Source organism: Amycolatopsis sp. NPDC049688 (genome assembly GCF_040674975.1).
Taxonomy (GTDB): Bacteria; Actinomycetota; Actinomycetes; order Mycobacteriales; family Pseudonocardiaceae; genus Amycolatopsis.
The window spans coordinates 57,672-107,756 of the sequence record NZ_JBFANY010000001.1 but is presented as its reverse complement, the minus strand read 5'-3'; the positions used below and the strand labels follow the sequence as shown (position 1 = coordinate 107,756).

Here is a 50,085-nt window from a genome sequence, read left to right as displayed (position 1 = left end):
CGAAGTTCGTCGGCGTGCAGTGCGGGACCGGTGACGCAGGTGATGGTGGCTCTGTTGAGGCAGAGTTGGCCGCCGATGTGGGCACCGAGCAGTCGGATCGCGCTGTATTTTCCGGTGCCGGTGATGGTGGCCTCCCACATGAACAGGTTGCCGTCTGTGTGGAGGCGGTCGGCTTCCAGGTAGGTGAGCAGGCAGCGGCCCAGGTGCAGGTCACGAAGGTGCGCGTTTCGGCAAACGATGCCGTCCGGCAGCGCACATTGCTCCAAGCGCAGGCCCGCGACGGTGGTGACGTAGTTGAGGTCGAGCTTTCCGACGACCCGCAAACCGACTACTTGGATTCCGTGGGGGTCGAGGTCACCGTGCAGGCCGCGGAGCAGTTCGCGGATCAGATCGGCCCGTACCCGCAGTCCGGGGTCGGCGGTGACCGCCAGTTCCTCCACCGTCATCTCGGTGGCGGGTTGGGCGACTTCCCCGCGGCGGGCGGCGTTGACCACTTGTTGCTCGAACTCGGTCAGGTCGGTCAGCACGGGTGAAGGCTGCGTCTCGTCCACATCACCACAGTCGATCGCGCACTGCGGAATGTGACATCTGATCGCCGACCGCCGCCCGTTAGCGCCGGTAGACTGGCGGAGAGGCGGTATTCGAAGGTGCGGCATTCGTTTGCCGAGGTCTGAAACCGTGTGGGGTGTGGCGGCAGTGGTTAGTGCGGTGGCGAGGGCGGCGGGCGTCGTAGCGGCCGAGCCAGCCCCAGAGTGCGTGCCGTCCGTGTGCGACGCGATTGCCCAGTGCCTGACTGCGGCGGCGGAGGTCGTGTTATTGGCTGATCGGCGCTTCGCGGGCGTTGTTGTCGTGGTCGGCGGCGTGCTCGGTCGCAGCGAGTTGCTGAAAGGATTACGGCCAGCAGGAGGGAGTGGTGGACCAGCAGATGCAGCCAATCACGCCACGAGACTTCTCGCAGCTCGTACTGGGCGGCTCATGCTCGGCTGTCCTGGGGCGCGGCAGCTGGAGCGGTCGGTTATGCCCGTTTCTCCGTGGTCGCGGTAGCGGCCGGCCCATCGTGCGGTGGTGGAGGCCGACACCTGGAACCGTTCCGCGGCTCGTCCTAACGGCCAGCCCTCGTCGATGACGCAGCGACCAGGCGCAGTCTGCCGGTCGGGGTCAGGAGTGCGCTAGCGTGGGGCCACGACGGCCCTCCTGGAGCCGGGGCAGGTGTCGCAATCTACACCGAACCTGGAGGCCTTCCACATGTCAAGATCATCTGGTCACGAGTCACACCGATCGCAACCTCCCGGGACAGAACAGCTAGTCGCGGTCTTTGTCTCCATAGTCGGCATTCACCCTACTCGCCGGTCGCCGGATCCGGTCCGCGACAGAAGATCCGCAGTGCCGCAAGTGTGCCACCGATTGCTGCATGCCTATCCACCCTGAAGGTAGCGCTGCAAGGATCGCCACCAGGTATTCAATGCTCGGTGTATATTGGCAGGAAGCACGGTCTTGTTCGCCGCATTTACCGGGTCGCCACCGAACTTGACCGGCTGATTCTCGTGGATTTGCATACCGTTCTCCGAAAAAGATGGATTTTTTCCATGCAACGCTTTGTTCGCGGCGTCGGCCGCGTCGCGCGCTGCGTCGTACTCCGCCCCTTTGGGAAGAAGCCGGAACGGCCCGTCGGGTTTCGGCACTCCAGCAGGGTAGCCACTCCAGTCCCAGATGCTGAAACTGCCCTCCGGAACGCCATTAACGTCGTTCGGTCCACTGCCATTCATCGCCGCTACCGCTACCACGCCGCCGACAGTCACGACTTTGTCCAACACAAGGGCACCCTCCGCGGCACCGGCGAGCACGAGTTCGCCCTCAGCGGTGGCGGCGATTGAAACTGATGCGCCGCCAGCGCCGGCTCCCCCCGCAGCACCGGCCGCGCCAGCAACCATTCCGCCAAGTCCGATCATGCCCGCTCCACCGATAACCAACACGCCCGCTTTCGCCGTGGCGTACAACTCCCTCTCCTCCTGGGAAGTGAGTTCGCGACTCCATTCGCCGGACCTCGGACCGACGCCGTGACAGCTTGGACACGGGCCCACATACTGAAATTCCTTGCCTGACCCTGGGCCGTTTGGATAGCGCACAACGTGGCGACCACGCTGCATTAGGACTTCCTGGGTACCGGTGCGGAACTCGTGCTCACGCTCGCCCCGACGGCGGACACCCCACTGCTCCCAGACGAAGGTTGTAATCTGCCGATACGATTCCCTCGAGCCATGCACGCAAGTCTCGAACTGACCGCATGTCTTTGGCGCGTGGCCGTCAGGGTCGACGAAGTCGTAGGGGCTGTCGAATGCGTAGGCATACCGGTTCAGCGCCTGTGGCTTGGTGCCGTCCGGGATAACGCTGTCCGCGGATATGAAGCGTCCGAGCGCGGCGTCATACAGACGGGAACCCATGTCAATTAGCCCGGTCTCAGGGTCGCTGCGGTGCCCGGCGTACCCAATTGATTGCGCTCCGACGGTTCCATTGTTGGCGCCATACGGTGCGAAGCCGAAGCGGGCAACCTCAGCACCCTGCCCATCTGTCAGCACCTGAGGCGATCCTAGGTGGTCGTGGTGATACCACGTGAGGCCACCGACGTCGCGTTTGGCGATAAGGCGGTCGCCAGCAAAGTAGCTCAGGACGTGGCTACCCCCTGGCTTGATCTCCACGTACGGGCCAGCGTAGACCGTTTGAGCGCCGCTAGCCTCGGTTTTGCTTGTACGCGATCCCGTAGCATCGTATGTGAATCTGGTGGTTCCTGCGGCGGTGGTCACCGCGTTGGGTTGGTCTTCGTCGGTCCAACTGATGGCCCGTCCACCACCGGAGGTCAGGTTGCCGTTATCGTCGTATGCGTACGGCGATCCGGCCACTGTGCTGCTCGCGTGGGCATGTTTAGGATCTTTGTAGGCGAGGGTGCCCAGCTGTGAGTTGAAGGTCATGTTGCCGAGCGGATCATAGTGGAATGTTTGTTTCCAAGATCCGCTCACGCTGGTGAGCCGGTCCAGCTCATCGTGTCCCATGGTGAGCGCCGCCGGTGCGGGACCTGCCGAGGTAAGCGTGCTGATTCGTCCGGCCGCGTCGTGTCCGAGGGTTTCGTCGACCAATACGCCCCCGCCGGGCCCGATCACTTGGTAGGAGTCGGGCCATCGACGTTGTTGGTCATAGGCGATGATCGCCGTCGTTCCGTTGCCGTAGGTGATGTCTAGCGGCTGGTCGTCTGCTGCATATCCGTTGAACTCGACGTAGAGTTGCCCGCCCGGTCCATCCTGCGCCACCTTGGCGAGCCGTCCAGTGGTGTCATAGCCGTATCGCACTCGCTCCGAAGCAGCGGTGAGAGTGCCCGATGCATCGGGATATGTCACTAGTTCTGGCCGCCCAGCAACGTCGTACGCCGTGGCCCAACTCACGCACGTTGGACCGAGACAGCGGTCGGTGCGTGAGACGTTCCCTCGTACGTCGTAGGTAAAGGTAGCCGAGCCAATGCCGCCGGGGTCCTCGACCCGGGTGATATGGCCTGCGCTGGCTCCGAGCGGTTTCCCGCTAATGGGATCGGTGTCGTAGAACCATCGGGCGGAGCGGCCGGTCGTCGCGTACGTCTTGTTCTCCAGTCGGCCTGCTTGATCGTAGCCGTACTCGATTAGCTGCCCTTTGGCGTCGGTCTGGGTACGCAACGACCCGTCGTCGTAGTAGGCGAAACTGTGGCAACCGCGGTCAGGGTCACAGCTCTGCCTCTGGGTGCCGAGGCTGGTCCAGCGGGTGGTAGTTGCATTGCCAGCATCGTCCACAATGTCTGTGGCTCGGTCGAGGGCGTCGTAACGATAGCTGGTCCGGAAAGCGGTCAAGGTTGTGCCAACTGTGACACGCTCCTCGACCGTGCTGAGGAAGCCACGCACGTCGAGATGGTCCAGCCGCGCATGGCCGAGTTCGTCGACAGTGAGGCGTGTGCCCGGGCCGTACCTGGTCTCTCGCGTAGCGCCGTCCGGATGGGTCATCCGGATCATTCGTCCGGCTGCGTCGTACCCAAACTGCCGGGCGGATGGAACTCCGGTGGCGGACGGGACAAACCAGTCTGTCTCGGATGCAACCATTTCGGTGGTGCCGCGGAAGGCAATATTTTTGCGGGATCCGCCAACCCGGTCGATCTGCCACGTCCGGTCTTGACCGTCGAAATATCGAACGAGCCACAGTGTGTTCTGCTGGGTGAGTAGGTCCTGGTTCGGGGTGAGGCACTTCTGTTCGAGTACCCGTTGCTTACTTGGATCGCCGAAATCGACGTATCCGTATGCTACGCAGCCGCCGCCTGGGTAGTCCACACGCAAAGGTCGGCCGTGGCGATCAAAGTGATGTGTGGTGACGTTCTGATTGGCGTCCGTCGTCGTGTGCACCTTGCCGAGCAGGAGGTCCCAAGTTTGACTTGTGCAGATCAATAGATTGCAGGTCTTCTCGGGAAAGTAGTTATAGGTCTTGTCGTAGTGCGTGGTCGTCGTTCGTTGCATCTGGTCGACTTCGATCGTGCGGTTACCGTCACTGTCGTAGTCGTACCCGACTGGGACCCAGGCGTTTTTCACATCGTCCCATCGCTGCGACAGGGTCAATTCACCCTTCGTCGGCGCTGCACCAATCGCTTGGTGGTCGTAGCCGAACCGCTCCCACTGGACGAGCGCGCCGGTGTAGTCAGAGATTTTCGCGTCACTCGGCAGCCCCACTGTATATGCGCTGTAGTTCGGTAGGTAGAGGTGGCTATCAATTCGGTTGTCGGCTGGCAAATCGTCCGCCCCGTCGCCGTCCGAGTCGCGGAACTCGCCGAAGTCTTCTTTGCGAACCTCATTGCCGAATTCGTCGTAGAAGTAACGTGACGAGGCAGTGCGGGCGATGCTCGTGTACTCAAATTCGTCGACGTCCTGCCGACTGAGCAGGCAAGAGTACGGCGGCCCCGCTACCTGCTGGTACTCGTAACGTGTTCGGTGTACAACGGCGGCATCGGCTCGCACGGTCGTCGCCAGTGGCATGTCTACGCAGCCCTGTGATTGGGCGTAGTCCACGGTGAGGGAAGTGCCGGTTCCGTCGCGTGCGACGACCTGCCCGAACCCGAGTGACAATGCGGAAGCATAGTCCCACCGGCCGCCGGCGTAGTAGTACTCCGTTCGCGCGGAGACGTTTTGCGGCTGCACCCTGGTCGAGACCTCGCGCACGACGGTCCGCCGGCTGCCTAACGGTAGTTGGTGGCGCTCGCCGGGATTGCCGGCTGTGGCGTTGCCATAGGTGACGTACTCGGTCGTTCCAAGGCCGTTGCCAGTTTGTTCAATCCGTGGGATGCGTCGGATCGAGCGCAGGAAGTTCACTACCGGCGACGAACCGGAGAGGGAGATGAGGATCAAGCCGTCTCTGCTCTCGGTGCTCCAGTCAGATGCGACCCAGCCGCTGGTGTCTGGCCGGTCGACTAGTAAGTCAGTCTGCCGATCGGCACGCCAGCCGCGGCCGCGGCGAACCAGCGTGTGCACAGAAACCCGATAGTCCTGGGTTGCCATGGGCTTGTACGCGTCGACTTGTGCCAGATCGGTTAGATTGTCGCCGTCGACGTCCAGGACGATCCAGCGTGCTGTATTCGCCTCTAGCCTAGCGACCTCCGCGTCGCCGGTGAAGTCATATTGCGGCCAGTCAACGTGTCGTTCCCAAGTCTTGCCGTCTCCTGCTGATAGCAGGTTGACCACCTGGACAGGACCGGAGAGGAACTTGCGGTTCAGGACGTCGGGCACGCGCACCCGCAGTAGGTCCGCCTTGCCATCCCCATTGAGTTCCCCCACCTGCCAGCCTGTGGTGTCTGATCCGATGCCGTCGCCGGACAGTGGGGAGGACTCCTCCGTCCAGTCGGCCCTTCCCTCAGCGCGTAGCGTGCGCAGAACTGCGGTCGCGCCGGGGCCGGGATGGTGGAGCCCAACGAGGTCGCTGTCACCATCACCGTCGACGTCGGCTGGCAGCCAGGTCGACGCGCCATCCGGCAATCCCGCGAAGTGCGGCGTCGCCGCGCGGGTCCAGCTGCCGTCACCGGCGGAGAACAGTGTGACTGCAGTGAATTGGCCCTGATCCATCCATGTATCGACCAGGTCTGTCCGGCCATCGCCGTCTACGTCGATCGGCTGCCAGTTGGCCATGTCCAGCAAAGGCCAGCTCTCGTAGGTTCGGTCCACGGGGGTCCAGGTGCCATCTCCGTTGGAAAACAGCGTGGTGACCCTGGTGCCGGTGGAAGGCAGTACGCCGCCCGCTGGCGTCACCAGGACGAGATCCGCGCGTCCGTCCGGTAGCCCCCCGCTGGGGCTGCCTACGTCCGCCACCCGCCAGGCACGCGTGTCCTGCTCCTGGAACGTGGGCAATACTTCGGCAGCTACGTTGACTCGGCCAAGATTGTTCGTATCCAGCGAGGTGTAGACAGTCAACCCAGGATTGGTGTAAACGATATTTATCAAGTCGGGCAGTAGGTCGCCGTCGATGTCGGCTGGGAGCCAGCGCGAGGTGTCCGCCATGGAATTCGGCGACACGACGGTGTGCAGGCCGGTCACGAACCCAGTCTTGTTGCCAGTCAGCCCGGCGTATGCGATGTCGTCACGTCCGTCGCCGTTTACATCCGCCGCCGATACGTCGAACGCCAGTTGGTTCTCGCGGCGGCAGACGAGTTGACCATTGATATCCGTCGAGCAGCGGATGTGGTTTTCCACCCGCCAGTTCGTCGGCGCCGCAGGTTGCGGCGCGAAGTCGCCTCGGCGGTTCGATATCAGCCGGATGAGGGTCACGGTACTTGGCCAGTTGGCGAACGCGAGTCCGCCGGGCGGCGGCGTGGTGACTAGCAGGTCTGTAGCACCGTCTCCGTCGAAGTCGCCCGTCTGCCAACCCGGGAATGCATCGCTGAGCGCAGGTTTACCGTTCAGATCGAGGAACGGTTCCCGGCCCGCAGCGAGTAGAAGCGGGCCCATCTGCGTATCAAATGGCACTGGACGGTCGTATCCGCCGTTTCCTTGGGCGAACAATGTTTGCACCATTACTGTCCGGCCTCCACTCGCGTCCGTGTAGACGTTGAGGAAGGCTAAGTCATCGCGTCCGTCACCGTTGAAATCGCCGACGTGGGCACGGTCTTCGGCTGCCCGCGCGCCAGGCAGCGTCCACGGCACCGGCAGGTCGGCTTCATGCGCGATCTCGAACGCCCCCTCGCCGTATGAGAGTAGGGTCCGGACAGCCAGGTGCGGGATCCCGACGGCCGCGTCGGGTGCACGTGCCTCGACCCGCAGAACGTCGGCTTTGCCGTCGCCGTTTACGTCGGCGACCCGCCAGAGCGGCGCCACCAGTTGGTGTCCATTTGCCGGGTCGATGTCGCCACCCCAGGCAAGCGACAGCGAGGTGGTGTGGATCGACACCTGCCCCGGGATCGTCGTCATGACCACTGCGATCTGACTGAGTTCACCATGCGGTATGGCAGCGACGAGGTCGGCACGACTGTCGCCATTGACGTCGCCGATCATGTATTGGTTGTTCTCGTTCCAGGGGATACGTAGGTCGATGCCTGGCAGTACCTCGAAGCGGCCCCCGCCGCTCGCGACGGCTGTCTCTAGCCAGACGGTGCCAGCCGAACCATAGCTGACTCGGAAGAGGTCGGTGCGACCGTCAGCGTTCACGTCGGCTGGCAACAGCCGCCAAGGTAGCGGGAAATGCGTTGGGTCTGCGGCGAACGGCCACGAGGTTTCGGTGATGACCGGCTCGGCGTACCCGCCGTCCCGTTTCGGGCGCAACACCCGCAGGTCGGTCCGGTTCCCGTCGGGAGTGTTGCGCCAGTGTGCCGAAACCCAGTCCGCGCGTCGGTCGCCGTCGACATCGGCGGTCAACCAACCGGACTTTCCCGTTTCAAGACTCAGCTCCGCATCCCATCCAGATGGTCCACCGTGGTCAACGGGCGTGCCAACGGTGAAACCGATGCTGTTGTTCGGACCCTCGTCTTTCGTCCACGGCGACGGCACTTGAGTCGCGGGCTGCGGCTCGAAGGTGTGCGCAGGCAGGGCTGTTCCGGTGACCGTGCCATCTGTGGCGACGCTCGCGTCGGTACCGAACTCCTGTACCGACGCGAGCAATGTGTCCGTCATCCCCGACTCGCTGTGGTAGCGCAACGCATAAGCTCGTAACACACCGCCAACGCTGTCCACGGCTACGGCCGTCAGCCTCTGACCGACAAGGATGAGGCCGCCGCCAGTAGCGTAGTTGTAGCCGTCGCCACGGGTCGCGTACCGAAAGCTCACCCTGTAGATGCCTTTCGGACCGTAGGTGATCTGGGCCGGCACACACTCGTACGGTGGGGTACAGGACCACTGGTACGTCACCTCATGCCCATGGGTGTCTACTACCTGACTCAACACCCACCGGTACGGTTTCCCGCCGACGCCACCTGGCGCCGGCGAGTACGTCGACCGAGCTCCCTCTTTCGTCCAAATCCGCCAGACGTCACCGTCACGGCTGACCTTGGTGAAGTTCTCTACCCGAGGCATGTGGGTGCCGCCTGCTCGACAGCTCGCTGCCGTCACACCTAGTCGCGGACACGGCAACAAATCCATACCGTCAAGCAGATAATGATCGGTTCCGTCGTACCTCGGTGCACCCGTCCGCGGGGATGTCCGAACGATCGTGGAGACTCCCTTCAGCGACCAACCGGGTCCAGCAAGGCCGTCGCCGCCGGCCGAGCTGTATGCCAACCCCACGAGCGGCTCCACACCGTAGTAGGTCGGCACGTCGAAGTCGACGGCCGTGGTGTAAGCACCGACCGGGTCGACTCGGCCGGGCACAAGCCGCGAACTGGGAGCGCCCACCAGTTCTGGGTTCGGTCGCGGGTCGTTGTCCAGGTCGGGCTCGTACCCCCTGGCCGCGTGACTCGACACATCTGTTGGCACGGCACGCGGGGTATAGGGCAGTAGGCTGGCCACAAGCACGAACACTGCGGCGCCTGCGCAGATTCGGCGCCCCAGGCGCCCCCGCCGGAGACCTAGGCGTCGGATATCTGAGGCGAGCGGTTGAACGACCATGAAGACCTCCTCGCCCAGACTTTCACAGCGGATGTGTCGGCTTTCGAGATCGACAGGTTCGTGGCCGTCGCGTTCGCTATTGATCGTCTGGGCACGGTCCAGAGTTCCCTGCTGACGAGTTGAGGCCGCGTACTTGCTGTCGCATCTCGGGAAGACCTCGTTACACCGCGAGGACTGATTACTGCCAGCGATTTGTGTATCAACGATGTGACTGCACGTGTCGGCCGAACAACTTCGGCCCGAATGTGAATCTTCCTCTAATCGCCGTTGCTTTGTTAGATTGTTCAATATTAGTACATTGAGACCAATGCCGTTCGCACATTCAGCGGCGCAGGTGAGCGTACTACTGGCGTACGCTTAATTCGCATGCAACGATCAGCTCAGAGAGGAGTCCAAAGCCTGGCGTACGACACACGGGCGGCAAGACAAGATCCGGCGATCAGCACCCTGGCGTGCCCAATTTCCTCCAGGCCGCAAGGGGTTCGATCTGACTGAAAAGTTTTTTTGACCACCTACGGCGGCTATCTACCGCGCTGCGGAATGTGTCGGGCGGCCTGTCAAGCGGATCAACAAGAAGGTCGGACGCTGGAGAAGCCTTAGCACTGTGCCCACACCTTCTTCGGTGTTCAGAGCTGAGGCTGCAGCAGCACAGCCTCGAGTCCGCTCCGTGCTGTTACCGCTGCGGTCTCGGCGAAGCGTCCTGTGCTGTGAGGAATTCCGTCCAGTTCATCTGGGTGTAGGTGGACCACGCGTTGGCTGTGGTTGGGCTGATGCCGAACTGACGGGCGCAGGTGGTGGAGCAGACGGTGAGCGTTCGCGGGGAGGTTATAGACGGCCCGTGAGGACTAACGTTCGGGAAAGTCCCGCTACGGATGCTCTTGGTCGTGCACCCAGCTTCGATGATCGGAAACTCTGAGCTGCCCGCACGGGGTAAGCGGTGCTGGACCCAGGGGCGTCAACCGGTCACGACGGGGTGATGGGTGAGGTGGGTTCCCGGTGGGCGAAGCTGCCGCCGACCGAACGAGACCGTCATCTGGCGCAGCGTGCCGCGGATCGCGCCCGCGATCGTGGCCCTGCCGTTGCGGCGCCGTTACGCCCGGAGACGGAAAGGCGTCGTCCAGATCGGCCTGGTCGTCCCGTTCGCAAGGCCGGCCGCGGGCGGAACCGTCAGTCGTCAGGCGTGAAGCGGAACGGTTTCTCGCCGGCTCGCGCCTTCGACGCTCCGCCCAGGTGAGGTACGTTGTCGTTGAGCGCCGTTGGGACGAGCGACATCGTTTCCACATCCGGTTCGTGGTGCCAGGTGTGCCGCTCGGCCAGCTTTCGCCCGAAGTTGTCCTCGACGCCGTCCCGCTCCCATCGTTCGACGTGCTCGAGGTTCTTCCAGCGGCCGGGGTACCGCCACAGCAGCCTGATGCGCGCCGCTGGGAAATCCTTGCCGGCGGCGCCGGTCATCCGGGGCAGGCCGACCTGGGCAACCGCCCATTGCTTGAACACCGGCTCCCCGTTGCGGAACGGCACGGGTTCATGGCTGGTGACGCGGATGACCTCCAGATTGAACGAGACCCATCCCGAGTCGCCCGGGGTGCCGTCCCAGCCACCGTCCGACCGCGGGATCTTGGTTCTGCCGGTCCCCTTTACCGGCGGCCCGGTCACGGAGACCCCGGCTTCGTCCCGCACTGCGCGCTCGCGTCGAACACCCCGTTGCCGCGTCACCTGCTCGGCGAACTCGATCGCGGCCTCGGAGGTCCCGCGTCCGGCCGCACTGCCCGCCCGCGGGCGGCCACCACTGCCACTGGCGCCGACCGGCCCACCCCCATCCGCAGGCGGTGACACACCATCGCCGCCACCCACAGGCGGCGGCACACCGTTGCCCGTTCCGACCTGCGTCCCCCTGATCGCCGGTGGCGGAGCAGCGGCGTCGGTCGCCCTGGCCAGCGCCCTGCGGCCTGCCGCATAGTTCTTGCGAGCCTTGCCTGCCGCACCGCTGAGCGCACCGACGACCAGGTCGGCAAGCTCGGGCGCGACGACCCGGGCGGCAACGTCCAGGTCCGCTTCGGCGTTAACGGCTCCGGAATGGGCCAGGTGGCTCGCGGCCAGTTGTCGTAGTGACGCGTCCAGGAAGTCCTCGGCCTGCCCCGGCAGCGGACTCTTGATCAGGTCCGCTAGGAGCGACTTCGCCACCTCGAGGGCGAGGCGGGCTGCGCTGAGCTGCTGCAAGCGCGGCCCGAGAGCCTCCCGCACGTAGTCCGTGTTCAGGAGGATCTCGCGGAGCCGGTTGAGCCGCGGCAGCGTCTCCAGGCTGAAATCGATCCTGTCGAGGCGCTGCCAGTAGCTGGGACTGACGATCGCGAGCAGGAACTGCTGGTCGGCGCTTTCGCGGTCGATGGCGTCCCGTTCCGGCTGGGATGCCATGAGCACGATCCGGTGGCTGCCGTCGCGGACCGCGATCCGACGCGATCGGTCGGAGCCGGCGCCCGCAACGGTGTCGACGATCGCGTACTGCCGCTGCGTCGCGATGAACACGCCCGGCATCGGCAGCCGTTCGCTGCCCTTCGAGTCCGCGAGGCCGGTCACGCCCTGCACGATCCAGGTGTGCACCGGATAGGCGCGGGCTCCCGAGCCGACGATCGTGTCGTGCAGCTGGCCGTACCGGTCGAACGACACCAGCACATCCGATCCGACGTACGCGATCAGGTGTGGGACGTCACGCAGACGGGCACTGTCGGGCAGATCCTCGGCGAGCCGCATGCCGGCTGCGCGCAGGTCACCGACCGTGAACGTCCGGGTGACATCGATCGCCCGCTTCAGCGAGATCGGTCCGTTGCTGAGGCTGGCGTACCGGCGAGCCCAACGCTGCTGCTCCTGCGTGCGCGCAAGTGGCTGCGCTGGCGGCGGCGCCGGTGCGGTTCCCAGCGTGCCCGGGGAGACGGTTCCGCGGCCGGCCGGCGCCTTCGGAGCCTGCTGTCCTCGCGATGCCGGCGCGGGCCGTCCACCCCGGGCCGGCGTCGCAGGAAGGGGTTGTCTAGCCGGCGACCGCGTCGCCGGGACTGCGGTGTTCCCACTCCCGGCCGGTGCACCCGCCCGCGCGGTGGCGGTGCCGACGGGCGGCGGCCCGTACCCCTCCGGTGGCGTCAGTGCCTCGTTCGCCAGCTTTGCCCACGACGTCGCGTAGCTGCTCGCGATCACCGGGTCGGTGCCCCGGTCCTGCTGCACGGTCGCGGCCGCCTTCGCGGGCTGGCTCGTCCCCCTCGCGGCGACGGGCGTCGAGCGATCCTCGGGTGAGGGCGCCGGCGCCGTGCCGTTCGGCGACGTCACTCCGACGCCACTACCGTGGCGGTCCCGCCCTCGACGACGATGCGCTTGTCGACCTCGGGATCGTCGAGGCGGTCGTCCAGCAGCCTGGCCGCGTAGCGAAGATTCTCGATCTCCGCCTGCCGCGCCTGCGCCCGCACCACCCGCACGTCGAGGCCGCGGTGCAGCAGCTTGAAGTCCTCGAGCACGGGGCGGGTGCCAGGCAGCGCGTCGATGTACAGCGAGTCGGTCGGCACCACCACCTCCTCGCCCTGCCGAAGCGGCGTCTCCAGCAGCTTCGCGTAGGCGTCCTTGAGCGCGGGCCGGGCCTTGTCGAACTCCGCCGCGGACAGCCGCTCATGCAGCAGCTGGACGTACTCGGCGAACTCGTCGAGCGTCATGCCATGCGGTTCGTCGGGGTCCATCAATCGCCAGCCCGCGTCGACGTACGGGACGGTCAGGATGCGGGTGAGGGGGTTCTGCTGTTTCAACGGGAAGATCATGTAGTTGCCGTGGAAGCCCAGGAGTTGGTCGATGTCGGCGATCTCACTGAGCAGGTCGTCGGTGGTGTCGATCGACAGGTGCGGCGTCACGGTCATCTCGACCCCGGTGGTCGTCATCAGCGCGCCGGTCGCGGGATCGACGCCGACGAGCTGTCCGTCCGGATGCTGACCGGTCGGCGTGCTCGTCGTGCCGCTGTCCACGAACCGTGGCACCCGGACCTGATGCAGCCGCAGGTACCGCTGGTGCGGCACCTCGAACGACCACACGGCCTGCATGTAGTGCAGGATGTTCTGCTTGATGTGCAGCCGGAGCCGGGCGACCTGTACCTCCCGGTTGCGATGGTCGCTGGACAGCCGCGCGTAGCGCTCCGTGAGCTCGTTGAGCGCGGTCACCTCACGCTGCAGCCGCATCTGCAGCTCCTTGAGCTCGTCGATCGCCCGTTGCTGCGCGTCCCTTGCGGCGTCCTCGCGGATCTTCGCCGCCTCCGTGCTCTGGCCGCCGCCGCCGAAGAACTGGGCCGTGTCCTTGAGGAACCCGTCCTCGTCCTCGCTCTCGATCTCGCCGGCCCGCTGTTCGATGGCGGTCAGCAGGGCTTCGTACCGGGTGCTCGCCTCGCGCTGCATCGTGGTCACGTTGCCCTGCAGCGTGGTCACCAGGGTTCGCTGCGCCTGTACATCGGTGAACAGCGCCTGCACCGCCACGCGGTCACCGGCCACGCGGGCGGCCAGGTATTCCAGGGCTGGCAGCAGTTGCTCGTCCAGCAGCACCCGGCGGATGATCCAGTCGTGCGCGAGCACCCACTCGTCGGTGATCGACCGCGGGTTGGGCACCTCCTGTGCCACGAGCACGACCGGCGTGACGCGGTGCAGTCGCTCGTGCAGCCGGTACCGCCGCTGCAGTTCGTAGAACAGGTACGTCACGTGCAGTTCGTTGTTGTCGTTCTTGATCTCGTGGGTGGTGCTGCTCTCGGTCTCGGTGCTGTCGTCGGTGGTCAGCTCGGTGCTGCGCTCCTGCTTGTACTCGTGGACCGCGCGGACGACGGCCTCGCGGAAGGTGCGCTTGGTGTCCGCGCTGTCGGTCGCGGCGTCCCGGCCGAGCACGGTCGAGGAGTCCCCGTCGGCGATGCCCAGGTTGTATGTGCCGTTCGCGGTCAGCTGGAAGTTGGTCTTGGCCATGGCCTTCGCAACGATCTCCGACTCGGCGCGTGAGGTGCTGGTCGACTCGTCGCGCTCGGCGCTGTCCCAGCGCTGCGCCGTCCGCTCGGCACGTTTGCGCCGCACGACGTCGCGTCTGACAACCTTGCGGGACTCCCCCGGCGCCAGCGGGAGCGACCCGACGAGCCGGCCGACCTGATACGTGACGGGCGTCCAGGTCTGGCGGTACGTCAGCACGATGCCGAAGTTGACGCTGCGCGACCCGGCCCCGGCACCGTACACCGTGAACGGGTACGCCTGGTCGATCATCCGCTTCAGCCGGTCCAGCAGCTCCGCGGGAGGGTCCGGCGGGGCGAACTTCTCGCCGCCCGGGTAAGCGGTCGACGCCTGGTCCACGGGTGTTCGCAGCGTAGGGCGACCGAACGGCTGCATCGCCAGCGCGCGGAACATGTCGCCGCCCGACACCGGCTGTCCGCTCGCGCGGCGCACGAGCATCGCCTCATCCTCGAGGGCCCGGACCGGATCGGCGCCCTTGGTCAGCGTCGGCGATCCGCCAGACTGGCGGATCTCGCGGTACGCCTCTGCGGCGAGGTCCAGGATGTCCTCGTCGACGACGTCCTGCCAGATGTGCTCGAAGACAATCTGCAGCTTGTGGAAGTCGAACAGGGCCGGGACGTCGGCCGGGCCGGGACGTACTGCGAAGCCGTCGACCGCGGCCTGCAGGTCGCTCTGGGTGGCTCTGCCCGTGGCGGGCCCGCCAGGCGGCGTGATCGGGTCCTCGGGTGCCGTGACGCCGTCGAGCAGCCGGAACAGGTGATCCTGGATGCTGCCGTCGGCGGCGCGCGTGCGTGAGCCCGGGCCGTCGTCTTCTGCCGTCGGCGTTTCGCCTGCACCCGCCGGCGGGTTGGTGCTCAGCAGCGCGGTCAGGCTGCCCGGCGCCGCCGGACCGGCACCGTTGCCCGTTCCCTGCTGTGGTGCCGGGTCGAGCAGCGCCGCGGCGGCCGCCTCCCGAGTGGTCATCGACAACGACTGGCGCAGCACCGGCGGCCGGTCATAAAGCATCACCGGAGGTTCGGCGGCCCGTCCGGTGTCCGCCAGGACCGTCGCCATCTCCACCTGGTCCAACCCCTGCGGGACAGCCACAGGCGTGCGGTCGGCCGGCGCGGCGCCGGTCGGCGTGGCATCCGTCCCGGTCCCGGACGAGCGCTGGAGGATCGCGTCGAGCCTGGCCTTCTGACTCGGGTTCAGGTGGAAGCGCGTGGTGATCCGCAACTCCCGGGAAGCGCCCGGCTGGAACCGGTCACGCACACCGTCGGCGATCGCGGCCCGGTTCTTGGGCAGCACCTCCGCCGGGCCGGTGACCCGCCGGGCCGTGTCGCGGACATCCGCAGGCGCCGGTGACAGGTGCGCGATGAGCGCCTTGCGGAACTTCTGGAACGCGGCCGCGGTGTTGCGCTCCTGCGCGATACGGGCTCGCGACGCCCGGCGAAGCGTGGCACCGAGCTGTGTCGTCAGCCGGTCGTTCAGCAGACCAGTCGTCAGTGCGGCCGTCCCGCCCAGGATCTCGGTCGGCACGCGCACGCCACCGGCCAATGCCTCGGCCGTGGACACGGCGATGACGAACTCCTCCACGTCACCCGCGTCGACACGAGCGACCTGCGAGACGAACAGCGGCCGTGTCTGCCGGTTGGCGTCCGGCGCCGAAACCACCACGACGAGATTGCGCTTCGGCGGCGGCGAACCGGTGCCAGTGGGCTCGTCGAAGGTGAGCGTGAATCGCCCGCCGCCCGCGGTGACGACAGATCCGAGCCGCCTGCCGTTCACCTGCTTGCGCCGCGACAGCCGCACCACGGCGTTGCCGACGTCCACGACGCCGACCACGAGCCCGTCGAGACCGGCTCCGGTTTCGCTGAGGATCACTGTTCCACGGACCGATGGCATGGCGGCCTCGCACGATCACGGCGCCGACTGCAGGGCACCCTGGGTGAATTTGACGGATGCGCGTATCACTGAACTGAGGCTCGTCTGGACGCTATACCCACTCGCAGCTCCGCCGGAAGCACCGACTGCGAAAGGTATCCGTCCGGCTGCCGCACGCCACCCTTCCGGCGCTGCCCGGGTTGTCAGGACGAGGTACGCCCGCTCCGGGCTCGCACGCCCGATTTCGTGTCTGGTCGGCGGCTGGCTATCTCGCTCCTGCGACCGCGCAGCGGCGGCCGGGCGTGGTCGACGAGAGCGGGCTGGGAACGGCGCTGACCACCGGCATCTTCAAGCGGGGCGAAGGTTCCGTCAGCTCGTCGATAGCGGACGGCGCCGTCGGGCGGACGTACCAGCGGTCACCTCTCCTGCTGCCCTCCACCGCGTAGGCGGTGGCCTTAGTGAGGTCCGGCGCGTTGTCGCCGTCCCACGTCGTTGTCGAGGGACTGAAGTTTGAGCTGGTCCAGCCCGCTGAGCAGAGCCGGGACAGATCCTCCGTCGCAGCTGACCGACTTCTACATCGAGCTACCTGGCCTTTTTCAGTGACTTCCGGCGGATATGAAGGTTGATGTCGATCGGCCCCGCCAGCTCGAGGCGATCGCGGTCGGGGTGGAAGTTGCGGAGGGTAAGAGCCCATTGGCCGATCGCGCCGGGGCAAGTGGCGAAGCGCCCGGGATCTGGGTGACCGATGCGCCGGCCCAGTTCCGTGACGAACTCGGTAAGGCCGGGGCGTGGATCGTTTGGATCTTGACGGCGATGGCCCGCAGCGATTTTCCAGGCGGGCGTGGCGATCATCGCGGTAAGGGCGGCGATGTCGGGGTATCGGGGTGCCAGTGTCGTGACGCCGGAGTTCATCCCCAAGCTCTTCGCGCGGCTCGCCCACCGATCTCGGACGAAGTCAGACCGTCCATGGTCGGACTGATGCGTGGCCCAGATGGCGTGGGCGACGTTGAAGGCGCGATGAGTTTTGAGCCCGTAGAGCCGGAACGTCCGGCGCAGCAACGTGACGGCGGCACGAAGCTCCGGATCGGCGTCGATCGGAAACGGTCGCTGATCGTGCTGGTCGGCGAGCCAGAGCCAATGTCGACGACAGAAGACCAGATCGTCGCGGAACTCGATGATCGGCATCGGTGCGATGCCGATGCCGGTCGAGCAGCGTGCACAGCCATTCACCGGCGACCACGCCCACGGTCGCCGCTGCCGTTGTTGCCGCAGGCGCGCGACGGGACGATTCCAGCTGCCGGGCAGCATCGTGACGGTCAGCGCAAGCAGAAGTGCGCGTCCGGTACGCCCGCTGAGCTGGGAAAGTCGTGCAAGGGCGAGCCGGTTGAGTTCGAGACGTCGTCGGGAGAAGCGCTGGTTGTCGACCAGTGGGCCGTCGATGGTCCCGATGATCTGGTTGAGCACCTGCCGGGGGTGGAGGTTGTTGACCGCGGCGAGGCGCGCCAGGTAGGAGGCACCCAACTCGCCGTCGGCAGGTCGAACGCTGAACAGGTACGGGCCCGGCACCGGCTCGACATCGGTGATCAAGAGGCTGCTGGTGAGCGTCGGCGTGACCGGGCGGAGCGGTCCTCGGCTGCATGGTCGAGTCGGATCGCGGTGAGGGCAGTCTTCGTGATGGTTTCCGAGCCGCTGAGGATGGCATCGACGGCGGCGTCGCGAATGAGGTGAGACAGGCTGCCGATCATGCCGCCGGTGCGGTCGTGGAGCAGGTCAGCGTGGCGCAGGAGGTCACCGGGCGTCAGGCGATGTAGGCGCAGTGCTTGTTCGAGCGTCGCAACGAGGGCTCGCCAATGGTCGCGTTCGACAGTCGTGGTGTTGCCGAACGGCCGGGTGGCGATCGCGCTGAACCGGCCGGCGATCTGGCGGCCGCGGACGCCGGTGAACAGGCCTTGTGCTTCGACGTCGATGCCGGCGTAGACGAAGGTGGCGTTGATGCGTTCGGCGAGGTACTTCAGCTGGTCGGAAGCCTCGGCGCCGTTGCGGGTGTGGAAGGCGATGTTATGGATCTCATCGACAAGGACCAGGTCAGTACCGGCGCGGTTGAGCAGGTCGCAAACGCTGTGGTGATCTGGGCCTGGTTGCTGTAGCGCCGGATCGGGAGGCCGAGGAAGCGCGCGAACTCTCCGGCCAACATCTTCGGCGTCGCCGCCGGCGGGACCGTGACGTAGACGACCGGCAGAAATGGTCCGGGGACATCGCCGCGGCGTCGGCGGGCGGTGATCTCGTGGTGTTTGCCGAGCTGGGTGATCGCGGTGGTTTTGCCGGTGCCGGGTTCGCCGGACACGATCAGGCCGCGTCGCGCTGAGGTCTGGTCGCGGTTGAGGAGCGTCAGACGTCTTCCGGTGCGGGTGATGTCGCTGACCAGCGTGGTCGCGACGGTAACAAGGCGAGCGTGGTGACGGATTCGTGCCTCGTCGTAAACTTCGCGGTCGGTGTTGTCGAGTTCGCGCCACTGCAGTTCGAGTAGCAACTCCGGTGGCGTCGGAGTGTCGTCGACGAAGCTGCTCCAGCCATGCCGCGTGGTGAGACTGCCGCCGCGGGAAGCGATCGTGGGTTCGGGCACTAGTTCGGCTCCTCGGCGGCCGGATCGAACACGCCGAACGGGATGACCTCGGCGAGCCGCGAGGGCGCGAGGTCCTCCATGGCCGGCGCCTCATCCCGGGGTGACGGCCGCAGGGCGCCGAGTTCCGCTGCGGGTAGCCCGGAGGGGGCCGAGCGGGTGCGGGCGGCGGCGCGCCGCTGGCCTGTGGGTCCGCGGTCGGCGAGGGTGAGCAACGTGTCCAGCGCGGCCGCGACCGCGGCCTGGTGGGTCGGGTCGCCGCCGCGGTCGCTGACGATCTTGCGTGCTGCTCGCCAGGTGAAGTCGGCGAACGGGCGCCCGACGAGGTGGGCGTGCGTCCATTGCGCGGTGATCCAGCCTCCGGTTGCGGTGTCCCGGATCCAGACCGTGGACAGGTCATAGGGATCGTGGTGCACCGGCCAGCGGCCGTCCTGCGTCGTGTTCCCGGAGTGCTGGTGTCGCAACGGGTTTAGGTGCTTGCTGTCGTAGGTGCGGTGGTCCAGGTGGATGCCGTCGGCGCCGATTCGTCGCCAGGCCACCGGCAGCAGCTCGAGATAGTCCTCGCCGACCAAGGGCAGAGGTACATAGCCGGCGGCAGTGACCAGGGCGGCGAACATTTCGTTCGGGGACAGCGGGTGGGCGGGCAGGTGCGGGTCACGGAGGCTGTCGTGCGGGCGGGGCTGCCACCCGGCCAGGACCCATTCGTCGAACAGGTCCTGCAGCTGCGGCAGTGTCCAGACGGTCCGCTCGTCGACGTCGCTGCCGCGGCGGGTGACCGAGGGACCGGTGTAGCCGGCGACGTGCTGGCAGAACAAGGTGTTGATGGAGCCGAACGTCCGCTCGACGACACCCTTGTCGGTCGGGGTTCGCGGGTGCGCGGGCTGCACGGAGATTCCGAGCCGTTCGCAGGCCCTCAGGAACGTCTCGGATAGGAACGTCCGGCCGCGGTCGATGACGACCGTCTCGGGCACGATCACCGGTTTGGCCGCGGCGGCTGCAGCCGGGTGTCCAGCGGCAGCAGGCGCTCGTACGGGATCTGGGAATGAGCCATGGCCAGTGCGTCCGACCAGCCGGGCCGCATGGGCTCGGGCACGAGTGTCCGCGCGAGCAGCAGCGACGCGTCGACGGCCTTGGTGCCGTACGGGCGTAACACCGCCGCGGCGATAGTCCGGGTGGCGACATCGAGGGCGATGGTCAGCTCGACTCGTCCGACGACGCCGTCGTCGAGCACCGCCATCACGTCCAGCGGCGTGGTATCGATTTGCACCACCTCGCCCGGGCGGCTCGCCGCGGTCGGCGTGAACGGGCCGACCGGCCGGTTGGCCTGTGTGCGGCGGGTGGTCGCCGATCCGAATGTGTGTTGACCGGCGGAGAGGACGTCGAGGAGCCGTTCGAAGGTCCGTTGCGAGGGCAGCGGCACCACGTCCGAACCGTGCTCGGCGGCCAGATCGGCCTGCACGACCCGCCATAGCCGCGACTTGGTGCCGGTCGAGCGGCGGGTTTCGCGCCCGATCGCTGCGCGGGCTGCGGCGACGACCCGCGGGTCGACCCGCCCGACCGGGTTGGAGACGCGCAACGAGCGGTGATCGACCAGGCCGAGCAATCCCTGAGCGCGGTAGCGCAGCCGCATCCGCTTGATCGTCCGCGCCGTCGTCGGAACGCCGGCTGCTGTCAGTTCGCCGGCTTTCGCCGTGTCGCGCTCGGCCACGGTGGTCCGGGACGGCTCGAATCCGGGTCGTGCGGTCGTGGCGTCCGGCGCGAAACCTGTCTCGGCTTCGATGACGTGCCGTTCCCATTCGCGGGCGCGTTCCAGCACCCCGGTGGAAAGTTGTTCGAGCAGGCCGACCGCGGTCAGCCGAGTCCCGCGCGCGGGCGCGCTGTCGATCAGTTCCAGGTCAGGTGCGGCGAGCAACGCCGCGAGCAGCACGAGCTCTGTGTGGCCGGCGTCGTCAACCAAGCGGACGGTGGCGCCGATCGCGGTGACCGTCCACATTCTGCCGTCCGTCTGTAGCCGGTCTCCGGGCCGCAGAGCAGTACCAGGTTCAGTCACTGGACGCTCCGGGCGCGACGATCATCGTGTCCCCGTGCAGCGGCAAGGACAAGTCGGCGTCCAGCTCGCCGCTCCAGAGCAGGTGGAACAGCACAGGCAAGGTGCCGATCGGATCGCCGAGACGCTGAGCCAAGTCGAGAACGTACAGCGGCGCGGTCGCGGCCTGGACAGCGTCGGCGGCGACCTCACCGCGCCGGTAGCGAGGATGCCGGTAGCCGGCGAGCCATCGCAGGTTGGCCATCCGCGTGGCCGGCAGCTCGTGAGCCAGTTGGTAACGCCACCCCAGCTGAGCGCAGGCGCGTTCGGTAGCCGCGAAGGCTGCGGCATCCCGAGGTCCTACTCGCTGCCGCGGTCGGCAGTCGATCACGATGCCGGTGCCATCGGCGAGCCGAGCGAAGTAGTCGGGCACGTGCGAACGTCGACCTGCGCCCTCGGGCCAGGACAGCCAGAACGGTTGCGACGCAATCCCCACAACACGCGGGGTGAAATCGAGCCGGATCAGGTGATCGCGCTCCAGCCAGGACTCATAGCCCACATGCCGGGCAGTCGTGGCCACCCACCACCAGCCGGTGTTGTTGCGCTGGCCGCGAAACGCGGGAAACGACCGCACCGGCGCGAGCGTCTCAAAGGCGACCTCGGCAGCCTGAGCGAGCTCGCACCGCCGTACACCATCACCGGCCCGGAAGCGAAGGTCGAACCCGTCGGCCTCCGTCGAGGCAGCCACGCCCAAGCCCCCACCGCCACTTCCCCGTGCCGCCCGTCAAGGCGGCCGACTGTAGCGGGACCGACCGCAGAGTCCGACGTCGGCCACGGCGACGCTCGATCAGCCTGATGAGGCCCGGATTCCAGTCAGGCGGGCAAGGGCGTCGAAGCCGTCGTCGGTGCCGGGCCAGTGCGCACGGACAGCCTCGAGCCCGGCGCGGCGGACGACGCTGCGCAGGACCGCGGTGACGACGATGGCGTCGTCGGCGTAGCCGAGCACGGGATTGAAGTCGGGGACAAGGTCAATGGGCAGGGCCAGGTAGGCCAGCAGCAGGCCGAGCCGGACCCGCACGCCCCGGGGCAACGCTTGTCGCCGACGAGGCGCCGGACGAGCCGCAGCACGTCGGGCAGCAGCCGCAGTGCTTCGCGCAGCGACCCGCCATGGGGCCGGACGGACTCGCCTCGATCGGGCTGGGCCTGTTCGGCGTCCTACTGGCCGCGGTGCACTTCCGGCGCCGCGAGCGGTGGGCGTGGTTCGCGCTCTGGTTCTATCCGGCGTTCTGGCTCGCGCACCTGCTCGGCAGCCTGCCGCCCGGAAAGGACCACGTCCACCAGGTCGTGTTCATCGCGCTTTCGCTGATTGGTCTCGTTCTCCCAAGCCGACAGTTCTTCCGAGGCGAGACGCTGGGCTGAACACTGCGAAGGCCTCAGCCTTCCGAGACCTCGGTCCAGGCCGGGCGGTCGCGCAGCGTGTGCGCAGCGATCAACGACTGACGCAGTTCGCCACCGACTGGCGGACGTGCGGTATTCAAACCGGCAGTATTCGTCTGTGCAAGTCATGCGACTGCAGACAACCTCGCAGCATGCTCGCACGAGAAGTAGGGTTGGTCTGATCGGGCGGTAACCGTCGGCTGGGTTGACGGTGGACGGCGCCTGGAGACTCTCAACGGCACCTTCTCATGGTGTGGTCGTCGAGTTGTCGTTGTATTCGCCGGGCGTCGGCGTCGCGGCCTTGTTGCCGATATAGCTCGAGGGCTTCCCGCAGTACCGCGTGTTCTTGGTCAGACTGATCGAGTTTCGAGTGGGTGCGTGCGAGGTGTTCCAGGGTTTCTGCCACCTGGTGGGTGTTGTCAGTCTCCCGGAACAGGGTCAACGCCTCGGTGTAGCGGTCAAGGGCGATGTGGTGATGTCCGGTGGCGTCGGCGCTGGCGCCCAGGATGCTTAGCGTGGAGGCTTGACCGGTGTGGTCGTTGTGCTGGCGTTGCAGTCTCAGCGCTCGTGTGCAGCGGCTTTCGGCCGCGCGGTGGTCGCCGACGGCGCTGCGCAGGGCGCCGAGCATGCCCAGGGCTGCGGCCGCGCGCACCGGCTGCTCGACATGGCGGTAGCCGCGCACGGCGTGTCGGGCATGGCGGAGGCCAAGGTCCACGTCGTTATGGGCCAAGGCCGCCTCCGCCAGGGCGTAGTGGGTGTGGGCCCGTTCGATGTCGTCCTGTGCGACCCGGAGTGATTGGTGGAGATGGACGAGTGCGTCCGGGTAGTTGCCTGTACGCGAGTGTGCCAAGCCGAGGCCGCGCAAGGTGGTGACTTCACCGGTCGGATCGTCGGAATGCGGTGATGCGGCGTGACCGAGACGCCACACGGTCAGACAGTCCTGGAGCAGGCCGCGGCGCAGGAGGTACTTGCCGAGGACGACGGCAAGCTTCCAGGTGTGGTCGTACTCTCGTCGGTCGAGGGCGGAGCGTTGGATGGCGAGCAGCGTAGGATACTCAGAGTCGAACCAGCGCATCGCTTCGGCGCGTGTATTCGCGGGTCTCAATGGAACCGAGCCTGGCGCGGGACGGGGCATGGGGATGGGGACGCGGGTGGGGGCCAACGCGAGGTAGGCGTTGTGCGCTGTGTGCAGATAGAAGTCGAACACTCGTCGCAGGGCCACCTGCGTTGCCAATTCGGTCACTTCGTGGCGTGCGGCGGTGATGGCGTACTCGCGAACGAGGTCGTGCATGCCGTAGCGACCATTCGGGCGGCGGTCGATCAGGAAGGCGTCCTCCAGGGCACGCAGCGTCCTGCGGGCCTGGGAGAGCGACGCACCGCTGAGCGAGGCTGCAGCGGGTAGTCCGTGGTCGGGTCCGGGAGCGACGCCGAGCAGTGCGAACGCGGTGCGCTGCTCACAGGTCAGGTAGCGCAGCGACCAGGACAGCACCGCTGACAGGTTCACCCACGGCGCTTCGCCGTCCAAAGCTTCGATCCCGGTCTGGCGCAGTTCGGCGACCAACTCGGCCGACGGGAGATGGGGGCGGGCAGCGACCAGGCCGAGAGCGAGAGGGAAGCCGCCACACAAGGCGACCAGGTCGGCGACGGCCTGCTCGTCGGAGGCGACGCGGTCGGCTCCCAGAGCGTTGGTCAGCAGAGCGCGCGACTCCGTCGCGGTGAGCACGTCCAGGGACAGTGATCGAGCGCTGTGGCGGACGAGCAGCGTCGGTAGACGGTGGCGGCTGGTGACCAGGATGGTGCAGGAAGGGCTGCCTGGTAGCAGCGGGATGACCTGGTCGGCGGTGGCGGCGTTGTCCAGCACAATTAGCATCCGCCTCTCGGCGACCTGGCTGCGATACAGGGCGGCGAGTTCATCTAGACCACCGACCAGCGCTGCCGGATCCACGCCGAGCGCGGCGAGGAACCGGCGCACCACGGCCAGCGGGTCCACCGGATCACCGTCGGGACTGAACCCCCGCAGATCGACGAACAGCTGCCCGTCCGGGAACAAGTCCAAATGATCGTGCGCCCACCGCAGCGCCAGCCACGTCTTGCCGATGCCCCCGGCACCCGCAATCACAGTAATGACGGCGCTCCGCCTGTCACCAGCTGCAGTATCCGCTGTCTGTTGTAGGGCTGTCAGCTCCTCGGCTCGTCCAGCGAACCCGCGCGGCGCGGACGGCAACTGCCGGGGCACCGGCGGTGCGATGGCCGGCGACGGCGCCGCACCCAGCGCCACCAACAAGTCGTCACGATCGTCCGCCGAAAGCTCGAGCGCATCCGCCAACTGCACCAACGAAGCAAGCTGGGGATTGCGCCGATTCCCGGTTTCGATCCCCCGGATGGTCCGGACCGACACGCCGGACCGCTCCGCCAGCCCCTCCTGCGTCAACCCGGCCCGCAACCGAAGCCGCCGCACCACCGAGCCGTTCTCGTCCTCCACCCTCATCCCCTCGAAGGGTCCAATATCTCCCTCTCCGTCGACGATAGCGCACAACCGGCCATATGTGGCCGGTCCGCGACCTGGCCTCGGCGAGCGTGAACCGATTGACTGACAGAGCCTCCACCCGCGGTCGTGCGATAGGTGAATCGACGAGTGGGGCAGAAATATTTCGTGCAGCTATGTTGAGTTAATTCGGCGCGATGGCGGGTTCGCCGAGGTCTTTGGCCGATCACGCAAACCCTTTTCACGCGAACGGGCCCGCCCGCTACGAGTTCCGGTCGATCGCCTCGGCGGGCCGAGCACCTGAGGTCGACCGGCAGTCGACAATCATGAGGAGTTGGCAGTATGGGCAGGTTGAAACACTTGGCTGTTCTTTTTGCGCTCATTTTCAGTGCGGGGGCTATGGTCGCGTCCAGCGCGAGCGCGGCAACGCAGTCCCCGGCAGGAACAAATACAACACCTACAGAAATCACCAAGCCGGCATGGGTGCACCAGTGTGCGGCGATGCACTGTGGCTACCACGCGGTTGGAGCACATACGGCGGCCAAGGCGTACTGCTGGGTGTCCCATGAGGGAATCCTCTGGGACCTCGTCACCACCTCGGCGCCGTGGGACCCGGCGGTGCAGATCGTCGGCTACGTTTCCGAAGACGCCCTGTCTCCCACGGAAGACTTCGACAACTGCGCCAATGTTGGGCTGCCCAGTCGGTCTGCGCCGACCACCTACTGGGCGCACAGCTGTCCATTGGCGAGTTGTGGTTATGGTGTGATCAATGAGGGCCATTGGATGCAGCCACAGTTCTCGGTCCAATCCAACGGGCAGACTTGGTGGGTGGTCCTCGACCATAGCAGCCCCGATTACCAACTTGCCGGTTACATCTATCCCTTTACTCCCTGATCGGTGAACCCAGTTCGGCAACGGTCGGTCTGAGCGGCGGATGATCGTTGTCAGCAAGAGGGCCATGACGGTGGGCTTCACCGTCATGGCCCTCCGGTTGTCACGAATCGCGGGGGGACGTTGCCGGGAACCTCGTCGGCCTCCGCCATGCCTACCGCCCGGGAACACGCTCGTCTGATCGAAGTCGCCTCGCTGGAGGCGCCGGCGGGATTCGGGTGCCGGCTCAGGGAGGTGCAGCGCGACGCTGCGCGGGCGAGCAGCGGCCCCACGCCCGCTGGTCGCGACGACCTCGCGGCACCCAGGTGGGCGAAACCGTCCTGAGCGAGGCCGCGCCACCGGCGTTGCGAGACGCTGAACTCGAAATCAGCGCCCGACCTCGGACCGGTGGTCAGCAGGACCGCGCCCCGGCTTCGGACCCTTCCGGCCGGCCGCCGCGCGAGCTGCGGCTGGATTCCGTGCTGGTTGCCCGCACGGCATCGAGTCCACTCGATGCTATTAGCGCTGCGGTCTCGGTGAGGTTTCGCCCGCTGTGAGGAATTCCACCCAGTTTGTCTGGCTGTAGGTAGACCATGCGTTGGCGGTGGTAGTGCTGATGCCGAACAGGTCGCTAAGCACGATCGGCGGGAGCGTGGTGGCCGCTTCGAGCATGGCGGTATTCCGGGCCGGTGCGACGGGCAGATGGTGTCTGCGCAGGAGGTGGCAAACGCTGCTGGCGCTGCGTGGCAGGTGAGGCGGCTGACCGGGAAACAGATACCGGCAGTCGGAGTCGGTTGATCGCTGCAGCACGAAGTATCGGCGTGGCCGGGCGATCTGTTCCTCGATAAGGCGAGCCAGTCTTGGGGGCAGCAGGACGGGATGGCGGTCGAGGTTGAGGTAGGCACGGTTCTCGTCGCGGTGGAATCGGTCGGCGGTGAGAGCGACGATGCGGGAAACGGGCAGGCCGTAGAGCCGGATCAGGGCACCGACGATACGGACCTGCAGGGGCAAGGTGTCGTCATTGAGACAGCGCAGGAGTTGCTCGTGCTGTTCGGCATCGCTGAGGAATCGGGAGAATCGGGTGGCGTGCCGCGGCGGCAGCGTGAGCAGGCCGATGAGGTGGCGGGCTGCGGCCCACCGTAGGAACCGACGGATCTCGCTCCGCTGAGCCGGGTGGCACTCGTGCCAGAGGTCGAGGTGTTCCTGGGTGAGCGTGCCCAGCGTGAGCTGGCGGGAATCGAGCCAGTTCAGGAAGTCGGTGGCGGCCCGGACGACACGGCGGTCGTGGACCGCGGAACGCTCGGTGTGGCGGCCGCGTGCGGCGCGTCGTCGGGCGGCGCGGAGCACGTCCCACTCGACGAAGGGCCGCAGAACCCGCGTGTGGGCGGGTGGGAGGGCTTCGAGCTGTGTAGTGGCCCAGAGGGTGAGTTGGGCAAGGTGTTCAGGGCGTTCGGGGAGGATGCCGGTGGTCACCAGCATGGCCCGGACGTGGTGGGTGCCCCGGTCCTGGGGAAGTCGGTCGAGGCGGTCGTGGGTGATCTCGGCCTGGTCAGCAGCAAGCGTGGTGAGCAGGGTCGCGGCGGGGCTCTTGCGTAGCCAGTTCAGGATGGAGCGCGGGTGTTCGACCGCGCCGAGCGCTTCGGCGAGCGGCCGCAGCTGCGGGTCGAGAATCCCGTCGGGCTGGCTGAGCAGGTCGTGGACGCGGTCGCGCATGACGCAGCGAGCACAGCAGCCCTCGGCATAGAGGTCACCCGGGTGACCGCAGCGGCGGCAGGCGAAGTCGATGTCGACGCCGCAGCATGGGCCGCAAACCTCAGCACCGTCTGGGGAACGTCCGACCAGCACGTGGATTGTTCCGCACGCCGCACAGGTGCCCGGCGTGCGCACGTGGCGGCGGTAGCAGCTCGGGCACAGCGCGCCGCGCGGCCAGAATGCGGCGGTCCGCGCGGTCCGGCCGCACTCGTCGCACTGGCGGCGCAGATACGGGTAACAGCCGGTGCAGTGAAATCCCCTGCCGTGGACGAGGCTTCCGTCGCGGACGCGGCCGCAGACGACACAGGCTCCGAGGTGGCGGTAGCAGCGGTAGCACGTGTCGGGTTCCTCGGTGGTGGCGCGTTTCGCGATCGATCGGACCTCGCCGCACTTCCCGCAGCGGCGCGGGGTGGTGTCGTAGCACGACGGGCAGAGCGGGCCGTCGACGGTGTGCGCTGCAGCCGGCCGCTGACGGTGGCAGCGGACGCACTCGTAGAGGCGTCTGGGGGCGCAGGTCTGGCAGAGAATCGCTCCGTCGGCGCGGCGGTACGCGCGCATCCGCTGTCGGCCGCAGCCTGCGCAGACGGTGAACAACGTGGAGTCATTGCGGTAGCAGCGTCGGCAGATCGGTCCCTCGGTGGCGTGGCGGGTGACGATGTGGCCGTCCTGTCCGCACCGGGCGCAGCGGCGGCGGTTGTTCCGCGTCGCACACCAGCCGCAACAGCGGCCCTCGGACGTCGGGCGGTCCAGCGCCCCGTTGGTCCGGCCGCACCGTGCGCAGCCGAGCAGGGTGATCGCCTCACCGTGACCTGCCGCGTCCAGCAACCGCAGCAGCCGCGGCAAGGACGCCGGGCAGCGCGGCGAGGGCGCGGTGAGCGCGTCTGGGGCGTCGGCCAGGTGGGCGGCGAGCTCTCGGGCGGCGTTCGGGCTCCAGGCGCGGGCCCGGCCGAGCAGGTCCTGGATTGCTTCGGCGGTCATTGTCTCGCCCACCACTGCGCGGACGGCGGCGACGAGCTGGTTTCGGGCAGCCGCCAAGTCCGACGCTCGTGCCTGTGCGGTGGCCAACGGGATCATGGTTGGCCGGGGCGACGGACCACCGAGCGGCGGGGCGTGACCGGCGCCGGGTCGGCGTCCGCCCCATCACCGGTCTTGCGGACCGGGGTGTTGACGACCTCGGGCTCGATCAGGTCGTTGGGTGTGCAGGCCAGGATGTCGCAGAGCGCTACGAGTGTGTCCATGCTCAGGCGCTGCGGCGGCCGGGTGACCAGCCGGTACACCTGCTCGCGGGACAGCACGACACCACGCTCGGCCAGCAGCGGCACCAGGTCCGATGTTTGGAACATGCCTTGTTCGGCCATCCGGTGCCGCAGCTGCCACCGGTAGCCCATCTTCTTGATCACGGTGTCACCTCCCAGTCGTCACCGAGCCGCTCCCGCAGCGCCGCCTCGAGCAGCCGGTTGCGGAATTCGTCCGAGACACCCATGTAGATCTCCGTGGTCGAGGCGGACGCATGTCCGACCTGTTCCTGCACGAACCGGGCTGGATACCCGAACTCGGTCAGATGTGTGACGAATGAGTAGCGCAGGCAGTGCGGGTCGAGATGCTCGTCCAGCCCGGCGTCGTTGCGGGCCGCCACGAACGCCTCGTTGATCGAACGAGGCGACAACCGCCCCACTCGCTCCGTGATCCACAACGCCGGGTGACTCCCCGGCGAGAACCGCGGCCGTACTTCACTCAGCCAGAACTCCAGCGCATCGACGACCCAGTCCATCTCCGGCACCAGCAACACCGATCGCCGCTTGGGTGGTGATCCTTTCGACGCCTTCCCGAACCGCACTTGCACTCTGCCGCAGCGTCCGAACCGTGGCGCACTGCGATTGCGTCGCAGATCTACAACGTCCAATTTGGACGTTTCCGTTCTCCGTAATCCATAGGCATACATGGTTTTCAGGACCACTGCGTCCCGCGCAGCACACAATGCACCCTTGCGCCCCAACTCCCGGATCTTGGCGGGGCGTGCGTCGGCAGCGTCGAACAGGGCTTGGATCTCGTCGTAGTCCAGCGGTCGCCGCCGTGGGTCGCCCTCGTACTCCACCCGGTGCACGATCGAGTTGCCCTCGTGGAACACCAGCTGCGGCACCTCACCGAACCGCTCTTGACACGCTTCCACCCAGCCATAGCGGGAATCCAAGAGATACTGGAGGAACAGGCTGATCGCCACCTCGTATGAGCGCGCGGTCGAGACCGTGATCGGCCGCTCCCCGCCACGCAGGTGATCGATGAACGCCTCGCCCTCCGCCGGTGTCCACTGCCACGGATACTGACCGGTGAACTCCTCCATCCGTCGGATCATCCGCAGACGCGGCCGGATCGTCGACGGGCTGAAGAACGCCGCCGACTGCTGGCGACGCCAGCCTTCCAGCATCGCCGCGAACACTGCCGGCTCAGGATCCAGGTGGACGACGTTGTCGGCCAAGACGAGGTGAACCGAGCCGGGCGCGTCGGAACCCACCCGCAGGTTGTATCAGACGCAACAATGATGCGCTAGCACCCGTGCCTGCTCAACCGCAGGACGGGTCACAGCCGAGCGAGTCGAGCTGACGCTTTGACCAGCAACTTCACTGCACAGGCTAATCGCGGCAATGTTGCATTGAATGCAATTCGGCCCGTTAGACCGGAAGGAAGAACATGCTGTAGTCGGGAAGGACATACCACCGGCCGCCGCCGATCGACGGCCTATCGGCCGCCTCGTACACCTTCGCTCCGGTCAGGTCCGGCGCCTCCACGCTTACCTCCAAGATCATTTTCTTCCCGTCCGACAGTCGCGACAGTCCGCCTCCAGTTGAGTCCGCAGGACATCCGCGCTCAGGTCAAGCCAGGTTGACTGTCGGAAACTTCAGGCTGGACCAGATTCGGTGTCGCATGGACCGGGTTCACTGTCGCCTGACACCCCGTGTCGACCGACAGTAAGGCTGGCCTGCCGCGGCACGGCGAGCTGCGACAGGCCAGATAGTTTGACGCGAACTTCCGCCGATCGCGTCAAACTATTTGACCTTTTTCATCGAGGTCCTCGCTGGGGCCGGGCTCTCCTCGACGCCTCGTAGCCGCATGTAGATAGCCGTCAGCTGTTGGTCAAATAGTGGACAGTTCCTACCCGCCGAGGTTGCTAAGCGGCGTATGCACCTGTGGTAGGGCATCCTGCTCATCGGCAGCTGGCCAACACAGGACAGGTACGGATGGGAGCCGCCGTGAGCGGGGTGTTCATCAACTACCGTGGCGACGACAGCCGCGCCATGGGCGAGCTGCTCGACCGCGATCTCGCCGCGACGTTCGGCCGGGAGCAGGTGTTCCTGGACTGTTACTCCATCCCGCCAGGTGCCGACTTCGTCCAAGAACTGATGACACGAGTCCGGTGCTGCCGGGTTCTGCTGGTCGTGATCGACCGCGACTGGCTAACTGTCACCACACCTGCCGGCGGTCGACGAATCGACGACCCCGCTGACTGGATCCGCGGCGAGATCGTCGAGGCATTCGCCGCCGGAGTTCGAGTGGTACCAGTTCTGGTCGACGACACGGACACGCCCGCCGAGGGGCAGCTGCCCGCCGACCTGCAGGCACTCGCGCGTTGCCAGGCTGTGACCGTGCGCCGGCGTCATACCCGCTTCGACGTCAGCGCCTTGATCCACCAGCTGTGTGAAGTCGAGCCCACACTCGCCCTGGCGGCCTCAAGCGCGCCGAGCGCCCCGGACACGACGATCACTGACGCTCCCGGGCCGCGCGGCGTGAACGTCACCGGCGGCGTGCACGGCACTGGCGCAGGAATCACGATCGGCGCGGCCACCGGCGACCACTTCACCATCGGCACACCACCACCTTCTGCGCAGCAGCCGCACAACCCCCGCTAGCCGACGCGGATCACGGGCACACCGCGGCGGCGGCCGACCCGCCCCACCCCGGCACCACTCCGGACGCCGGCATCGCGGTGACCACGAGCATCCACGGTGACCTCGTCGCCACCGATCACGGTGCCGCCGTCGGTGTGGTGCACGGCAACCTCCACTTGCACCCGCCACCGCCTCGACCCGCGCCGGTCATCCCGCGGCAGCTGCCCGCCGCACCGGGACTGTTCACCGGCCGGACCGCGGAACTGTCCCGCCTGGACCGCGCCCTGACCGACGCGGCTGCACCTCAGGGACCAGGCACCGACACACGGGAACCGACCACCGCAGCTACGACCACCGGCCCGGCGGGCGCGGGGAGGACGGTGCTGGTCTCGGCGATCGGCGGTGCCGGGGGCATCGGCAAGACCTGGCTCGCCCTGGCCTGGGCACACCGGCATCTGGAGCGGTTCTCGGACGGGCAGCTGTTCGTCGACTTGCACGGCTTCAGCCCGGCGGGCGAACCGGTGCAGCCGGCGGTGGCGGTGCGCGGGTTCCTCGATGCCCTGGGCGTCGAGGCGAACCGCATCCCCACCGACCTCGACGCCCAAGCCGCCCTCTACCGCAGCCTGGTGGCCGGTCGGCGGATGCTCATCGTGCTGGACAACGCCGCGACCAGCGACCAGGTCGCCCCGCTGTTGCCCGGCTCGCCGTCCTGCACGGTGCTGGTCACCGGCCGGCACCGGCTGGCCTCGCTGATCGACCGGCACGGCGCCCGCCACCTGCCCCTGGACGTCCTGTCCGCAGAGGAGGCCCGCGGCCTGCTGGCCGCCCGCCTGGGCGCCGACCACGTCGCCGCCGAACCCGGGGCGGTGGACGAGCTGATCGGGCTGTGCGGGGGGCACCCGCTGGCGTTGTCGATCACCGCGCGCACCGCCGGCACCCGCCCCAGCGTCGCGTTGGCCGAGGCCGCCGCCGAACTGCGCGACCTCGGACTGGAGGCGCTCGAGCACGACACCGACCCGGCCGCCAGCCTGCCCACCGTGCTGTCCTGGTCCCTGCGCTACCTCACCGACACCCAGCGCACCGTGTTCGCGCTGCTGGGCATCGCCCCCGGTCCCGACACCACCCCGCCCGCCACCGCCGCCCTCACCGGCCTGCCCGACCGCCTCGCCCGCCAGGCGCTGAGCGGGCTGGAGAACGCCTCGCTGCTGGAACGGCGGCCGGGCGGCCGCTACGCCATGCACGACCTGATCCGCCGCTACGCCACCACCACCGCCCACACCACCCTGCCCAGGGAGGTGCGGGACGCAGCCCTGACCCGGGTGGGGGACTTCCACCTGCACACCGCCCACACCGCCGCCCGCCTCCTGAATCCCCACCGCCCGCTCGTGCGGCCCGAGCCACCCGCAACCGGCGTGCACCCGCACCCGCTGCCCGACACCGCCGCGGCACTGGCCTGGCTGGACGCCGAGCACGCCACCCTGCTGGCCACCCAGCGCACCGCCGCCACCCTCAGCCACCACCACACCGTCTGGCACCTGGCTTGGAACCTGGCCACCTTCCACTACCGGCGGGGACACCGACACGACGCGGTCGCCACGTGGCAGGCCGCACTGGACGCCGCCGACCACCTGCCCGACCCCGACACCCGCAGCCGCACCCACCGGCACCTCGGCAATGCCTGCTCCTGGCTGGGTCTGCACGACCAGGCCACCACCCACCTGGAGCAGGCACTCGACCTGGCCCATCGCCACCACGACCCTGCCGAACAGGCCCACACCCACCAGGCACTCGCGATCGCCCGGGAACGACGGGGGGACGACCGGCAGGCCCTGGAACACGCCCACCACGCCCTCGCCCTCTTCCGCGCCCTCGACCTGCCGGTGCAGGAAGCTGGCGCGCTCCAACAGGTGGGCTGGTACGCCGCGCGCCTGGGCCGGTTCGACACCGCCCGCGAGCACTGCCAGGCCGCCCTCACCCTGACCCGCCACCACCACAACCCCGACGGTGAGGCGGGCACACTGGACAGCCTGGGCTACATCGCCCACCACACCGGCGACCACCACCAGGCCCTCGACCACTACCACCACGCCCTCACCCTGTACCGCGGCCTCGGCGCCGCCTACCCGGTCGCGGACACCCTCGATAGCGTGGGCCACCCCCACACCGCGCTCGGCCAGCACGAGCAGGCCCGCACGGTGTGGCGGGAGGCGCTGGAGCTGTACCGGGACCAAGGCCGAGACGCCGACGCCGAGCGCGTCCAACACCAACTCGACGACCTCGACCACACCTGAACCACGACGCTGCCTACCAGGCAGTTACCGGATAACTGAGCATCATCGGCAGAGTGATCCACAGCGGCGGCACCACCGGCATCTTCAAGCGGGGCGAAGGTTCCGTCAGCTCGTCGATAGCGGACGGCGCCGTCGGGCAGGACGTACCAGCGGTCACCTCTCGTGCTGCCCTTCACCGCGTAGACGGTGGCCTTGGTGAGGTCCGGCGCGTCGTCGCCGTCCCAACGTCGTGGTCGAGGGACTGAAGTACGCGGCCTGATCGTGTCCGGAGAGCCTGGCACGTGCAAAACCACCGCGATCACCCAGCTCGGCAAACACCACGAGATCACCGCCCGCCGACGCCGCGGACGACGGAGTCGTCGGCCGCGTCGAGCTGACCATCGCCCTCAACGTCGCCACCCAGACCATCGCCGCGGCAGTGCTGCGCCCGCACGGCAACAAAAGGCCGTCGACGCGTCGCTGCTGCTCGCTCGGACAGGAACGTCCGTCCGCGGTCGATGCCGGCGAGGGCAGCGGCCTCGGCCTGACCATCGCCGCCCAGCTCGCCCGCGCCGCCGACGGCGACCTCACCCTCCACCCAGCACCCGGGGCGGCCTCGACGCCATCATCCACCTCCGCGGCACGGCCCCAACGGCCATCCGCAAACCGGCGGCGCGAGGTCGTGTCCCTGCGATGAAGCTGGGTGGGAACTTGAGGCCCAGTCAGCCGATGCCGAGCACGGACTTGGCGGTGGTCCAGTTGTCCAGCATCGCCGTCTGCGCCGCGGACAGCGTGACCTGGTGGGCACACACGGCCTTCTTGACCGCGTTCTCCACCGAGTCCTTGCTGGAGGAGTTCGGGCTGCCCGCGTGCGGCTCGGGCCAGAGGTTGCGCGGGTCTTTCGGGGCGCCGCCGAGCTCGAGTGGGAGGAAGTGGTCTTCCTCGTAGTCGGACATGTTCGTGTCGCTGTAGCCGTAGTCGATGATGCCTTGCTTCTTCAACCCGTTGGTGTAGGTCGTTGACGGGCGGATCGTGGCCGTCCAGCCGGAGACACAGATCGTCGAGCCGATCGTCGACTGGGTGACGTCCGGGTTCTTCGCCCCCGGCGTACAGGCCGGGTCCGGCAGCGGCAGATAAGACTGCGAGCACGACGCGGTCGTCGACAACGCGCCTCCGGCCGCGGAGCCGGCGGCGTAGGCGGGGGTACCGATCAGGCCGACCGTGGCGGTGACAGCGGCGGCGGTCACGCAGGCACGAAGAACGATGCGGCTCATCCGAATCCTTTCGCAGAACAACAGCGAGCCCCATGGCCCGGCTTTCCCTGGTGTCATCACCATGCGCAGCGTCGGCGACGCCACGATGACAGTGAAGAAGCCACCAGATGACCACACCACTGCGAAACTGTTCACCGCGAGGGATTCCTGTCACGCCGTCCGGAACATCCCGACCTTCGGCGGGGCGGCGAAGCGCGGGCACGTTCTCAGGTCGGCGGCGGTAGGTTCGGCGGATGGGGCGACAACGGCTTGAGTTGCGGGCCGCCTGGTTCAGCCTGACGGCGGTCAGCCTCGGGATCGCAGGTTTCGGCCTCGTGGTCACGATCGCGCCACCGGCCAGCGACGCGCTGCTGTACCGCGCGGACGGGACTCACCTCGATCGGGCTGGGCCTGTTCGGCGTCCTACTGGCCGCGGCGCCCTTCCGGCGCCGCGAGCGGTGGGCGTGGTTCGCGCTTCGAAAGCGATCCCTTGTGCCTGCCGGACGGCGGGTGTCCGGACCATGTTCAGGCCTGTCGTCACAAACGGATCTTGAACACCCTTCGCCCGTCTCCGGTCGCCACCCAGACATACGCATCACTCGTCTAGGTCAACTCGAGCTAGGGGGCGGCCATCCGTCCGCCGCAACGCGAGCCCGCCAGTAGCTCGCGGCATCCTGTCCGCCCTGCATCGCGATGAACTCGTCCGTTCTGGTCGCTAATGCCGCGGCAGGCGCGGTGTTTTCGACGTAGGATTCGAGCCCCTGACTGAGGGCGCTGCCGCCCAGGAATTCGGCGTAATCGCGCACGGACTGCACCACCGTGAAGCTGGCGGGGTTGCCGTGGACCAATGCGTTGCGGACGCGGCGGCGGCGCGCTTCCAGAACCTTGCTCTCGGCTGCGTACTCGTCGATGACGACGCTGTAGATAGCGTGATCACTGATGCTCGCGAACATTCGAGCGATCCAGGCACGCTCGTGTTCCAAGCGGCATAGCGAGATAAAGTCGCCGGCTCGATCCGCGAGAAACAGGATCCACGGCTGCTTCGGTTTACTTGAAAACCATTCTGCAACAAGCGTGTTGCGCAGCTCGTCGCGCCGACCGCCGCCGAGCAGGCACATCCCCGCCGCACGCTCAAGGTCTGTAAACCACCGGGCCTGCGGCCAGCGCTCCTGCAGCAGATTGAAGAGATCGTTCGGGTTCATCGCCGCGTGCGCCGCGACGTGCTGTACGACGCGGTCGGCGAGCGGTATCACGCTGCTGATGTCGGCTTCAGATGGCCTGCGCAGCGCCATATCGCGACTGAACGGGTGATCGGCCGTTATCTGTACCTCAATGGCCGCCGCGAGGAACCGGGGAAGTTCCTCGCGGGCAAGTGCCTCCGCAATCCGCAGCCCATGCTTCTCGATCGCGTCGGCGGTGATATGTGCTCCGTAGTGGTCGTCTGTAAACCCGGTCTCGCGCCTGGCGACCATGAAACTGAAGGAGCCAGGCTTACCGGAGCGCATGAGGCCGTGCTGAGCAAGGTGTGGACGAATCCCGCCCGCGTTGTGGATCGCCACGTTTAGGATCGTGTTCACGATGTCGACGGCGCGCGCAACCGCACCGGCGGCCGTTGTGTCACCGAGGTCGACACGCACCAGGAAGTCGACATCAGACTCCTCGTCCACCAGCTTAGCGACCTTGAAGAAGTCGCCGTGCTGGACAAGCTCCCGGAGCTCTGCCCTGTGTTCGAAGTCCTGCCCACCTGGCCCTGCGTTCGGCACCGCCCAGTGCGCATTGATGAACGATACGCGCCCTGCGGAGAGGTGGAGATCGATCCGCCCCTGGTACCCGAGCCAGACGACGATCGGCTCGACCGCGGCGGGTCTCCCGACGAAGACGCGGGCGTTCGCAAGCCGCTCTGCGAGCGGTGCGTACCTCGTGCCGACGGGAATCTCCTCAGGGGCGCGACCGTGTGCAACGATCGAGACCAGACCGCGAAACGTCCCCTCTGCGCTGAGGCCCCGCCGACGCAACTGGTCGAACAACAGTTCCGCGATCGGGCGGTACTCGCGTCGGACACGGGTTCGGTTCTGGACCGTCGCGACCAGGTCGTCCCAGCTCGCGCGTACGGCTTGATCCGAGTCGAGAGCGTTCAACAAGTTGCGGGCAGTCGAGAGCGCCTCCGTCCAGATGGCGCCGGTGCGAGTTCCAGGTGGCTGACAGAGGACCGCCGAGGAGCTACAGGTGAGGCTCGCAAACGCCGTCTGGAAGGCGACGAGCGGTTCGGCGATGCGCCCACGAAGCGATGAACCGACTGCACCCACCGACTCATCGAGATCACATTGGAGCGAGGCCCGGTTGGCTGCCTTCTTCCAGGCGTCGGTGCCGCTGGCAAGTTCGACCCACTCGGCGATCTCCTCGACGACGACTGTGAGAGGCAGGACAGTGCTGACGCCGTGATGCCGATCGAGCGACGACACCAAAGACTTCAACCAGTCAGGATCATCCTCCGACCAGTGGTCACTGAGGTTGTAGTCGATCATCATGGACGGTCGGCCTATCCAACGGATGGATCAGGGGTGGGGTGCAGGAGCTTCCCTGCACTTCAGGGTACGGATCTGGGCTCTGCGTGACTCCGGCGGGGCTGAACGACGCCACCTCGGCCAAGGAATCGCGAGGTCGTCTGGCGACGACAGCTCGATTCACGCGAATGTTACACGTCCAGTCACCGTAAGTGAACGTCCGCCCATGCCGCCGAGTGCGCGAGCATCACTACGCTCCTCCAATCCAGTAGAGGGCGAGATCGACGTCACGGGCTAGCCAGCTGTCATCGTGGCGGTGAGCCAAGACGAGCAGTTCATCGATCAGCTGCATGTAGCGCCCATATCGACCGGGCGACGAGGACAGGGTCTCGCCCAGAAGTTCCAGGCCACGATGGGCTCGTCTGTCGTACACGGCCATGCGGTGCGGGGCGGCGGCGACCAGCACCGCGGAGGCGAGAGCATCTCCTCTCGTGAATCCCGGAAGCGAAGTCAACAGTCGACGCCCCTCGCGCGCCGCAGCCGGTATCAACACATGAGGGTCGCAAACTGCGCCCACGACCTCCGCTGTAGTGGCGCGTACCTCTACGTCCGGCAAGCTCATCAGCCGGCGCGCCCACGGGGAGTCTGCTCGAAGTCGCTTCCAGAGGAGCAACGCACCGATGTCCGATTTGCCGATACTTCCCTCGGACCGAACACGCTCCGCTACCTCGAGCAGCACCTCGTCGTAGGCGGACGCCACCTGCTGCTCGTACGCGGTGCGCGCCGTAGTCAGCTGTACCCACTTCTGGTCACGAGCGCCGCCCAGTTCAGTCACATCATCAGCATGCAGGACCACACCCGGCCGTCCGACAACCCGGATCGAAACTTCCTCACCTACCGACGAGCGGGCCCCGGCGAAGGGGCGACACCGGATGCGTCAGAGCCGTTTCGCGAGGTCCAGGGTGGTCCCGCGGACCGCGTCCACTTCCTTCCGCCCGGTCTCGGTGAACCCGAGCTTGGCCAGAACACGACGAGAAGCGGTGTTCCACTCCCAGACCGTGGCCCACAGACGTACGTGCCCGGACGACCTGGCCCAGGCCACGGTCGCCTTCGAGGCCTCAGTTGCATATCCCCGACCCCAAACCCGACGCAGCAGCTCGAATGCCAACTCCGATTCCCCCGCGCACCGCAGGTCGCCGTCGATCAGCCCGCAGTAGCCGATGACGTCACCAGCAGCCTTCCGCTCGACCGCCAGCAACCCGGTCGACCAGGGCCAGCCGGCGCGGATCGCATCATCGAGTTCCGCAACCGTGGGGCGCCCATCCGCATCGATCCGGCGGTGCGACGGCACCCGCGGATCACGTTCGGTCCACACCTCACGCTGGACAACAGCCTCAGCCACCCGCCAAGGCCTGAGCAACAAGCGATCCGTCTCGAGCACGACCCCACGTCCCGGCGTCACCTCAGCTGCCATGACAACAACTCTCCCCACCGGCGAACGTCCTGTCATGGCTCCCCTTTATGTCAAGGGGCGGTGGCGACGGGCGTAGGCTGAGCGGCGGCAGGTTCGGGTTGTGGCTTGTCCGAAGGGCCGGTGTCCGGGGTCAGGCCGGTCACGCTGGATTGCAGAGTCGTCCCCGAGTGCCCTCCCGGGCCTGTCGCTCACGTCGTTTCTGATCGGCGAGCATGCGTGCGTAGACGACGTTCGACAGCTGTCGTTTGAGGGCGCGCATCGCTTCCATCGAGGTCTTGCCCGCGGATTTCTTGACGTCGAAATAGGCTCGACCGGCGGTCGGGTTTCGTAGTTGAACGACGCCCATGATGTGCAGTGTCCGGTTGATTCTGCGGTTGCCGGCACGGGACAAGCGATGTCGTTGCTGTTCCCCCGAGGAAGCGTCCAACGGTGCAGTACCGTTCCACGAGGCGAACCTGTTTCGGTTGGCGAACCGCCGGATATCGCCGACATCGGCCAGCAACCGCGCAGCGCCGGAAGGACCGATGCCGTGCAGGTCCAGCAGAGTGGATCCACGAGCCACGACCACCTCGCGAAGGTCGGCATCCGCGGTCTTGATCTTCTTGTCGATCGTCTCGAGTTCAGCGATCAACTCGACCGTCAGTCTGCGGCGGGTCCTGCCCACCAGGTCCCGCGGTTTGGTCGTCGCGACCAGCGCGCGTGCCTGCGTGGCGGACAGGAACTTCTTTGCTCCGCCGGGAAAAAGCTCCAGCAGCAACCGGTGGAGGCGGTTGACGGTCTGGGTCCTGGCCCGGCCGAGTTCGTCACGACGGTCGACGAGCATGGTCGTCACAACCAACTCGGCGTCGACCTGGACCCGGACCAAGTTCGGGGCACGCAACGCGGCCAGGGCGACCGAGTGCGCGTCCACGGGGTCAGTCTTGCGGCCATTGCCGGTGGCGAACACCCGCACCTGAGCTGACAGTTTCGCCGGCACATCCAGCACGGTCTCGCCGTCGTGGACCAGCCGGTGGGCGATATGCCGGCCGACACCGTTGGCAGCCTTCCACTGCCCAGATCCGCTCGGGGAACCGACGTCCGAACGACAGCATTTCCGCATAGCCGGACTGGTCAGTGCCGAACTTCCCGACCGTGACCACATCACCCAGTTCGGTGATCACCTCGATCGTGGCCGAACGCTTATGCGGATCCATCCCGATAATCACGGGCATCCAGTTCTCCTTGCCTCAACGTGACGATGTCAGCAAGGAGGGCACCGCTACTTCGAGCCGGGCAAACCCCTTTCCAGCCACTCCCCGCGCGGTGCTCGGCGAGACGCATGCCATGAGAGAGCCACACCAATGACACCGGCAGGCAGCCGCAATGTGGGAGCGACTCACCGAGCACCTGGACCGCAGTCTGGCCGGACCCGGTCCTGCCGACCAGTGTTAAGTAGTCGCGAAGCGGTCGACGACAGGTGGCGCGGCGGGGCTCATACCGGTGGGCGGACGCAGCTACGGAGCGTTCGGGCAAGTGTTCGGCCCGTCCGACCCACATCCGTGTGAGTGTCGACTCCAGCGGATCCGAGCCGAGGCTTCTGACTCAGTGTGGGGTCGGGTCAGGCATGCCGTCCGGCGCGCCGACGACCTTCTCGTCCAGGACGTGAAGCTCGAAACGGGCGGTGTCGTAACCGCCGATGTCCCAAGCCAGGTCGCTATCGCCCACCCGCCACTCGCGGCCGCTGGCTCGCTCGCGCACCAACCACGCCACTAGGCCTCCCCCAGCTTCCCGGTCACCCAAGGACACGAACCTAGCAAACGATAGAACACACGTTCGACAGGCGTCGACCTGACCGAGTCCACCGGTCCGCGCGCGGCCCCGGCGCAGCCAACACGGGCGCCACTACACCTCGGGGGTCCTCTATCTGATTGAGCCTTCACATCGCGGCCGGACGGCCTACGCCAACATTTACGTCGCTCGGCCCGGTGGGTCGCCGCCCAGTGACGATCACACCGCCTCGCTACCCGCGACAGCGGCCCAAATTCAGTCCCTCAGCTCACCCCGGAGTGAGGGTCCACCGCCGTGGAAGTGACACGCGACCGTGGCCCGGCAGCGCGAGCACCCGCCGCAGGCTCATGCCGGCCGCACCGGGTCGCAGTCGATGCCGTGGTACGGCGTCTCGGTCAGGGCCACAGTCAACCGCGCCACCGGGTCTTCGTTCGCTGCCCGCACTTCCCTGATCGTGCGGCCCACCGTCAGCGCCAGCGAGAGCGTCCGAGGCACCGCCGTGCGCTTGACGTCGGCGCCACTCATCGCGTACTCGGCGATGTGCGACCCCGCCGAGCCGGACCGCGACCCCGCGGGCGAGCCACTCCATCCTCCGGTTGTCGGCGCTGGTGTCGATCACCGTCATCTCGCCGCGTTCGCCGCCGATCGCCGTCGGCGACCCGGGGACCCCGTAGACGCCGAACGTCTCCAGCTGCAGCTCCGGGAACGCCCGGCCCATGCCGTCGCTGTCGACCACCGGCAGCCCGAGCCGGGCCCCGACCAGCTCACGCGTACGGCTGCGACGACCAGAGCCGTTCGACTCTGGTCGATATCCCGCACCATCGTCATCCTCGACGGACGTCGTTCGGCAATGCGGGTATCCCCCCGACCCGCCGCCGGTCGGCCAGGCCTGCCGGGCAGCACGCTTCTGAAGTCAAGCGGTCCATCCCGGCGATCGCGAAGCTCGCAAGCGGCAACGCGGCCTGCCGGGTGCGCTGGGCTAGAACAGGCGGACTGGGCGGTCCGCGCGCCGCCCGCGGCGCCGGATACACCTGGAGCGCCAACCCACCGGACGAGCCCGACGCCGCCGCGTTCTGGGCCTGGGTCGGAGCACCGCGCGCGCCGGCGAACCCATGGTCGCACCAGGAGGATGCCGGTCTGCGCATCGAACCTCGCTGGCCGAATGGTGGTAGCACCCGGCCACTGAACGCTCATGAAGACGGGTCTCCGGCTCCGCTACGTCGGGTCTGGACCTCCAGCGGGATCAGACTCACCAGCGCGGGATAAACCATGCTCAACCGGATAGAACACGCGTCTGTCATATGCCGCCTCGTCGAACCTGACGTCGCCGCCGAACTTCACCCCGCCGAACCAGGCGCCGCCGCCGAACTCCACCCCGTCGAACCCGGCGTCGCCGCCGAACTCCGCCCCGCCGAACCCGGCGCCGCCGCCGAACTCCACCCCGTCGAACGTGGTTTCGCCGCCGAACCTCGCCTCGCCGAACTCGGCGTTGCCGTCGAACTTCGTCCCGCCGAACGTGGCGCCGCCGCCGAACCTCGCCCTGCCGAACGTGGCGTAGCCGCCGAACCTCGCCTCGCCGAACCCGGCGTCGCCGCCGAACTCCACCCCGCTGAACCCGGCGTTGCCGTCGAACTCCGTCCCGCGGAACGTGGCGCCGCTGCCGAACCTCGCCCCGCCGAACCAGGCGTCGCCGCCGAACTCCACCCGGTCGAACCCGGCGTTGTCGCCGAACTCCGCCCCTTCGAACGTGGCGTAGCCGTCGAACTTCGCTCTGCCGAACCCGGCGAAGTCGCCGAACTTCGTACTTAGGAATGAGACGTTGTCGCCGAACCTCGCCCCGCCGAACGTGGCGCCGCCGCCGAACCTCGCCCCGCGGAACGTGGCCCTGCCGTCGAACTCCGCTCCGCCGAACGTGGCGCCGCCGCCGAACGTCGCCCCGCTGAACCAGGCGCCGCCGCCGAACTTCGTACTTCGGAATGAGGCGTTGGCGATTCTGCAATGGGCTAGAGAGAAGTCGATGAGCGTAGCGCCGGTAAGATCGACGTCGATGTCGGGCCAGAACTCGGGTCGCGGGTCAGGGGCCTGGCCGGGTCGTAGGTGCTGGTGCAGGATGCGTTGGGCGGTGAGGCGTACTTCTCGTTCTTGCAGCTGGGTTTCCCGGGTGCCTCCGTTGGACGGGGCCGCGGGTGGGCGGGGGCGGCCGGTGGTTTTCAGCAGGGGGCGGCGCACGCCCAGCGGCCGTAGTCCGCGGGTTTCCGGCGGTGGGGTGTAGGGGTTGCGGAGGTAGGCGCAGATCACGTTGACCACCGTCTGCTGCTGGCGAGGATTGTTCTGGGCGACGCGTTCGAGGGCGTAGAGACCGCCGTGGCGGACGGCGGCCTGCGTCGAGCCGAGTTGCTCGACCGCCTTGAGGTACAGCTCGGTCAGTCGCCGCTCGGCCGCGTCATGCTCCTGATGAGCGAGGGCGCGTTCCCGGTTGTCGAGGTCGGCCTCGGTGGAGTGCTGGCGCCGCCAGGACAGGTACAGCGCTACGACGCCGCCACTGCCAACCGCGACGCTCAAGCCGACCTTCAGCGCGTCCAGCCGCGCGGACACCAGCTCGGCGCCGTTGAGCCCGGCGGTCGCCGGCCACCACAGCGCGACCACCGCACCCGCGGTGACCACCGCGATCACTGCCGCGGTCAGCCACATCGTTCTCGGAGACAGCTCCGGCAGACGTGTTCGCCGCGCCGGAGTGTCGGGCTGTGGCACGGCAGGAACGCCGGGGCTCGATGGCGGTGACGTGGGGTCATCGGTCATGTTCACCTACTTCGCTGGGGCCGACCAGGATGTTGCAGACTACGACGGGACGCAGCGTCAAACCTGGTCATGACCAGCGGTGCACAAGTGGCCGGCACTGCGAGAACCAGCCCAACCGCGGCGGCCGGTGGGCGCTGATCGACCCCTTCTGCCGCTGCGCCGCTGCGCAGGTCACCGAAGACCAGGTCTAGCCCCGCCGCCTGCAACTGGTCGTCGTCCCGCCCGCCGTCCGGCCCGGCGTCGGGCTGATCCAGCTGCGGTGGGGCGCCACGATCTACGGCCAGGTCGAGCTGTCGCTGTGCCCGATCGACCGACGCGGCCTGCTTCTCGACCTGCACGTCGAGCCCCTGCACCGACGCCGCGTACTCGCCCGCGCCGCAGCCGCCCGCGGCACCGGATACGCCTGGAGCGCCAACCCACCGGACGAGCCCGACGCCGCCGCGTTCTGGGCCAGCGTCCGAGCGCCACGCGCGCCAGCGGACCCGTGCTCGCACCAGGAAGCCGCCGGGCCGCGTATCGAGCCCCGCTGGCCGAAGTGGTGGTAGCAAGTCATGCCCGGCAACGCGCTGCGAACTGCGCCAGCGGCTCCACGATGCCCGCGCACCAGCCGGAGCCCCGCCGACGCGGATCACCGCGCCGGCGGAGGCGTCCGTCAGGCTCCTCTCGGCGCTGCGACCCGCCCGTCGGGCCGGCAGCCCCACTCATCGCCAGAACCAAGTGCAGCGCGCAGTCCATCCCGGCCGGTCACGCCCAGTTTCCTGCAGGCACGGGCGAAGTGTGCCATCGCAGTTGCGTATGGCAGTCCGAGCTCGTCGGCAATGTCCACACCGGACATACCCCGGGCTACCAGGAAGGCGACTCGACGCTCGACCCCGTCGAGCGCGACAGGTGCGTGCTGGGCCGGCACACGCGGCAAGGTCAAGGCTTCGCCGCCCGGTGGCAGCAGAAGCCCCGACTCCGTCCGTCCCTCAGACCATGTCGTAAGCCCGCTCCGCCCCTGCGCGAGGTCATCGCACCAGTGCCTGAGCCGGAGGTCCGGTGCCGCACTCACGCAGGCGTAGAGCACCACGAGCCGTTCCGGCAGCTTTCCCAGTGCAGCAGGGCCCGAGTCGAACATGCCGGGCAGCACGAAGTCGAGCCGGCCGACCCCGGGCGTGTGGCCCTCGAAGTAGACGAAGGGTCGGCTGCTCTCGGTGTGCAGAACCTCGAACTCGACGTCCAACGGCGGCGCGGCCTCGTCCGCAGGGTTCCAGACCGTGCGGTCGACCGTGCGATCGAGCCTGGGAATCCTCGTCGACGTGGAATATGACCCGACTTTCCAGAACCGGACGGTGTTGTCACCGACGCCGTCGGCGACGGCATCGTAGATGGGGGTGGCTTCCCCCGAGGGCTCGTCATCCGGCCCCCAGTCGCACTCGGTGGCGGACAGGTAAGCCTGCAGTTCGGCGGCCTCGGCCTCGTGTTCATCGTCGTGCGCTTCGCGGCCCGCGGGGACCGACTCCAGCGCCTGCAGGCAGAGCTGCAGCAGGGGCTCGGCCTCGACTACATCCAGCTCAACCGCGGCGCGCAGCCAGCGCAACGCCTCGCGAGGGTCGTCCTGTTCCAGGTGCCACACGCCGATCTTGAAGTGCTCGTAGGCCCGCTTCGCGTCGTCGGCGAGCGTGGGCTGGTAGACGCCGTGCTCCTCCAGCTCGGCGGCGTCTTCCCGGGCGGCCTGGTCCATCAGGCTACGCGCGTCGAGCCAGCTGCCCGGGCGCCCCACGGTGTCGTTGATCATCACTGGTGCACCTCCGCGGTCCCCGCGTGCCCGGCAAGCCACCGGGACTTCCTCATGTTCTCGAGGCCCTTCTGCTGCGCGTACTTCACGACGCCGGGCCTGCAGCCCAGCATCTCGGCCACGATCTCGACCTCCAGGTCGTACAGGAACCGCAGCACCAGCACCGCGCGCTGCCGGTGCGGCAGCTCCAACAGCGCCTTCGCGACGTCCCACCTGGTGATCATGTCGTTGGCGAACTCGGTCCGCCACAGGGCTTTCGAGGCCGCGTCGATGCTCTCCGCGCTGTCGACCAGGCTGGCCGGTTTGCGGTCCCGGCGTCGAAATTCGTTGGCCAGCCGCCGGCGCACCGTGGTGAACAACAACGCCTGGGGTTCGACCAGCCGCCTGCTGCGCCGCCACGTCTTGATGACCGCCAGGAACGCCTCCTGCACGATCGGCTCCGCCTCCGCCCGGCTGCGCATCTGGCGGCCGGCCATGGCCAGCGCGGCGTCGCCGCAGCGGGCGATCAGGTCGTTCACCGCGCGTTCGGAGTAGGGCACGGCATCCGGGTCATCGTCGGTCACCGAGCCTCCGCGGTCGGGGCCGGCGACGCGGTGGGCGCGGTCGGAACGCTCACCGTCCAGCGGTCGCCGTCGGGTCCGTGGCTGCTCACCCGCCCGCCGTGGCCGGAGCCGCTGAGTACCTGCGCGACCTCGATGATCGTGTCGCCACGGTCGGAGGCTTTGAGCCGCTCGCTGCGCAGGCGGAAAAGGTTCAGCAGCATCCGCAGCAGGCTACGGGGCCGCGGGATCCGGACGACGTCGGCGTCCAGGTAGATCGTGTCTTCGGGATCCACCATGTCGGGGACCTCCCTCCAGCTTGTTACTGAGTACTCCACCGGAGGTGGTGCTCGCGTCGAAGGTTCGACGAAAAACTTCCAGAAATCTGGTTTCCCCCGCTCACAGGAACCCCCTCACCGGCCGGAACGCGGTGTGTGACATGTCGTTGACTACCCGGCTGGCCCGCGAGGAACTGGCCAGCTGGTTCGAGCAGACCTGCCCCGGCGTGCCGAACCTAGCCGCGGCCGTGTATCGCCGACTCCGCGGTGCCGGCCCACCCGTTCCGGCGCGGGCGACCGAGCCCGGCTACCAGGCGGAGGTCGACGCCGCGTTCACCCAGCGGCTCGGGCTGCTGATCGACGGCAGCGCCCCGGTCGCGGCGCTGCTCGGCCCGGTTCGCCGCCGGGCTGGCCCGACCCGATTGGGCGGACACTGCGGCCGAGGTGTTCGGCCGGTCGCGGGCTGCCCGCCACGATCTCCGGCAGGTTCTCCCCGCACCGCCGACAGGTGACACACCCGCCGACCTCGGCCGGCGCGATGCTGTCGACCTTCTCCGAGGTCAACGCCACCCAGTCCGACGAGCGAGTCGAGCTGGCGGTCAGCCAGCGGCTCAAGGCCTAAGCCCGGTACCCGGCGTGACTGGACGGGCTCGCCGCCGCGGCCGGACAACCGCCGGTGCCGCTGACGGACGGAGGGTGGGTCGTGGCCACCGACACCGAACGCGCCGACCTGGCCGCGATCGCGCGGGCCGCCCGCTCGGCGAGCCACCCGGCCGAGCTTCACCCCGGTGCCACCGTCGACGGGCTGGCGCCCGCGGCCGCGCCGGCTCCGGTTGAACCACGAGATGGTGCACATCGGCACCGCTGCTACCAGCGTAGACATAGGTGCCGACGGAACTGCGGAGGAGAAGAGGGCTCCGCCGGCCGTGTTTTCGACCGGCGGAGCCCCAGCGCCGGGGAGGGCGCAACCCGCAGGACACACCCCGGTTCGCGGGGTTGAAACCTCAGTTGCCGGGCAGAGTGGCACGCGTCCCCGCGCCGCTGCCGATCACCGAACTGGGCCTGTCCGGCGACAATCGCGGCGACTGGTCGGCCTGCTGCGCCGCCTGGGCCTGAGAACCCCCGGGGCCTTCGCTACGCTGGCCGGACGTGACACCGTCGGCCGATTTCCGAGGGTCGATCGCCGCTCACCGGCTCGCCCGCGGGCTCTCGCAGCGAATGCCGCTACGGCGCGCACTGCCACCGGAGTTGTCGATCCTTGAGAGGCGATAGCTGGCACGCTGCTACATGACGTCGTCCGAGCATCTGCGGTTGAGGAAGTCCACGAGGTGATGGCGCAGCTCGGCGACGTGGTTGTAGCTCACCTCGATCGAGCGGTAGCCGACGCGAACCGCCGACTCCAAGACCGGCCCGGGCACGCGGAGCCAACTGCCTTCCAAGACCGGTTCAGTCCAGCGCCCGAGGTCGAGGTCTCCGTGCTGAACGTGGTCGAAGTACAGCGGCTCAGCCATCACCTGGTCCATCGCCGCAATCACCGGCCGCAGTTCGCGAGCCGGCACCTCGAACACTGCGCGGCGCCCGCCAGGCTCGAGCGGCGGCAGTTCGGCATCCGCGATAAGTCCCGGCTGTGGGGCCTCGACGCCACTGCCATCGACGCAGTCAGCCGGCGCGCTACAGCGAAAACTTGCACTACTGGTGAACACCTCCACCGACCAGGTCCCCATCTCCGGAGTCGGTTCCAGCAAAACGCCCACACGATCACCCCCCTTGCTTCCGTCCAGGCGAGTGTCCCCACCTGCAGTTCACGCATGCACTAAATCCCGGAACGCCACCTGATCGAGTGCTACGCCCGGCAGCAACCGACTACGCCGGGGCTTGTTCTTAGCCGCCGCTGACCGGTGTGTCTGCGGCGACTGCCGGGTGTCCCGTAGCCGGTTCGTCGTTTCATCGCTTCGACTGGGTTCACCCGATTGAGGTGTTGCGTGGTTCATCGTGTGACAGGCCACGAGCGCCCCGCGATATTCACGTTGAACCTCAGGGAGGTGATTGATGGCCGTCAGGCACGTGCGCTTACGCCACGACGTCCGCACCGTCTCGGTCGTCGCCAACCGCACCCCGCGAGGAGCTTCGCTTTCCAGGCATCACCATCCAGTACATCGACGACGGCGCCGTGGTCGAGCAGACGTGGATTCCGCTCGGGCCGGTACCGACGTACGCAGACGACGAGGCACTGCTCACCGCCTGGCACGCCGCCCTCAGCTGGAGTCACTCCTCGACCGACACTCCGTCGACATGATCGAGCTTCCCGATAACCCGCCCACCGGCCCCGCCACGGGCGGTCCACGCTTCGGCGACCGCCGTGAATTCGGCGAACTTCCCCGCTGGCTCACCACCGGCCCCGCCCAGTACCTGCGGGAGTGCGTAGCCCCCTAACGCATGCGACTCTCGCCGATGCGGGTGTGTATTCCTGCCGCGGAGACGGCCGTTGGTTCTTGGAAGAGATCGAAACCGCGGGCGTGTTGTGGGGTGTCGTCGGTCAGCGTGCTGGCTCCGAAGGCGTGGATGGTGGCCAGTGCGGCGACCAGGGGCGTGGCGCCGGCAGGGGTGCTGGTGAGGGCGGTGACCGTGGCCGCGTTGATGCTGATCGTCGTCCACGGCACGGTGGTGAACGCCTGGATGGGGACGTGGTCGTCCAGGACGTCGGTGAGCGCCAAGTGGATGCCGTTGTGGCCGGCCGGGAGTTCCCGCAGCCGCCGCAGCACCGTGGGTTGCCCGGTGAGGGCGTGAGCGGGGATGGCCAGCTGCAGCTGTCCGGGGGCGAGGCCGCTGTCGGCCGCCCGCGCCGTGAGGGTGTCGAGCAGCACGTCGTCGTGGACGGTGCTGCCCGGCAGGCTGAGCAGGATCGCCGGCCCGGGGATAGGGCCGACGGGCCAGCTGGCGGCGGTGGTCAGGATGTGCGGAAGGGCGGCGGCGAGCAGACCGGTGTGGTCGGCCAAATCGGTGATGGCATCCAGGTCGCGGCGAACTCCGGTGGGGCCGGTCCAGTACGGGTGGGGCCGGACAGCGGCGAACGCCCCGGCCGGAGTGCGGATGGGGTGGTAGTCCAGTTCCAGGGCGCCGGTGTCGAGCGCGCTGGTCAGCTCGGCAAGCAGCTCGACGCGGTGATGGTCGTCCTCGCCCGATAACGGGGTGTGGGGGTCGGCGTGAATCCAGGGGGCGCGGACGTCGGCGCCGTCGTGCAGGGCGCGGCGGGTGCGGCGGGTGCGGCGGAGCAGATCGTCAAGGGTGTCGGCGGGCCGCGCTTCGGCGATGCCGATCCGGGGGCGCAGCTGGATCTGGTGAGCCCTCGCGGCGAGGTGCGGCCGCACCTCCTGCTCGAGGTGGTGATACCGGTCGGCGGCGACCTAACCGGCAAGCGTGTGTCCGCGGTAGGTATCGGTGTTGCGCCGAGCCGTCTCGCCGAGCACCGCCGTGCGACGGCTGAGTCGTAGCGCACCTGATGCCCGTCGCCTTCCGTTGACGGATGCGCCGACCTCCGTCACGATGGGTGCAACCAAAGCAACATCCAGTAAGTTGCTCGCAAGGAGACAGCATGCGCGCCAGGTTCCTCGGTAAAGACCCCGACTCGCAGGAAGGCCAGTCGCCGACCTTATTCGCCACTGACCGAACCGACCGCATCACCTACATCGCGCAGGGCTGGAAGGTGACCGATCCTCAGGTGCTGGCTGACGTCGGCCCGGTGCCGGACCACGAGGCCTTGATCGAGATCCCGGAGGATGTGCTGAAGTTCTATGCCCGGCGCTACCTGCAGGAGGGTGAGGGCAGCTGACCAAGCTCATCAAGCCCGGCCCGGAGTTCGGCCAGCTCTTCCGCACGTTCGAGCACACGGCGTTCCGCCTGGAGACCAGGGACCAGTACAAGTCGGCCAACGAGGCCGAGGCCCTGCGTCAGTTCGTTGCTGGCGAGCCAATCGACATGGGCTGGTTCTCGAACTGGCTCTCGATGATCAGGGAGGCCACCCAGGAAGGTCGCCGGTTCAGCCGTGTCCGGGTGGTGAGCACGCCGCTGACCGACTACAGCCGCTTCGGCATCTTCTGCTCGGAGTACACCAACGCGGCGGGTGAAGACATTCGCTACCTCACCCGAGACCAGGCCGGCGAGTTGCCCGACTACGACTTCTGGCTGTTCGACTCGCGCAAGCTGGTCAAGATGCTGTTCGATGACGAGGAGAACTTCCTCGGCGCCGAGGTCATCGATGATCCGAGCGTCATCGTGAACCACAACTACTGGCGTGATGCTGCTTGGCACAAGGCAGTGCGACGGGATAATTTTGCCGCAAAATAGGGCATCGGGCGTGTCGAACGTTCACGAGGCACGCATCGCACTCGGCACCCGACT

General features: G+C 67.5%; 35 protein-coding genes and 6 pseudogenes (1 of these 41 cut by a window edge). 9 read left to right on the top strand and 32 right to left on the bottom strand.

Going from position 1 to position 50,085, the window contains the following annotated elements:
• The 7 genes and pseudogenes from AB0J55_RS00455 to AB0J55_RS00425 form a co-directional block, all read right to left on the bottom strand.
• A pseudogene (locus tag AB0J55_RS00455) lies at positions 1-527 on the bottom strand (hypothetical protein); the annotation flags it as partial.
• A 474-nt stretch (positions 528-1,001) separates the two neighbouring features.
• Positions 1,002-1,219 (bottom strand): annotated as a pseudogene (locus tag AB0J55_RS00450) (leucine zipper domain-containing protein); the annotation flags it as partial.
• 196 nt (positions 1,220-1,415) lie between these two features.
• The gene (locus AB0J55_RS00445; protein ID WP_364243348.1) at positions 1,416-8,348 is read right to left on the bottom strand and encodes an FG-GAP-like repeat-containing protein; all 6,933 of its coding nucleotides are present in this window, start codon (positions 8,346-8,348) and stop codon (positions 1,416-1,418) included.
• A gap of 36 nt (positions 8,349-8,384) precedes the next feature.
• Positions 8,385-9,083: pseudogene (locus AB0J55_RS00440) on the bottom strand (SpvB/TcaC N-terminal domain-containing protein); the annotation flags it as partial.
• Positions 9,084-10,250: 1,167 nt separating this feature from the next.
• Positions 10,251-12,398, bottom strand: a complete 2,148-nt coding sequence (locus AB0J55_RS00435; protein ID WP_364240625.1) for an HNH endonuclease — start codon at positions 12,396-12,398, stop codon at positions 10,251-10,253.
• Positions 12,395-15,952: a hypothetical protein gene (locus AB0J55_RS00430; RefSeq protein ID WP_364240623.1), complete on the bottom strand. Its 3,558-nt coding sequence runs from the start codon at positions 15,950-15,952 to the stop codon at positions 12,395-12,397. The genes AB0J55_RS00435 and AB0J55_RS00430 overlap by 4 nt, the downstream gene beginning before the upstream one ends.
• 582 nt (positions 15,953-16,534) lie before the next feature.
• Positions 16,535-17,539, bottom strand: a complete 1,005-nt coding sequence (locus tag AB0J55_RS00425) for a TniQ family protein (protein ID WP_364240620.1) — start codon at positions 17,537-17,539, stop codon at positions 16,535-16,537.
• Positions 17,540-17,589: 50 nt separating this feature from the next.
• Here AB0J55_RS00425 and AB0J55_RS00420 point away from each other — a divergent pair, with 50 nt between their 5' ends.
• Entirely contained in the window at positions 17,590-17,763 is a 174-nt protein-coding gene (locus AB0J55_RS00420) for a hypothetical protein (RefSeq protein ID WP_364240618.1), read from the top strand.
• A gap of 132 nt (positions 17,764-17,895) precedes the next feature.
• Here AB0J55_RS00420 and AB0J55_RS00415 read toward each other — a convergent pair.
• From AB0J55_RS00415 to AB0J55_RS00390, 6 genes and pseudogenes are all read right to left on the bottom strand, one after another.
• Positions 17,896-18,018: pseudogene (locus tag AB0J55_RS00415) on the bottom strand (hypothetical protein); the annotation flags it as partial.
• Positions 17,964-18,575 carry an ATP-binding protein gene (locus AB0J55_RS00410; protein WP_364240616.1) on the bottom strand — a complete coding sequence of 204 codons (612 nt, stop codon included), beginning with the start codon at positions 18,573-18,575 and terminating at the stop codon, positions 17,964-17,966. The pseudogene AB0J55_RS00415 and the gene AB0J55_RS00410, both read right to left, overlap by 55 nt.
• Positions 18,575-19,543 carry a Mu transposase C-terminal domain-containing protein gene (locus AB0J55_RS00405; protein WP_364240615.1) on the bottom strand — a complete coding sequence of 323 codons (969 nt, stop codon included), beginning with the start codon at positions 19,541-19,543 and terminating at the stop codon, positions 18,575-18,577. The genes AB0J55_RS00410 and AB0J55_RS00405 overlap by 1 nt, the downstream gene beginning before the upstream one ends.
• 2 nt (positions 19,544-19,545) lie before the next feature.
• The gene (locus AB0J55_RS00400) at positions 19,546-20,565 is read right to left on the bottom strand and encodes a hypothetical protein (protein ID WP_364240614.1); all 1,020 of its coding nucleotides are present in this window, start codon (positions 20,563-20,565) and stop codon (positions 19,546-19,548) included.
• A 49-nt stretch (positions 20,566-20,614) separates the two neighbouring features.
• Positions 20,615-21,346, bottom strand: coding sequence for a TnsA-like heteromeric transposase endonuclease subunit (locus AB0J55_RS00395; RefSeq protein ID WP_364240612.1), 732 nt, complete (start codon positions 21,344-21,346; stop codon positions 20,615-20,617).
• A gap of 99 nt (positions 21,347-21,445) precedes the next feature.
• Positions 21,446-21,777, bottom strand: a pseudogene (locus tag AB0J55_RS00390) (DUF1232 domain-containing protein); the annotation flags it as partial.
• Here AB0J55_RS00390 and AB0J55_RS00385 point away from each other — a divergent pair.
• On the top strand, positions 21,766-22,017 hold the full coding sequence (locus tag AB0J55_RS00385) for a hypothetical protein (RefSeq protein ID WP_364240610.1): 252 nt from the start codon (positions 21,766-21,768) through the stop codon (positions 22,015-22,017). The pseudogene AB0J55_RS00390 and the gene AB0J55_RS00385 sit on opposite strands and share 12 nt — an antisense overlap.
• A gap of 250 nt (positions 22,018-22,267) precedes the next feature.
• Here the strand turns inward: AB0J55_RS00385 and AB0J55_RS00380 are convergent, their stop codons facing one another.
• On the bottom strand, positions 22,268-24,517 hold the full coding sequence (locus AB0J55_RS00380; protein ID WP_364240608.1) for a tetratricopeptide repeat protein: 2,250 nt from the start codon (positions 24,515-24,517) through the stop codon (positions 22,268-22,270).
• Positions 24,518-24,862: 345 nt separating this feature from the next.
• On the opposite strand from AB0J55_RS00380, the gene AB0J55_RS00375 reads away from it, so the two are divergent.
• The gene (locus tag AB0J55_RS00375) at positions 24,863-25,414 is read left to right on the top strand and encodes a hypothetical protein (RefSeq protein WP_364240605.1); all 552 of its coding nucleotides are present in this window, start codon (positions 24,863-24,865) and stop codon (positions 25,412-25,414) included.
• 495 nt (positions 25,415-25,909) lie between these two features.
• On the opposite strand, the gene AB0J55_RS00370 is transcribed toward AB0J55_RS00375, so the two are convergent.
• From AB0J55_RS00370 to AB0J55_RS00360, 3 genes are read right to left on the bottom strand one after another with little or no spacing between them, the layout of a single operon-like run.
• A complete protein-coding gene (locus AB0J55_RS00370) occupies positions 25,910-28,207 on the bottom strand; it encodes a hypothetical protein (RefSeq protein ID WP_364240602.1) in 2,298 nt (765 codons plus the stop codon).
• Positions 28,208-28,212: 5 nt separating this feature from the next.
• The gene (locus tag AB0J55_RS00365) at positions 28,213-28,542 is read right to left on the bottom strand and encodes a helix-turn-helix transcriptional regulator (RefSeq protein ID WP_364240599.1); all 330 of its coding nucleotides are present in this window, start codon (positions 28,540-28,542) and stop codon (positions 28,213-28,215) included.
• The gene (locus AB0J55_RS00360; protein ID WP_364240597.1) at positions 28,539-29,654 is read right to left on the bottom strand and encodes a tyrosine-type recombinase/integrase; all 1,116 of its coding nucleotides are present in this window, start codon (positions 29,652-29,654) and stop codon (positions 28,539-28,541) included. The genes AB0J55_RS00365 and AB0J55_RS00360 overlap by 4 nt, the downstream gene beginning before the upstream one ends.
• Positions 29,655-30,390: 736 nt before the next feature.
• Between AB0J55_RS00360 and AB0J55_RS00355 the strand changes: the two genes are divergently transcribed.
• Both AB0J55_RS00355 and AB0J55_RS00350 read left to right on the top strand, forming a co-directional pair.
• Positions 30,391-31,047: a toll/interleukin-1 receptor domain-containing protein gene (locus AB0J55_RS00355; protein ID WP_364240594.1), complete on the top strand. Its 657-nt coding sequence runs from the start codon at positions 30,391-30,393 to the stop codon at positions 31,045-31,047.
• Positions 31,048-31,124: 77 nt separating this feature from the next.
• Entirely contained in the window at positions 31,125-33,317 is a 2,193-nt protein-coding gene (locus AB0J55_RS00350) for a tetratricopeptide repeat protein (protein WP_364240591.1), read from the top strand.
• A 325-nt stretch (positions 33,318-33,642) separates the two neighbouring features.
• On the opposite strand, the gene AB0J55_RS00345 is transcribed toward AB0J55_RS00350, so the two are convergent.
• The 13 genes and pseudogenes from AB0J55_RS00345 to AB0J55_RS00285 all read right to left on the bottom strand — a co-directional run bounded on the left by AB0J55_RS00345 (position 33,643) and on the right by AB0J55_RS00285 (position 45,708).
• Positions 33,643-33,894, bottom strand: a complete 252-nt coding sequence (locus tag AB0J55_RS00345) for a hypothetical protein (protein WP_364240589.1) — start codon at positions 33,892-33,894, stop codon at positions 33,643-33,645.
• Between the two features lie 124 nt (positions 33,895-34,018).
• A complete protein-coding gene (locus AB0J55_RS00340; protein ID WP_364240586.1) occupies positions 34,019-34,570 on the bottom strand; it encodes a hypothetical protein in 552 nt (183 codons plus the stop codon).
• Positions 34,571-35,157: 587 nt separating this feature from the next.
• Entirely contained in the window at positions 35,158-37,077 is a 1,920-nt protein-coding gene (locus AB0J55_RS00335; protein WP_364240584.1) for a hypothetical protein, read from the bottom strand.
• Positions 37,078-37,303: 226 nt separating this feature from the next.
• On the bottom strand, positions 37,304-37,888 hold the full coding sequence (locus AB0J55_RS00330; protein WP_364240581.1) for a hypothetical protein: 585 nt from the start codon (positions 37,886-37,888) through the stop codon (positions 37,304-37,306).
• 102 nt (positions 37,889-37,990) lie between these two features.
• The gene (locus AB0J55_RS00325; RefSeq protein ID WP_364240578.1) at positions 37,991-38,527 is read right to left on the bottom strand and encodes a GNAT family N-acetyltransferase; all 537 of its coding nucleotides are present in this window, start codon (positions 38,525-38,527) and stop codon (positions 37,991-37,993) included.
• Between the two features lie 139 nt (positions 38,528-38,666).
• Entirely contained in the window at positions 38,667-39,512 is an 846-nt protein-coding gene (locus tag AB0J55_RS00320; RefSeq protein WP_364240575.1) for a transposase, read from the bottom strand.
• 596 nt (positions 39,513-40,108) lie between these two features.
• A complete protein-coding gene (locus tag AB0J55_RS00315) occupies positions 40,109-40,276 on the bottom strand; it encodes a hypothetical protein (RefSeq protein WP_364240572.1) in 168 nt (55 codons plus the stop codon).
• 363 nt (positions 40,277-40,639) lie between these two features.
• The gene (locus AB0J55_RS00310) at positions 40,640-40,819 is read right to left on the bottom strand and encodes a hypothetical protein (RefSeq protein ID WP_364240569.1); all 180 of its coding nucleotides are present in this window, start codon (positions 40,817-40,819) and stop codon (positions 40,640-40,642) included.
• A 145-nt stretch (positions 40,820-40,964) separates the two neighbouring features.
• Positions 40,965-41,012, bottom strand: a pseudogene (locus AB0J55_RS00305) (hypothetical protein); the annotation flags it as partial.
• 497 nt (positions 41,013-41,509) lie between these two features.
• The gene (locus tag AB0J55_RS00300) at positions 41,510-42,985 is read right to left on the bottom strand and encodes a pentapeptide repeat-containing protein (RefSeq protein ID WP_364240566.1); all 1,476 of its coding nucleotides are present in this window, start codon (positions 42,983-42,985) and stop codon (positions 41,510-41,512) included.
• A 760-nt stretch (positions 42,986-43,745) separates the two neighbouring features.
• Positions 43,746-44,870, bottom strand: a complete 1,125-nt coding sequence (locus AB0J55_RS00295) for a hypothetical protein (RefSeq protein WP_364240563.1) — start codon at positions 44,868-44,870, stop codon at positions 43,746-43,748.
• Positions 44,870-45,433, bottom strand: a complete 564-nt coding sequence (locus tag AB0J55_RS00290; protein ID WP_364240560.1) for a sigma-70 family RNA polymerase sigma factor — start codon at positions 45,431-45,433, stop codon at positions 44,870-44,872. The genes AB0J55_RS00295 and AB0J55_RS00290 overlap by 1 nt, the downstream gene beginning before the upstream one ends.
• On the bottom strand, positions 45,430-45,708 hold the full coding sequence (locus tag AB0J55_RS00285) for a hypothetical protein (protein ID WP_364240558.1): 279 nt from the start codon (positions 45,706-45,708) through the stop codon (positions 45,430-45,432). Before AB0J55_RS00285 ends, AB0J55_RS00290 begins: the two co-directional genes overlap by 4 nt.
• A gap of 140 nt (positions 45,709-45,848) precedes the next feature.
• On the opposite strand from AB0J55_RS00285, the gene AB0J55_RS00280 reads away from it, so the two are divergent.
• Entirely contained in the window at positions 45,849-46,199 is a 351-nt protein-coding gene (locus tag AB0J55_RS00280) for a hypothetical protein (RefSeq protein ID WP_364240555.1), read from the top strand.
• 771 nt (positions 46,200-46,970) lie between these two features.
• Here the strand turns inward: AB0J55_RS00280 and AB0J55_RS00275 are convergent.
• Positions 46,971-47,441 (bottom strand): hypothetical protein, encoded by a 471-nt coding sequence (locus tag AB0J55_RS00275; RefSeq protein WP_364240552.1) that lies wholly within the window; start codon positions 47,439-47,441, stop codon positions 46,971-46,973.
• Positions 47,442-48,116: 675 nt separating this feature from the next.
• Complete coding sequence (locus AB0J55_RS00270) at positions 48,117-49,055, bottom strand: EAL domain-containing protein (protein ID WP_364240550.1); 939 nt, start codon at positions 49,053-49,055, stop codon at positions 48,117-48,119.
• A gap of 224 nt (positions 49,056-49,279) precedes the next feature.
• Here AB0J55_RS00270 and AB0J55_RS00265 point away from each other — a divergent pair, with 224 nt between their 5' ends.
• The 3 genes in view from AB0J55_RS00265 to AB0J55_RS00255 are tightly spaced (at most 10 nt apart) and all read left to right on the top strand, a layout consistent with a single transcriptional unit that may run on beyond the window.
• Positions 49,280-49,516, top strand: coding sequence for a hypothetical protein (locus tag AB0J55_RS00265; RefSeq protein WP_364240547.1), 237 nt, complete (start codon positions 49,280-49,282; stop codon positions 49,514-49,516).
• Positions 49,513-50,031, top strand: coding sequence for a DUF6879 family protein (locus AB0J55_RS00260; RefSeq protein WP_364243345.1), 519 nt, complete (start codon positions 49,513-49,515; stop codon positions 50,029-50,031). Before AB0J55_RS00265 ends, AB0J55_RS00260 begins: the two co-directional genes overlap by 4 nt.
• A gap of 10 nt (positions 50,032-50,041) precedes the next feature.
• Positions 50,042-50,085 carry the 5' portion of a helix-turn-helix transcriptional regulator gene (locus tag AB0J55_RS00255; RefSeq protein WP_364240545.1) on the top strand. It continues 808 nt past the right edge of the window, so 44 of the gene's 852 nt are visible here — the first part of the coding sequence; it begins with the start codon at positions 50,042-50,044; the stop codon falls past the right edge of the window.

What these genes read in the sequence shown, in the direction of transcription:
- AB0J55_RS00300 (WP_364240566.1), bottom strand. Translation starts at nt 42,985, where the DNA reads ATGTGGCTGACCGCGGCAGTGATCGCGGTGGTCACCGCGGGTGCGGTG.
- AB0J55_RS00325 (WP_364240578.1), bottom strand. Translation starts at nt 38,527, where the DNA reads ATGGCAGCTGAGGTGACGCCGGGACGTGGGGTCGTGCTCGAGACGGAT.
- AB0J55_RS00340 (WP_364240586.1), bottom strand. Translation starts at nt 34,570, where the DNA reads ATGAGCCGCATCGTTCTTCGTGCCTGCGTGACCGCCGCCGCTGTCACC.
- AB0J55_RS00400 (WP_364240614.1), bottom strand. Translation starts at nt 20,565, where the DNA reads ATGTGGACGGTCACCGCGATCGGCGCCACCGTCCGCTTGGTTGACGAC.
- AB0J55_RS00375 (WP_364240605.1), top strand. Translation starts at nt 24,863, where the DNA reads ATGGGCAGGTTGAAACACTTGGCTGTTCTTTTTGCGCTCATTTTCAGT.
- AB0J55_RS00385 (WP_364240610.1), top strand. Translation starts at nt 21,766, where the DNA reads ATGGGGCCGGACGGACTCGCCTCGATCGGGCTGGGCCTGTTCGGCGTC.
- AB0J55_RS00295 (WP_364240563.1), bottom strand. Translation starts at nt 44,870, where the DNA reads ATGATCAACGACACCGTGGGGCGCCCGGGCAGCTGGCTCGACGCGCGT.
- AB0J55_RS00265 (WP_364240547.1), top strand. Translation starts at nt 49,280, where the DNA reads ATGCGCGCCAGGTTCCTCGGTAAAGACCCCGACTCGCAGGAAGGCCAG.
- AB0J55_RS00285 (WP_364240558.1), bottom strand. Translation starts at nt 45,708, where the DNA reads ATGGTGGATCCCGAAGACACGATCTACCTGGACGCCGACGTCGTCCGG.
- AB0J55_RS00280 (WP_364240555.1), top strand. Translation starts at nt 45,849, where the DNA reads ATGTCGTTGACTACCCGGCTGGCCCGCGAGGAACTGGCCAGCTGGTTC.
- AB0J55_RS00335 (WP_364240584.1), bottom strand. Translation starts at nt 37,077, where the DNA reads ATGATGATCGACTACAACCTCAGTGACCACTGGTCGGAGGATGATCCT.
- AB0J55_RS00310 (WP_364240569.1), bottom strand. Translation starts at nt 40,819, where the DNA reads ATGAGTGGCGCCGACGTCAAGCGCACGGCGGTGCCTCGGACGCTCTCG.
- AB0J55_RS00420 (WP_364240618.1), top strand. Translation starts at nt 17,590, where the DNA reads ATGGTCGAGTCGGATCGCGGTGAGGGCAGTCTTCGTGATGGTTTCCGA.